51 protein-coding genes and 1 pseudogene (1 of these 52 running past the window's edge) are annotated in these 57293 nt (G+C 64.8%); 24 read left to right on the forward strand and 28 right to left on the reverse strand.

Features of this window, described 5'->3' with window-relative positions; all coding sequences use genetic code 11:
• Nucleotides 1-281, forward strand: a 281-nt coding sequence (locus KZ810_RS12705; RefSeq protein WP_219769497.1) for a DUF2924 domain-containing protein, incomplete at its 5' end; no start/stop codon positions are given.
• Nucleotides 278-1930, forward strand: coding sequence for a recombinase family protein (locus KZ810_RS12710; protein WP_219769498.1), 1653 nt, complete (start codon nt 278-280; stop codon nt 1928-1930). The genes KZ810_RS12705 and KZ810_RS12710, both read left to right, overlap by 4 nt.
• 138 nt (nt 1931-2068) lie before the next feature.
• Here the strand turns inward: KZ810_RS12710 and KZ810_RS12715 are convergent, their stop codons facing one another.
• Nucleotides 2069-2641, reverse strand: coding sequence for a glutathione S-transferase family protein (locus tag KZ810_RS12715; protein WP_219769499.1), 573 nt, complete (start codon nt 2639-2641; stop codon nt 2069-2071).
• Between the two features lie 91 nt (nt 2642-2732).
• Here KZ810_RS12715 and KZ810_RS12720 point away from each other — a divergent pair, with 91 nt between their 5' ends.
• Together KZ810_RS12720 and KZ810_RS12725 are read left to right on the forward strand one after the other, a co-directional pair.
• A complete protein-coding gene (locus tag KZ810_RS12720) occupies nt 2733-3437 on the forward strand; it encodes a helix-turn-helix transcriptional regulator (RefSeq protein ID WP_258044884.1) in 705 nt (234 codons plus the stop codon).
• Nucleotides 3438-3524: 87 nt separating this feature from the next.
• Entirely contained in the window at nt 3525-4511 is a 987-nt protein-coding gene (locus KZ810_RS12725) for an amidohydrolase family protein (RefSeq protein WP_219769501.1), read from the forward strand.
• 16 nt (nt 4512-4527) lie between these two features.
• Here the strand turns inward: KZ810_RS12725 and KZ810_RS12730 are convergent, their stop codons facing one another.
• Complete coding sequence (locus KZ810_RS12730) at nt 4528-5688, reverse strand: FAD-dependent monooxygenase (protein WP_219769502.1); 1161 nt, start codon at nt 5686-5688, stop codon at nt 4528-4530.
• 51 nt (nt 5689-5739) lie between these two features.
• Between KZ810_RS12730 and KZ810_RS12735 the strand changes: the two genes are divergently transcribed.
• From KZ810_RS12735 to KZ810_RS12750, 4 genes are all read left to right on the forward strand, one after another.
• On the forward strand, nt 5740-6396 hold the full coding sequence (locus tag KZ810_RS12735; RefSeq protein ID WP_219769503.1) for a TetR/AcrR family transcriptional regulator: 657 nt from the start codon (nt 5740-5742) through the stop codon (nt 6394-6396).
• A gap of 152 nt (nt 6397-6548) precedes the next feature.
• Nucleotides 6549-8972 (forward strand): alpha/beta hydrolase family protein, encoded by a 2424-nt coding sequence (locus KZ810_RS12740; RefSeq protein WP_219769504.1) that lies wholly within the window; start codon nt 6549-6551, stop codon nt 8970-8972.
• Between the two features lie 210 nt (nt 8973-9182).
• Nucleotides 9183-11276 carry a catalase gene (locus KZ810_RS12745; protein ID WP_219769505.1) on the forward strand — a complete coding sequence of 698 codons (2094 nt, stop codon included), beginning with the start codon at nt 9183-9185 and terminating at the stop codon, nt 11274-11276.
• A gap of 258 nt (nt 11277-11534) precedes the next feature.
• Nucleotides 11535-12308: an alpha/beta fold hydrolase gene (locus KZ810_RS12750; protein WP_219769506.1), complete on the forward strand. Its 774-nt coding sequence runs from the start codon at nt 11535-11537 to the stop codon at nt 12306-12308.
• 252 nt (nt 12309-12560) lie between these two features.
• On the opposite strand, the gene KZ810_RS12755 is transcribed toward KZ810_RS12750, so the two are convergent.
• From KZ810_RS12755 to dinB, 3 genes are read right to left on the reverse strand one after another with little or no spacing between them, the layout of a single operon-like run.
• Entirely contained in the window at nt 12561-13475 is a 915-nt protein-coding gene (locus KZ810_RS12755) for a 3'-5' exonuclease (protein ID WP_308461551.1), read from the reverse strand.
• Nucleotides 13436-13999, reverse strand: coding sequence for an alpha-ketoglutarate-dependent dioxygenase AlkB (locus KZ810_RS12760; RefSeq protein WP_219769507.1), 564 nt, complete (start codon nt 13997-13999; stop codon nt 13436-13438). The genes KZ810_RS12755 and KZ810_RS12760 overlap by 40 nt, the downstream gene beginning before the upstream one ends.
• Nucleotides 13996-15075 (reverse strand): DNA polymerase IV, encoded by a 1080-nt coding sequence (dinB, locus tag KZ810_RS12765; protein WP_258044886.1) that lies wholly within the window; start codon nt 15073-15075, stop codon nt 13996-13998. The genes KZ810_RS12760 and dinB overlap by 4 nt, the downstream gene beginning before the upstream one ends.
• 93 nt (nt 15076-15168) lie before the next feature.
• Between dinB and KZ810_RS12770 the strand changes: the two genes are divergently transcribed.
• On the forward strand, nt 15169-15495 hold the full coding sequence (locus KZ810_RS12770; protein ID WP_506376788.1) for a DUF427 domain-containing protein: 327 nt from the start codon (nt 15169-15171) through the stop codon (nt 15493-15495).
• 151 nt (nt 15496-15646) lie between these two features.
• On the opposite strand, the gene KZ810_RS12775 is transcribed toward KZ810_RS12770, so the two are convergent.
• The 3 genes from KZ810_RS12775 to KZ810_RS17395 form a co-directional block, all read right to left on the reverse strand.
• The gene (locus KZ810_RS12775) at nt 15647-16447 is read right to left on the reverse strand and encodes a hypothetical protein (RefSeq protein ID WP_219769510.1); all 801 of its coding nucleotides are present in this window, start codon (nt 16445-16447) and stop codon (nt 15647-15649) included.
• The gene (locus tag KZ810_RS12780; RefSeq protein WP_219769511.1) at nt 16444-16941 is read right to left on the reverse strand and encodes a DUF2306 domain-containing protein; all 498 of its coding nucleotides are present in this window, start codon (nt 16939-16941) and stop codon (nt 16444-16446) included. Before KZ810_RS12780 ends, KZ810_RS12775 begins: the two co-directional genes overlap by 4 nt.
• A 105-nt stretch (nt 16942-17046) precedes the next feature.
• Nucleotides 17047-17847: a LytTR family transcriptional regulator DNA-binding domain-containing protein gene (locus tag KZ810_RS17395; protein ID WP_219769512.1), complete on the reverse strand. Its 801-nt coding sequence runs from the start codon at nt 17845-17847 to the stop codon at nt 17047-17049.
• A gap of 300 nt (nt 17848-18147) precedes the next feature.
• On the opposite strand from KZ810_RS17395, the gene KZ810_RS12790 reads away from it, so the two are divergent.
• Nucleotides 18148-19218, forward strand: a complete 1071-nt coding sequence (locus tag KZ810_RS12790; protein WP_219769513.1) for a DUF5700 domain-containing putative Zn-dependent protease — start codon at nt 18148-18150, stop codon at nt 19216-19218.
• A 204-nt stretch (nt 19219-19422) separates the two neighbouring features.
• The gene (locus KZ810_RS12795; protein WP_219769514.1) at nt 19423-21012 is read left to right on the forward strand and encodes a hypothetical protein; all 1590 of its coding nucleotides are present in this window, start codon (nt 19423-19425) and stop codon (nt 21010-21012) included.
• 84 nt (nt 21013-21096) lie between these two features.
• Here the strand turns inward: KZ810_RS12795 and KZ810_RS12800 are convergent, their stop codons facing one another.
• On the reverse strand, nt 21097-21765 hold the full coding sequence (locus tag KZ810_RS12800) for an anti-sigma factor family protein (protein ID WP_258044887.1): 669 nt from the start codon (nt 21763-21765) through the stop codon (nt 21097-21099).
• Nucleotides 21762-22298 carry an RNA polymerase sigma factor gene (locus KZ810_RS12805; RefSeq protein ID WP_219769763.1) on the reverse strand — a complete coding sequence of 179 codons (537 nt, stop codon included), beginning with the start codon at nt 22296-22298 and terminating at the stop codon, nt 21762-21764. The genes KZ810_RS12800 and KZ810_RS12805 overlap by 4 nt, the downstream gene beginning before the upstream one ends.
• A 28-nt stretch (nt 22299-22326) precedes the next feature.
• Between KZ810_RS12805 and KZ810_RS12810 the strand changes: the two genes are divergently transcribed.
• Together KZ810_RS12810 and KZ810_RS12815 are read left to right on the forward strand one after the other, a co-directional pair.
• Nucleotides 22327-23616, forward strand: coding sequence for a S8 family serine peptidase (locus KZ810_RS12810; protein ID WP_219769515.1), 1290 nt, complete (start codon nt 22327-22329; stop codon nt 23614-23616).
• A gap of 92 nt (nt 23617-23708) precedes the next feature.
• The gene (locus KZ810_RS12815; protein ID WP_219769516.1) at nt 23709-24377 is read left to right on the forward strand and encodes a hypothetical protein; all 669 of its coding nucleotides are present in this window, start codon (nt 23709-23711) and stop codon (nt 24375-24377) included.
• Nucleotides 24378-24569: 192 nt separating this feature from the next.
• Here the strand turns inward: KZ810_RS12815 and KZ810_RS12820 are convergent.
• From KZ810_RS12820 to eruA, 3 genes and pseudogenes are all read right to left on the reverse strand, one after another.
• Nucleotides 24570-25028 (reverse strand): annotated as a pseudogene (locus tag KZ810_RS12820) (SDR family oxidoreductase); the annotation flags it as partial.
• Between the two features lie 24 nt (nt 25029-25052).
• Nucleotides 25053-25835 carry a hypothetical protein gene (locus KZ810_RS12825; protein ID WP_219769517.1) on the reverse strand — a complete coding sequence of 261 codons (783 nt, stop codon included), beginning with the start codon at nt 25833-25835 and terminating at the stop codon, nt 25053-25055.
• Nucleotides 25832-29872 carry an NACHT domain-containing antiphage protein EruA gene (gene eruA, locus KZ810_RS12830; protein ID WP_219769518.1) on the reverse strand — a complete coding sequence of 1347 codons (4041 nt, stop codon included), beginning with the start codon at nt 29870-29872 and terminating at the stop codon, nt 25832-25834. Before eruA ends, KZ810_RS12825 begins: the two co-directional genes overlap by 4 nt.
• 268 nt (nt 29873-30140) lie before the next feature.
• On the opposite strand from eruA, the gene KZ810_RS12835 reads away from it, so the two are divergent.
• From KZ810_RS12835 to KZ810_RS12845, 3 genes are all read left to right on the forward strand, one after another.
• Nucleotides 30141-31877, forward strand: coding sequence for a hypothetical protein (locus KZ810_RS12835; protein ID WP_219769519.1), 1737 nt, complete (start codon nt 30141-30143; stop codon nt 31875-31877).
• A gap of 5 nt (nt 31878-31882) precedes the next feature.
• Nucleotides 31883-33778, forward strand: a complete 1896-nt coding sequence (locus KZ810_RS12840; protein ID WP_219769520.1) for a hypothetical protein — start codon at nt 31883-31885, stop codon at nt 33776-33778.
• Between the two features lie 438 nt (nt 33779-34216).
• The gene (locus tag KZ810_RS12845) at nt 34217-34642 is read left to right on the forward strand and encodes a DUF6628 family protein (RefSeq protein ID WP_219769521.1); all 426 of its coding nucleotides are present in this window, start codon (nt 34217-34219) and stop codon (nt 34640-34642) included.
• A 76-nt stretch (nt 34643-34718) separates the two neighbouring features.
• Here KZ810_RS12845 and KZ810_RS12850 read toward each other — a convergent pair whose 3' ends face one another.
• On the reverse strand, nt 34719-35420 hold the full coding sequence (locus tag KZ810_RS12850; RefSeq protein ID WP_219769522.1) for a hypothetical protein: 702 nt from the start codon (nt 35418-35420) through the stop codon (nt 34719-34721).
• A gap of 44 nt (nt 35421-35464) precedes the next feature.
• On the reverse strand, nt 35465-36733 hold the full coding sequence (locus KZ810_RS12855) for a hypothetical protein (protein WP_219769523.1): 1269 nt from the start codon (nt 36731-36733) through the stop codon (nt 35465-35467).
• Nucleotides 36734-36925: 192 nt separating this feature from the next.
• Between KZ810_RS12855 and KZ810_RS12860 the strand changes: the two genes are divergently transcribed.
• Together KZ810_RS12860 and KZ810_RS12865 are read left to right on the forward strand one after the other, a co-directional pair.
• Nucleotides 36926-38572, forward strand: coding sequence for a Na+/H+ antiporter (locus tag KZ810_RS12860; RefSeq protein WP_219769524.1), 1647 nt, complete (start codon nt 36926-36928; stop codon nt 38570-38572).
• Between the two features lie 3 nt (nt 38573-38575).
• Complete coding sequence (locus KZ810_RS12865) at nt 38576-40102, forward strand: DUF389 domain-containing protein (RefSeq protein WP_258044889.1); 1527 nt, start codon at nt 38576-38578, stop codon at nt 40100-40102.
• A gap of 25 nt (nt 40103-40127) precedes the next feature.
• On the opposite strand, the gene KZ810_RS12870 is transcribed toward KZ810_RS12865, so the two are convergent.
• Both KZ810_RS12870 and KZ810_RS12875 read right to left on the reverse strand, forming a co-directional pair.
• Nucleotides 40128-40385 (reverse strand): hypothetical protein, encoded by a 258-nt coding sequence (locus KZ810_RS12870; protein ID WP_219769525.1) that lies wholly within the window; start codon nt 40383-40385, stop codon nt 40128-40130.
• Nucleotides 40386-40487: 102 nt separating this feature from the next.
• Nucleotides 40488-40850 carry a response regulator gene (locus KZ810_RS12875; protein WP_219769526.1) on the reverse strand — a complete coding sequence of 121 codons (363 nt, stop codon included), beginning with the start codon at nt 40848-40850 and terminating at the stop codon, nt 40488-40490.
• 335 nt (nt 40851-41185) lie between these two features.
• Here KZ810_RS12875 and KZ810_RS12880 point away from each other — a divergent pair, with 335 nt between their 5' ends.
• Nucleotides 41186-41767 (forward strand): cell wall hydrolase, encoded by a 582-nt coding sequence (locus tag KZ810_RS12880; protein ID WP_219769527.1) that lies wholly within the window; start codon nt 41186-41188, stop codon nt 41765-41767.
• A 264-nt stretch (nt 41768-42031) separates the two neighbouring features.
• Here KZ810_RS12880 and KZ810_RS12885 read toward each other — a convergent pair whose 3' ends face one another.
• Nucleotides 42032-42235: a helix-turn-helix domain-containing protein gene (locus tag KZ810_RS12885; RefSeq protein WP_219769528.1), complete on the reverse strand. Its 204-nt coding sequence runs from the start codon at nt 42233-42235 to the stop codon at nt 42032-42034.
• 124 nt (nt 42236-42359) lie between these two features.
• On the opposite strand from KZ810_RS12885, the gene KZ810_RS12890 reads away from it, so the two are divergent.
• The 3 genes from KZ810_RS12890 to KZ810_RS12900 all read left to right on the forward strand — a co-directional run bounded on the left by KZ810_RS12890 (nt 42360) and on the right by KZ810_RS12900 (nt 45374).
• Nucleotides 42360-42965, forward strand: coding sequence for a hypothetical protein (locus tag KZ810_RS12890; RefSeq protein WP_219769529.1), 606 nt, complete (start codon nt 42360-42362; stop codon nt 42963-42965).
• 227 nt (nt 42966-43192) lie between these two features.
• The gene (locus tag KZ810_RS12895) at nt 43193-44644 is read left to right on the forward strand and encodes a DNA modification methylase (RefSeq protein WP_219769530.1); all 1452 of its coding nucleotides are present in this window, start codon (nt 43193-43195) and stop codon (nt 44642-44644) included.
• Nucleotides 44631-45374 carry a hypothetical protein gene (locus KZ810_RS12900; protein WP_219769531.1) on the forward strand — a complete coding sequence of 248 codons (744 nt, stop codon included), beginning with the start codon at nt 44631-44633 and terminating at the stop codon, nt 45372-45374. The genes KZ810_RS12895 and KZ810_RS12900 overlap by 14 nt, the downstream gene beginning before the upstream one ends.
• A 16-nt stretch (nt 45375-45390) precedes the next feature.
• Here the strand turns inward: KZ810_RS12900 and KZ810_RS12905 are convergent, their stop codons facing one another.
• Nucleotides 45391-45780, reverse strand: coding sequence for a hypothetical protein (locus KZ810_RS12905; RefSeq protein WP_219769532.1), 390 nt, complete (start codon nt 45778-45780; stop codon nt 45391-45393).
• Nucleotides 45781-46564: 784 nt separating this feature from the next.
• Between KZ810_RS12905 and KZ810_RS12910 the strand changes: the two genes are divergently transcribed.
• Nucleotides 46565-46915, forward strand: a complete 351-nt coding sequence (locus KZ810_RS12910; RefSeq protein WP_219769533.1) for a hypothetical protein — start codon at nt 46565-46567, stop codon at nt 46913-46915.
• 42 nt (nt 46916-46957) lie between these two features.
• Here KZ810_RS12910 and KZ810_RS12915 read toward each other — a convergent pair whose 3' ends face one another.
• From KZ810_RS12915 to KZ810_RS12945, 7 genes are all read right to left on the reverse strand, one after another.
• On the reverse strand, nt 46958-47743 hold the full coding sequence (locus tag KZ810_RS12915; RefSeq protein WP_219769534.1) for a DNA adenine methylase: 786 nt from the start codon (nt 47741-47743) through the stop codon (nt 46958-46960).
• A gap of 288 nt (nt 47744-48031) precedes the next feature.
• Complete coding sequence (locus tag KZ810_RS12920) at nt 48032-48667, reverse strand: glycoside hydrolase family 108 protein (RefSeq protein WP_219769535.1); 636 nt, start codon at nt 48665-48667, stop codon at nt 48032-48034.
• On the reverse strand, nt 48657-48899 hold the full coding sequence (locus tag KZ810_RS12925) for a DUF7940 domain-containing protein (protein WP_219769536.1): 243 nt from the start codon (nt 48897-48899) through the stop codon (nt 48657-48659). The genes KZ810_RS12920 and KZ810_RS12925 overlap by 11 nt, the downstream gene beginning before the upstream one ends.
• Nucleotides 48900-48941: 42 nt before the next feature.
• Nucleotides 48942-49124 carry a hypothetical protein gene (locus tag KZ810_RS12930; protein ID WP_219769537.1) on the reverse strand — a complete coding sequence of 61 codons (183 nt, stop codon included), beginning with the start codon at nt 49122-49124 and terminating at the stop codon, nt 48942-48944.
• Nucleotides 49121-49411 carry a hypothetical protein gene (locus KZ810_RS12935; RefSeq protein WP_219769538.1) on the reverse strand — a complete coding sequence of 97 codons (291 nt, stop codon included), beginning with the start codon at nt 49409-49411 and terminating at the stop codon, nt 49121-49123. Before KZ810_RS12935 ends, KZ810_RS12930 begins: the two co-directional genes overlap by 4 nt.
• 68 nt (nt 49412-49479) lie before the next feature.
• Nucleotides 49480-54414, reverse strand: coding sequence for a hypothetical protein (locus KZ810_RS12940; RefSeq protein WP_219769539.1), 4935 nt, complete (start codon nt 54412-54414; stop codon nt 49480-49482).
• A 103-nt stretch (nt 54415-54517) separates the two neighbouring features.
• Nucleotides 54518-56272 carry a hypothetical protein gene (locus KZ810_RS12945; RefSeq protein ID WP_219769540.1) on the reverse strand — a complete coding sequence of 585 codons (1755 nt, stop codon included), beginning with the start codon at nt 56270-56272 and terminating at the stop codon, nt 54518-54520.
• A gap of 34 nt (nt 56273-56306) precedes the next feature.
• On the opposite strand from KZ810_RS12945, the gene KZ810_RS12950 reads away from it, so the two are divergent.
• Complete coding sequence (locus KZ810_RS12950; protein WP_219769541.1) at nt 56307-56630, forward strand: hypothetical protein; 324 nt, start codon at nt 56307-56309, stop codon at nt 56628-56630.
• Here KZ810_RS12950 and KZ810_RS12955 read toward each other — a convergent pair.
• Both KZ810_RS12955 and KZ810_RS12960 read right to left on the reverse strand, forming a co-directional pair.
• Nucleotides 56617-57048 carry a DUF6950 family protein gene (locus KZ810_RS12955; RefSeq protein WP_219769542.1) on the reverse strand — a complete coding sequence of 144 codons (432 nt, stop codon included), beginning with the start codon at nt 57046-57048 and terminating at the stop codon, nt 56617-56619. The genes KZ810_RS12950 and KZ810_RS12955 overlap by 14 nt on opposite strands.
• A protein-coding gene (locus tag KZ810_RS12960) for a hypothetical protein (RefSeq protein ID WP_219769543.1) crosses the window boundary here: on the reverse strand, nt 57045-57293 show its end. The gene runs 357 nt beyond the window's last position; the window shows 249 of its 606 coding nt (coding positions 358-606); its start codon lies beyond the right edge, outside the window; it ends in the stop codon at nt 57045-57047. The genes KZ810_RS12955 and KZ810_RS12960 overlap by 4 nt, the downstream gene beginning before the upstream one ends.

The raw sequence follows: 57293 nt of genomic DNA on the forward strand, positions 1-57293 counted from the left end.
GGGAGCTGCAGGCGCGTGCGCATGGCGGGCTGTCGCGTGAGACCACGCGCACGCTCGACCAGCTCGCACGCGGCGTGACCAGAACACAGCCGCAGTCCGCCGGCATGCGGCTGGTGCGTGAGTGGCAGGGCCGGATGCATATCGTCACCATCGGCGAGGACCAGGTGATCCGCTGGGAGGAGCGAACCTACGGTTCGCTGTCCGAGGTCGCACGCGCGATCACCGGCACGCGCTGGTCGGGTCCTACCTTCTTCGGGCTGAAGAAGCGGGTGGCTGCATGAGTACCCGCGTGCGCTGTGCGATCTACACCCGCAAGTCGAGCGAGGAAGGGCTGGAGCAGAGCTTCAACAGCCTGGACGCGCAACGCGAGGCATGTGGCGCTTACATCCTCAGCCAGGCAAGCGAGGGCTGGGTCGAGATCGCCGACACCTACGACGATGGTGGCCTCTCGGGTGGTACGCTCGAGCGCCCGGCACTCCAGCGGCTGCTCGCCGATGTGGCGAGCGGACGCATCGACATCATCGTCGTCTACAAGGTCGACCGGCTGACGCGCTCGCTGCTCGACTTTGCCAAGCTGGTCGAGGCGTTCGATGCCGCGGGCACCAGCTTCGTCTCGGTGACGCAGTCGTTCAACACCACCAGCAGCATGGGCCGTCTCACCCTCAACATGCTGCTGTCGTTCGCGCAGTTCGAGCGCGAGGTAACCGCCGAACGCATCCGCGACAAGATCGCAGCTTCGAAAGCACGTGGCATGTGGATGGGCGGTGTGCCACCGCTCGGTTACGCACCTGACGGGCGCAGTCTCCGGATTGTCGAGGAGCATGCAACGCTCACCCGGCACGTCTTCGAGCGCTATCTGGCACTTGGCAACGTGCGTGCACTTGCCGAGGAGCTTGCACGTGAGCGGAGATACGCACCGCTGCGCACCCTTACCTCGGGCAAGCAGGTTGGTGGACGCGCCTTCTCGCGCGGGCAGCTCTACCTTATGCTGCGCTGTGTCACCTACACCGGGCAGATCGGCCACCACGGCAAGATCTACCCTGGCCAGCACGTTGCCATCATCGCGTCCACTACCTTCGACGCGGTACAGGCGCTGCTCTCGGTCCGAGCACACCAGCGTCGTGCCAGGACCAACATGCGCGACACCAGCCTGCTTGCCGGCAAGCTCCGCGACGCGGGTGGCGAGCCGCTGATTGCCAGCCACGCGACTACCAACAACCGGCGCTACCGCTACTACGTCAGCCGGGCGCTCCACCACGGTGATGCAACCACCGGCCTGCGCATCCCCGCACGCGAGATCGAGCAGCTTGTCACGCACCATGTCGCACAGCTCTTCGCTGATCCGATCGAGCTTGCCGCCACTGCGTGGCTCGACCTGAGCGCAGGCTCGCTCGCTACCATCGAGGAACATGCCCGGGTGATGTATGCCGAGCTGCAGCGGCGACATGCCCTTGCCGTGACTGACCTCGCCAACAAGATCAGCATCACCGACGCAGGCATCGAGATCAGCCTCGACACCAGCGCCATCGCTGCTTCCATGCACGCCAGCCTACATGCGGATGCACCTGACACCATCACGCTCAGCGTGCCCGCGAGCATCACGCGCTCTGGCCGTGTGCTGCGGCTGGTGCATGACAGCAGCACGCATCAGGCACCCGATCGTGCACTGGTGCGCGTGCTCGTACAGGCGCGTGGCTGGTGGGCAGAGCTGCGCCGCGGTGAGATCAGCGCCGCTCAGCTTGCGGCACGCGAGGGTGTCACGCCGAGTTATTTGACGCGCATCGTGCGGCTCGCCTTCCTCGCACCCGCCGTCACCGACGCCATCCTCAAGGGACGGCAGCGATGCGGTGTCACCGTCAAAACGCTGACGCTGGAAGGCGTACTGCCGGTCAGGTGGGGCGAGCAGCAGGCCATACTGTTAGGTGTATGAGCGTCGGAGTTCGTGCTTTCGGGTAGAATGTCGCAAAAGCCCGGTTTCAGAGTCCAGCCCCCAGCTCCTTATCCCGCGCATTGCTCGCGTGCATGGATCTGGTGCCGAACAATGCCACCGAAAGGCTTTAGACCTGCGCTATTGTGCGGCAGCATTCATCCGTTCGCCACAACGCGCCACCCAGTCACGGATCGCCGGATCCGCGGGCATCATGTCGGCGAACCAGAAGAACGGCGAGCTACACAGCATGTCGGCTGCTGAGAAGCGCTCGCCAAGAAGCCACGGACCGCGCCGGAGCGGCTCGGCCAACCGCTCGATCATCGTGTCGAAGTCGCGTAGGCCTGCGGTGATCGCGGGATGGCCGACATCCGCCCACTTCAGGATCAGCAGCGGTTCTATCACGCCCTGATAGTAGAACAGCCAGGACAGATAGGCACCGCGCTCCGCCTCGCCCGGCAGCGGACCAAGACGGGCGGCGGGGTAGGCGTCGGTGAGATAGAGCATGATGGCGCCCCGCTCGCGCACGGCATCGTCGCCGTCGGTCAGGTAGGGCACCTTGCCCTCCGGATGCGGGTTGGCGGGATCGCGGTCGCCCGATCCGTCCTGCCGCGCGATGGTGACCTCGCGCATCGCTATGTTGGCGCCCAGCATGCGAATAAGCGCCACGACGGTGTCGGAGCGGGAGTTCGGCGAGAAGAAGAGGGTGCGCATCGGGTTGCTCCTTGCTTGTGGTGAGATCATCCTTTTACCAAGGTGCTCCTGACAATTTCGGGCAGCAGGGATGGCACGATCGGATCGACTGATGCGACTGCTGGATGCGCTACGGCGACTGCCCCGGCCGGTGACGGCGACGCGCCTCGCCGCGGAGACCGAGGTCTCGACGCGGCAGCTGTACCGCGACATTGCGACACTCCGGGCGGGCGGCGTGCTCGTCGACGGGACCGCCGGCTATGGCTACACGCTGACTGAGGACCCGGCTCTGCCACCGCAGAGCTTCTCGCGCCTGGAGATCGAAGCGCTGATGCTGGGTGTCGCGAGCCTGGGCCACTTCGGGGACGATCCGCTGACCACGGCGGGACGCAACGCGCTTGCGCGGATCGTCGCCACCCTGCCCGATCGCCAGGCACGACAGGCGGCGCACGCGACGATGCGGTCTTGGCGCCCGCCCGAGACGCGCGCCGCCGTCACCATCGACCTCGGCCTCCTGCGCGAAGCGTGCTGGGACGAGTTCAGCGTCCGCATCGTCTACCGCGATGCGAGCGAGCGGCGAACCGAGCGCGAAATCCTGCCGCTGGGCATGTCGTACAGTCCCAAGACCTTGATGCTGGTGGCCTGGTGCCTGCTACGCGACGCGCATCGGACTTTCGAGGTGCCCCGGATCGAGGCGTTGGACCGGGGCGGCCGCAGCTTCCGACCACGCCGGGTGCAGCTTCTACGAGAGTATGTCGCGCTCAGAACCGCGGAGTGGAGGGGCAAGGAGCAGCAGATTGCGAGATCCTCCGCATGATCGGTGGACTCGGTCGCCGCTGATATCGTGGAAACGAACTCGAGCGCGGTATGTTCGGGCAAGGTCACCCGTCGAGAGATAAAACCCATGCGCCTGATCGCGATTGAAGAGCACGTCCTGCCGGACTTCGTGCGCGACGCGTGGAAGGCCGCGCCGCCGCCGCATGACCCCGTCTCGGCCTTCGCCGATGGCGGTGAGAACGGTCGCCGCCTCGCCGATCTCGGCGACGGTCGAATCGCGCTCATGGACGAGCAAGGCGTCGACGTGCAGGTGCTGTCGCTGACCACGCCGGGGCTCCACAACCTTCCGGCCGAAACGGCAGGCGACACGGCGCGACGCGTCAACGACCTGATCGCCGAAGCGTGCGCGCGTCATCCCCGGCGGTTTCAGGGACTTGCCGCGTTGCCCACCTCCGACCCGGACGCCGCCCCACGCGAACTCGAACGCGCCGTGCGCGAACTCGGACTGAGGGGCGCGCTGCTTTGCGGGCGGACGCGCGAGCGCCACCTGGACCATCCGGCCTTACGACCGATGCTGGCCAAGGCTGCCGAGCTCGGCGTGCCGCTCTTTATCCATCCGCAGACGCCGCCGCCCGCCGTGCGCGAGGCAAGCTACGGCGGGATCGACGAGACCGCCGACATCGCGCTCGCGGCGTTCGGGCTGGGCTGGCATTACGAAGCGGGTTTGGAGTGGGTCCGGCTCGCCGCGGCGGGTGTGTTCGATGAACTTCCTACGCTGCAAATTATCCTCGGCCACTGGGGTGAGGTCGTCCTCTTTTACCTCGAGCGTACGTCCACGGTGCTCGGCCGCGCCCTCGCTCTCGAACGCTCGCTGTTCGACTACGCGCGGCAGAACCTCTACGTGACGGGCAGCGGCATGTGGAGCGGAGACTATCTACGGCGCTGCCTCGCGATCGTCGGGCCCGAACGGCTGCTGTTCTCGACTGACTTCCCTTACCAATACAGAGAAGGCGGCGAGCCACGCCGCTTTCTGGAGAAGATACCGCTCGACGAGACGAGCCGCGCCGGCTTCGCGCACGCGAACTGGGAGCGCCTGACGGGAACCGCCGCATGATGATCGGATCGGCGGGCTACCAGCCCATGTCGCCTGCCGCGATCTCCCGATTGCGCTCCGACAGTTCAGCCTCGTCGACTGGACACATGGTCGACATGCCCTCGGTCGCGGCGCGTTCCTGGATCTCCTCGACGAACGGCCGAAAGCCCTCTTCATAGTGTCGGAACGCCAGCGGCAGATCGTCGGGATGTCGCTCAAGCGCGGCCGCCAGATGGCCGGCACCGATGATCGCCATCGAGCCGCCGAGACCCGCGAGCGGCGAGACGCAATAGCCCGCGTCGCCCACCAGCACGACCCGCCCGCGCGACCAGCACGGCATCCTGATCTGGTTGATCCGATCGAAGTAGAAGTCATCGTCACCGGCCGAGGCCGCGAGCATGGCCGGCACCTTCCAGTTCAGATCGTCGAAGAGGTCGTGGATCATGCGACGTTGCTGCCCTCGGTCACGATGGTCGTAGGCGATCTCGCTGTCGGTCCGGAAGCCGAAGCCGATGTCGGTGCGATCGTCATACCCGTTGAGCATCGCCATCCGCCCGGGCGTGCGGAAGACCTCCGTCGTGTTAGGATCCAGCAGGTCGGTCCGCGGCACCACTTTGAGAAAGAAGTAGCCGCCCATGAAGTGGGTAAACCGGTCGCCGCCGCCGAACGCCAGCCTCCGCGTGTTGGAACGGTTGCCGTCGCAGCCGACCACTACGGCGAAGTCGCGCTGCTCTCCGTCACTGAACGTCACCGATAGGCCGCCGGCGTGTTCTTCGAGCGTCGCGATGGACCTGGCGAACGTCAGTTCCACCAAGCCGGTCACCGCGTCGGACAGGATGTCGAGCAGGTCGTCGCGGTGGATCTCGTAGCGCTCCTGCGAGGCGTGATCGCCGCTAGCGCCGATCGAACCGAGCGTCACATCCTCAGCGTCCTTGAACGCGAAACGGCGCGACGGCAGCGCCTTGGCCCGGACACGATCTACCAGACCCATCCGCGCCAGGATGTCGATCGTCTCGCCCTCGATGTCGACCGGCGTTCCACCGCGCCGCAGCGCTGGCGCCGCTTCGACGACGGTGACGTCATACCCCAGGCGGTTTAGCCAGAAGGCGGTCGCCAAGCCGGCGAAGCCGGCACCGCTTACGAGGGCAGCGTCTCGGTCGTTCCCGACGACCTCGGGCACATGGGTTGACGAAAGCATGACTACCCCTTCAAGATGAACACACTACATACATGTACCGAGTACATATAGGTGCGCAAGCCAGAAAGGCACGCGGAATTGGATCGACGGACCCGCAAGCGACTGGTCACGCGTCAGAAGATATCGGATGTCGCGACGCGCCTGTTCATGGAACGAGGCTTCGATGGCGTGACCATCGACGAGATCGCGAACGCCGCCGATGTCGGTCGGATGACCGTGTTCAACCACTTTCCCCGTAAGGAGGACATGTTCTTCGACCGCGAGGACGAGATCCGGGAACTGGCGTTCGACGCCGTCCGCTCGCGCTCGCCCGGCACGTCGCCGGTCCAAGCGTTGTTGATGCTCGCCCATACGATGGTTGAGCAGCCATCCGAGATCTTTCCCCCTTTTGAAGAGACGCGCGCTTTCGTCGAGACGGCTCAGGCGAGCGAGACGTTGAAGGCGCGGGCGCGTCAGATGCGGGACGACTTCACACGCGACCTCGCGGCTCTGTTCGCGGGCGAAGTAGGCGACGAGGGGGATGGATCAATCGCCTATCTTGCCGCGGCGCTTGTCACCGCAACGTGGAGCACCGCCTTCCTGCAGGCGCACGCGGCGCTGCGAAGAACAAGCGATTCGCAGGCAGTGAAGGCGATCTTTTTAGCGATGATCGATCGCGGTGCAGTGGCCACGCTTGCCGCTCTTAGGGGCACAGCCCTCGCGCGTTGAAGAGACCCACTTGCGGTCATTCCACTGCTAGCGCGGGCACCCGACTTTCGGCCACTCGTTCAGGTTGTTGCTACACGCATGTCGCGGTATTCGCTGGTGAGCGTTCCCGCCGCGTGGCACACGAACTCAGCTCGCATAACAAGGGGTTATCAATGCGCGTCGGTGTTTGCCTGATCGCTCTCCTCCTCACCACCACTGCCGCCGCCGCGCAGGTGACCGGCACAGGCTACCACCGCGCGCCCGACGCCATCGCCAAAACGCTCGAGACGCCGCCAACGCCGGCAGTCGCGGTCAGCCCCGATCACCGGACCCTGGCGATCCTCGAGCGCGAGAACCTGCCGACGATCGCCAACCTCTCGAAGCCCATCCTGCGCCTCGGCGGCTACCGCATCGATCCCGCGACCAACGGCCAAGCCGAAGTCCGCGTTCAATGGCTGAACGGTCTCAGCTTCAAGGATATAGGCACCGGACGAACAGTCCGGGTGGCGTTGCCGGCTGGAACGCGCTTCGCCTCGCCCGACTGGTCGCCCGACGGCGCTCTTCTTGCCTTCTACGCGCAAGGGGTGGACGGTCTGTCACTGTGGGTCGCCGAGCGCGACGGCACCGCCCGAACCATCGCGAAGGGGTTGAACGGCACCTTTGCAACGCCGTTCGTCTGGGCGCCCGACAGCCGAGCACTCATCGTCAACACCATCCCTGCCGGCCGCGGCGCGGCGCCCGCCGCCGCCACGACCCCGACCGGCCCGATCGTGCAGGAGAGCGCCGGCCGCACCTCGGCCGCGCGCACCTACGAGGATCTGCTCGGCGATGCGCACGACGAGGCCTTGTTCGACCATTATTTCACCGGCCAACTCGTGCGCGTCGCGCTTGACGGCAATGTGTCGCCGATCGGCGCACCGGGGCTTTTTGCCGACTTCAGCGTCTCGCCCGACGGCCGCTACCTGCTGACCGAGCGACTGAAGCGTCCCTATTCCTACCTGCTTCCCGCCACCTTCTTCCCGACCGAGATCGCGGTATCGACCATCGATGGCCGCCCGGTGAAGACGCTCGCCGACCGCCCGCTCGCCGACGATCTGCCGGTCGACTTCGATGCGACGGTGAAGGGCCCGCGCGAGGCGACGTGGCGCTCCGATGCGCCCGCGACGCTCGTCTGGGCGGAGGCGCTCGACGGAGGCAACCCGCGCGCCAAGGTCGCCTTCCACGACAAGGTGATGATGCAGGCCGCGCCTTTCGACGCCGCGGCAGTCGAGCTCGCGCAGACCCCCGCCCGTTACGCGACGACGATGTGGGGCGACGACGGCTTTGCGATCGTCGTCGACCGCGAGTGGCGGACGCGTACCGAGCATCGCCAGGCGGTCGCCCCCTCGCGGCCGGGGCAGGCCAGGATGCTGCTGACGCGCAACTACCAGGACCAATACGGCGATCCCGGCGACCCGATCGTCGAGGAGAACGCGGCGGGCAAGCCGGTCATGCGCTTCACCCCGCGCCACGACGCCGTCTACGTCACTGGCGCGGGCGCGACCAAAGCCGGTGCCTTCCCCTTCCTCGCTACCATGCCGCTGGCGGGCGGCGAGCAGACGCGGCTGTGGACGGCGAAGGCGCCCTATTACGAGCCGGTCGTCGCGATGCTCGACGACACGGGCAAGCGCATCCTGACCCGCCGCGAAAGCGCCAAAGCCCCGCCCAATTACGTCATCCGCACCGTCAAAGGCGGCGGCGCCAAGCTGGTCACCGCCTTCCCCGATCCTGCCCCGGTATTCGCGGGCGTCAGTCAGCGCACGATCACCTACGCGCGCGCCGACGGCGTGCCGCTGTCGGGGACGCTCTACCTCCCCGCGGGCTATGACGCGAAGCGCGACGGGCCGCTGCCGACGCTGCTCTGGGCCTATCCGGCCGAGTATACCGACGCGAAGGTCGCCGGACAGACGGTCGACCAGGGCAACCGTTTCGTCCGCCCGCGCGGGATCAGCCACCTGTTTCTCCTCACTCAAGGCTACGCGATCCTTGACAACCCTGCGATGCCGATCATCGGCGAGGGTGGTGCGGAAGCGAACGACACCTACGTCAAGCAACTCCGCGAGGATGCCGAGGCCGCGGTTGACGCGGTCGCAAAGCTCGGCGTCGGCGATCGCAACCGGATGGCGGTCGGCGGCCACAGCTACGGCGCGTTCATGACGGCCAACCTGCTTGCCCACACCGACCTCTTCCGTGCCGGCATCGCGCGCTCGGGCGCGTACAATCGCACGCTGACCCCCTTCGGCTTCCAGGCCGAGCAGCGCACCTATTGGCAGGCGACGTCGACCTATACCGAAATGTCGCCCTTCACCTACGCCGACCGGATCAAGGAGCCGATCCTCCTCATCCACGGTGGCGCCGACGACAACAGCGGTACCTTCCCGATCCAGTCGGAGCGGATGTACGCCGCGCTGAAGGGCAACGGCGCGACCGTCCGCTACGTCGTCCTTCCCAACGAACCCCACGGCTATCGCGCGCTGGAGTCGACCGAGGAAACACTCTGGCAGATGACCGATTGGCTCGACCGTTACGTCAAACCGAAAACGCCTGCCTCGAAGTAGCGCGATAGGCTAATCAGATGCAGCAACTGCCGTTCGCAGGTTTCCTCGCGAACGCATTCGGACCGTGGTTTAAGCCACGCGCTTTTACGACCCGCGTGCAAATCATGATTTGAATCAAGGCAGTAAATCACTGGTGCCAAGGGGGCTTATCGGTCCGCGCCGCGTTGGGATGCTGACGTCCGCTTACGCGACCGCCCTAAGGAAATCTTCATGACCGATCACGCCCCCGAGCAACTGCGCACTGGTAATGGCGGGGAGACCCATCAGGTTGCGGATGACGATCACCCGGTGCTCACCACCAATCACGGCACGCCAATCAGCGACAACCAGAACCAGCTGAAGGCGGGTGCCCGCGGTCCGGTGCTGCTGGAGGACGAGGTCTACCGAGAGAAGATCAATCATTTTGATCACGAGCGTATTCCCGAGCGCATCGTCCACGCGCGCGGATCGGCCGCGCACGGCTATTTCGAGTGCACCGATAGCCTAGCCGACATCACCGTCGCCGACCTGTTCCAGAAGAAGGGTCAGCGCACCGAGGTGTTCACCCGCTTCTCGACGGTTGCGGGCGGCGCGGGTTCGATCGACACGCCGCGCGACGTGCGCGGCTTCGCGGTCAAGTTCTATACGCGCGAGGGCAATTGGGACCTCGTCGGCAACAACATCCCCGTGTTCTTCATCCAGGACGCGATCAAGTTTCCCGACCTGATCCATGCCGCCAAGATGGAGGCCGACCGCGGTTACCCGCAGGCGGCGACCGCGCACGACACCTTCTGGGACTTCATCTCGCTGATGCCCGAGTCCACCCACATGATCATGTGGGCGATGTCGGACCGCACGCTGCCGCGCACCTTCGCCAACATGGAGGGGTTCGGGGTCCACACCTTCCGCTTAATCAACAAGGAAGGGAAGAGCACCTTCGTCAAGTTCCACTGGAAGCCGAAGGCGGGCCTCGCGTCGACGATCTGGGACGAGACGGTCAAGATCGCGGGCGCGGATCCCGACTTCCAGCGTCGCGACCTGTTCGAGCGGATCGAGCGCGGCGACTATCCCGAGTGGGAGCTAGGCGTGCAATTGTTCGACGAAGAGTTCGCGAACAGTCAGCCATACGACGTACTCGACGCGACCAAGATCATCCCCGAGGAGGTGCTGCCGGTCCGCATCGTCGGCAAGATGGTGCTCGACCGCTACCCCGATAACTATTTCGCCGAAACCGAACAGGCCGCGTTCGTGCCGAGCCATGTCGTGCCGGGCATCGGCTTCTCGAACGATCCGCTGCTGCAAGGGCGATTGTTCAGCTACACCGACACGCAGCTGTCGCGGCTCGGCTCGGTCAACTTCCATCAGCTGCCGATCAACTCCGCCAAGGGCCGCGCCGAGGCGGCGGGTTGCCCGTTCATGAACCAGCAGCGCGACGGGCACATGCAAATGGCGGTGTCGAAGGGTCGCGCCAATTATGAGCCGAACAGCCTGGCGAATGTTGGCGAACCCGGCGGAGCGCGCGAGGATTCGCACGGCGGCTACAAGACCTTCCCTTCGGAGGAGCAGGGTCAGAAGCTGCGCGTCCGCCCTGAGAGCTTTGCCGACCATTACAGCCAGGCACGGCTGTTCTTCCGGTCGATGGACCCGGCCGAGCAGGCACATATCGCCTCTGCTCTAGTGTTCGAGCTGAGCAAGGTGTCGCTCGAGCACATCCGCACCGCAATGATGGCCAACCTGCGCAACGTCGATGAAACGCTTGCGCGGCGGGTCGCCGACGGGCTGGCGATGGATCTTCCCAAGGCATCGAAGACGGCCGCGCCAGTGCTCGACATGGATCCGTCGCCTGCGCTGCGGATCATTCGCGGTCCGCGGGAAAAGCACACGCTGGAGGGACGCACCGTCGGCATCCTTATCGCTGACGGCACCGACGCCGATGCTCTCAAGACGCTGAAGGATGCGGTTAAGAAAGCTGGCGGTCGCGCGATGACGATCTCCCCCAAGGTTGGCGCCGTCCCGCTCTCCGACGGCTCGACGGTGAAGGCAGATGCGCAACTATTCGGCCAGCCGTCGGTGACGGTCGACGCTTGCGCGGTCATCCTGTCGGGCGAGGCGACCGCCAAGCTCACGAAGGAAGGCGCTGCCGTCCAGTGGGTGATGGATGCCTTCGGTCACCTGAAGGCAATCGGCGCCAACGACGAAGCTAAGCCGCTGCTCGGCAAAGCAGGCGTGGAGCCCGACGCCGGCGTGACCGATCTCGCCGACTTCGTCGAAGCCGCGAAGAAGCGCTACTGGGATCGCGAGCCGAGCGTCCGGACGCTTGCCTAACATCTACATCGCTGGCTGCTTAAGAAGGCAGCCAGCGATGATTCAAAATCGGCCATTCAGTGCAAGCGTAGTGCTAACTCGCAGGCGGTCGCTTGTTCATGTTCAATGACCCTTTTCTAAACAGGCAGCCTTTCCCGGCCTCACCGCCTGCCGGCGCGGGCCTATAAGCCGATCTCCAGCGCCCGTCGGCCGATAAAGGCCGGGCCCGCGAAGCAACCTGGCTCGTTGAGCGTCTTACAACGACGAGGCGGAGACGGCATGAACACGATCGAGCGCGGCACTGGTCGCACGCTGCTTCTGATCCACGGCCTGGGCGGGAGTTGGCGATCGTGGAGCACCGTCTTGGGGCCACTCAGCGCCGCGCGGAAGGTCATCGCGGTCGACCTTCCCGGCCATGGGGCTACCCTTGCTGAATCCGACAGCGGGACGTTCAATGGTCTGGTCGGCAGCGTCGAGCGTCACATCGCGGAGGCTGGCTTGTCCGGCGTCGATGTCGTCGGCAGTTCGATGGGCGCGCGGATCGTGCTTGAGCTCGCGCGGCGCGGACTCGTCGGCAACGTCGTCGCGCTGGATCCAGGCGGTTTCTGGCGAGGCTGGGAGCGCACCTTCTTCAGGACCACCATCGGCGCCTCCGGTCGCTTGCTGCGGGCCATCCGACCAGGCCTGCCGGCGTTGAGCCGGAATGCAGCGTCGCGCACGGCGCTGCTCGCTCAGCTCTCCGCGCATCCTTGGGCGCTTGACGGGGAGACCGTCGCGACCGAGCTGGGAGGTCTCAGTACAACGCCAACGTTCGATGCGCTGGTGCAGAGCCTTGCCACGGGACCTGAGCAGTCCGGTCCCGCCGCTGCCGGCACTGGCCGGGTCGTCATCGGGTGGGGCAGGCACGACCGGCTTTGCCTCCCCAGACAGGCTGCGCGCGCGCAGGCAGCCTTTCCCGGCGCCGAGCTCCACTGGTTTGATGGCAGCGGCCACTATCCGATGTGGGACATGCCGGAGGAAACCGTCGCCGTCATTCTCGACGCGACGCGGTGATGCTCTTAAGGAAGAGCATTGCGCTGCGGGTGGTGTGATCGTTTGAGACCTCGCTTTCTTGGTCGCGGCTCGCGCACAACCGGTTTCCCGCTGAACAGTCCGCGTGGAGGCGGCTGGGGACGAACTTAACGAGGAGAGGCTGCAGCGCGACCTGCCCGGCAGACTTGCGGCCGCCAGGACCCATTTTCGGTCGTTCGGCGCATCAGAGATGATCACCATCTTCGGACATTCGTTCAGACCACGGGGAGCTGACTAGCAACGGTCACCGAGTTGGTCGCCCAGCTCAGTCTCCGTGCAGATCGAAATGGCCGCCCCCGTCTCTCGTAACGCATTCGCCTGGCGATACTGAGCATGGGCAGTGACGAAGCGTCCGAAAGGCTGCCTGTCGCTGATCACCAGCCGCGTCGTGCTGACACCGACTGCGGCCATGATGCGTGCCCCCTCGCCAGCCAGACGGCGTGCGATAGGGCCGTTGCGAGGCTCGCCGAGGATGACGATGCGTTCTCCCTTGAGTGGGCCGTCTGGCGCGGGTGGCGGCGCCTTGACGCGGGATAGACTGCTCGGCGCGAGCCAGCCGGCGAGGTCCATGCCGGTATGCTCCATGGCGCGCACGATCACCATGCCCGCCGCCCGCGCGTCACTCAGCGCGTCGTGATGCTTGTGCGGCAGTCCCAAAAACCGCGTCAGCACGTTGAGCCTGTGGCTCGGCAGATCGGGCCACGCCCGTTTCGCCACGCGCACGCTGTCGAGCCAGGTCGTCGCGATCGGATCGCACCGATGGAGCATACAGGCGGCGGCCAGCGCGCCTTTGTCGAACAGCGAATGCGCGACGGTGATCCGGCCGGACAGATGACCCGCGATGATCGCATGAGCGTCGGCGAACGTCGGCGCGCCCGTCACATGATCTGCGGTGATGCCGTGGATGCGCGTGTTGAACGACGAGAAACGCTCGCACGGATCGAGCAACGTCTCATAGGCGAAGGTCTCGCGACCGTCCCTGAACCCAACGATCCCGATCTGGCAGATGCTGCTGACCTGCGAGCACGACGTCTCCACGTCGACAACGACGAACTCGGGTGCGTCGATGCGACCGACCTGCCCCGCCACGGGCGCTCCTGTCGTTCCGGTCATCGCATGTCCGCCAAGCTGCGGAAGGTGATCGACCATCGCGGTCGTGCCATCGGTTCGATGCTGTGCTCCCATTCGTGTCGCGCCGGCCCGGTCATGTGATAGCCGCCGCGCGGTTCGAGCGGCACCGACGCGCGCTCTAACCCGGCGGTGCGCCGCCGCCGGAAGCGCATGGTGGCGGGCTCGCCGAGCGACAGGCCGACGACATCGCCGTAGATCGGCCGGTCGCGATGCCAGCCGATCCCCGCGCCCGAATCGTAGCGGATCAGCAGCGCCTGGATCAGCGCTGCCGGTGCCAGGCCGGCGAACCCGGCCGCGTGGTCGCCGATGGGGAACAGCCAATCCGGCATCGGTGGGGCGTCCTTGGGTCGGCCCTCCTCGAAATCGTAGCTCCAGCCGAACGAGGTCGTCAGCCGCTTACCCGTCCAGCCCTGGAACCGGAACGGCGCAAGATCGGTGGCATCGATCCGGTCGATCAGCAGACGCTCCTCATCCACGCTGATCAGCGACGCTCGTTGCGCGAGACCCGGCAGCAGCGGCGCGTCGAAAAGGTCGAGCATCATGCCGCCGCCTCGACGAAGATCGGCAGTTCGTCGGTGGTCTCGGCTGTCACCGCCGCGAAGTTGGAGACGGTCACGCCGACCAGCCGTATGCCCTTCTCCGCCGGCAGCACCGACCGGATCAGCGCCAGCGCAGCGCCGTACAACGCATCGCGGCTGGTCACCGGCACGGGCTGGCTGCGACGCCGCGTGAGCTGATGGAAATCGGCATATTTCACCTTCACCGTCACCGTTCGGCCGAACGCCTGCCGGCTCTCGCACCAATGCCAGACATCGTCCGCCATCCTGAGCACGCCCGCCTCAATCTCCGCCGCCTCCGTCAGGTCGCGGTCGAAGGTCGTCTCCGATCCGGAAGACTTGCGTACGCGGTTTGGATTGACCAAGCGATCGTCCTCACCACGCGCAATCGCGTGATACCATTCGGCGGAGCTGCCGAAATGCTGCTGGAGGAATGCCAGCGACTTGGCCTTGAGGTCGGCGCCCGTCTCGATTCCCAGCCGCTTCATCTTCCCCGCCGTCACCGGGCCGACGCCGTGAAAACGGCTGACCGGCAGCGTCTCGACCCAAGCCGCGCCCATCTCCGGCGTCACCGCGAACTGGCCATTGGGTTTGCGATGATCGGAGGCTAGCTTGGCGAGGAACTTGTTGTACGAGACCCCAGCCGACGCGGTCAGCCCGGTCGCGGCCAGGATGTCGGCGCGGATCGCCTTGGCGGTCAGCCAGGCGGTGTCCAGCCCGCACTTGTTCGCGGTGACGTCGAGATACGCCTCATCGAGCGACAGCGGCTGGATCAGGTCCGTGTAGCGTGCGAAAACCTCATGGATCTGGCGCGACACGTCGCGATACACCTCGAAGCGCGGCGGCACGAAGACGAGGTCGGGGCAGCGGCGCAGCGCGGTGACCGACGGCAGCGCGGAGCGCACGCCGAACGCCCTCGCCTCGTAGCTCGCTGCGGCGACGACGCCGCGCGCGGCGGCATGGCCGACTGCGACCGGCTTGCCGCGCAACGCCGGATCGTCGCGCTGCTCAACCGACGCAAAGAAGGCGTCCATGTCGACGTGGATGATCTTGCGTACCATCATGCCACCTTGTACGCTAAGCGGAACACATTGTGAACATTCTGGTAGATGCGCTGGGGCATGCCGCGTCGGAGGCGCCGCGCCGGCTTGACCATGCGCCCACGCGGCCCGACCTTGCCCCTGCAAAGGAGACGCACGATGGTCGAGGCACGGTGGAACGGCGCGGTGATCGCCAGGAGCGACGATACCGTGGTGGTCGAAGGCAACCACTATTTCCCAGTCGACAGCGTCGACGCTGCATTTCTAAAGCCCAGCGACAAGACGACGATCTGCCCGTGGAAGGGAACGGCCCATTATCACAGCCTGCACGTGGCTGGTGTCGAGAACACCGACGCTGCTTGGTTCTATCCCGAGCCCAAGTCAGCGGCAGAGGAGATCCGAGGTCGCATCGCGTTCTGGAAGGGTGTGAAGGTAGCCTAGCAACGACCTCCCGCGATCGTGCCCGTTGAGACCCACAAGCGGACATTCGCCGCCGATCTACGACCGCTTAGTTCCGGCCGCTTGTTAATCTTCGAGGCACGTGCCGATCCGCTCGACACAAGCCGGAGTACGAACGCCGTTCCTAATAGCGCTACAAGGCTATGCCTGGTCCGAGAATTGCTACGAATGTCACCGTCGCGACGATTGCAGCGCCTAGCAATGCCCAGTTCGGGCGCAACCGTTCTAGCTCTATCGTCGTCGGCTTCACGAAGCGGGCAAGACTAAACAATCCGGCGTTGCCACCAAGCGCTACCCCGACCGATGCACCAATTGTTGATCGCCAATCGCTTCCTGCCGCCAGCGCGGCGCCCAACGAGATAACACCTGTCGTGATCCACACGATGACGGCCAGTCGACGCGATTTCACCTCGAGGTTCCTGCCGTCGAGCGTTTGCGACAACATCCGTGCGGCGGCGCGGATGATGCCATAGTATCCAGCCACCCCGATGATCGCGAGCGTACCGCGGGCTACAGTAGGATGAGCGACATCTGCCATCACTCCTTGGGCGTTCCAGTCGCCAATCTGAAAAATGGCAGAGAAAACGAGGTAACCGAATGCGGTCAGCCCGTTGAGCGTGAAAACGATCCATCCGGCCAAGCGCCGCCGTGTCGCACCATCCTTCGTCCAACCGTACCATCCCACCGCCGCCAGGGCGGCGTTGACCGCAGTCCCAGCCCCGGCCACGATCCGCTGGTCCCAAAGAGACATCAACAAGCGATCGCAGCTGAAGTGGAAGGTGCTCCAACGTGTCGGATCGCCCCCCATCGCGGTACAGGCCAGGCCATGCCCCAGTCCCTCATGCAACGTAGCCGCCGCAACCCACGCCAGCGCCGCCAGCGCGACGACGTCGGTGACCGGCAGGCACTGCTCCGCAGTTGAACGTGACGTCATGCCCGCACCAGCGGCTGGCTCGTCCGCGTGCGCACCAGCCAGGCGCCAGCGACGAACAGCGAAACGTTAAGCACGATCATGAGCGGCCAGTGACTGCGCGGATCAGCGATCCTGCTGACACCCATCATCGGGTTGACCAATAATACGGTTACGAAGGCCATCCACAGGCCAACATAATTCATTGTCATTCGCCGCTGGTGCGTGAGCAGATCGGTGACCTCACGGGTCCGCCGCCAGCGCCGCATTGCGAGCATCCCCAGCGTTAGCGTGGCGAGGTTCAATAGGGCGATGATGTGGAAGACGTTAGGCCGCCCGGTCAGGTCGTACATCGACAACGCGGTGCCATTGATCGCTAGGATCGCGGCACCATAGATGCCGCCAAGGCGTCGATGCTGCGGGGTGCCCTTAGGCGATATCAACACAAAGGCCCCGCTGACCAGCGCTACGCTCCCCATCACAACGTGCGCCGTTCCAATCGCCGATATTGAACCCATCACCTTGCCCCCGTCTCTCAGAAGTGCGGTGCTGGTCGATGGAGCAAAGGGAGGAAAGCTAGGATTGCGTCAGAAAAGCAGGAATTTCGCGAGACGGGATTGGCGTTACGCCGGTCCGCTGCGATCAAGCCAACCACGCGCGCGGCAAAGCCCCACGCTTGTTTCGCTTACCGGTATACGAGAGCCGTCGACGAGGTTTAACGACCAGCGCCGGCCAATGCGATCCCATCCTTTGACGGCTTGGTCAGCGACCCACGCACCGCGATGAACCTGCGCACCCGGCACCTCTACCAAGTCGCTCACCGCATCCCGAAAGCGATAGTGTAACAGCAACGACGTGCCCCCTCGCACGGTCAGACGGCAATAATGATCCTCGGCACGCACGGACAAGAGGTCGGTAGCGACGATCCCCGCGCGCGAGAGAACGTTGGGTACGATAGTCGGCGTCATCGATAGTGGCGTCGGCGCGGGGGCAATCCCATCGCTCCCATGCTTGATGGCCGTGTGTCGCGCCCGTGCTGCGCGGAGTAAGAACATGACGAAGCCCGTCGCTAGCAGACCGTAAGCGAAAGGCTTCCATTCAAGCGTCGCATCAGTTCGCCCCATCAACCGGTGAAGCAGCGGCACTTCGATCGCGAGCAACACGTTCAGGATGATAGCGCTGAGCACTGTTCGATCCGCGCTTTCGCGAGCACTCGGGCTGAACCGCCGCCAAGCAGACCAGCCAAGCATGTTTGCGCCGACCAACGCCCCCCAGAAAGCTAGCGCATTCAAGGAGCCAAATGCCGCAGCGACGTCAAAAGCATTGACGATCACCAGCATGACGGTGACGCCTAGCCAAATGAACGTCGGTACCAAGGATGGTGCCGACATGGTCTCGGATAGCGTCGTGGCGGCCTTGATCACGTTATCTCGCAGCTCGAACAGTCGATGGAGCGCCTTAGGCGCGCCGCCCTTCCACGTCGATCGCGCTGGCGACGCGGAACCTTGTAAAGCAGGATCGGTCGCAATCGGACGTCTGTATAGCCGTAAGTGCAGGTGATCGAGCGTCACCGTAGGATTGATTATGTCCAGCAACCATGCCTGTGAGATGCAGCATCTTTCACAAGGCATGAGATACCCTATGTATTGACTACACCTGTAGTCATTCTATGCTCGGACGTGGGTGGGAGAGTGGAAATGCGGCGGTGGTGGCAATTCGCATGGATGGCGCTGTTCGTTGGTGCGCAAGCGGCAGCAGCTGAGAACGTCACGGTATCGGTCGACGCGACGGCGGCGACGGCCGTCCTCACCGCGGTTCGCAACCCGACCCTGTCGATTGACGAAGCCATGCAGGTGGCGAAACTGCCGGGCAATCAGGGGCTGATCCGAAAAGCAAAGTCCTATGGCAGGACGGCAAGTGATCAACTCTTCGCGCAAGCCCTGGTAGCCGCGGCTCATCATGACACGTCGTTCGTTGACGTCAGTAAGTTCCGGTTTGACGATGTCCGCGACCACGCCGCAGCAACTGAAGATGCGCTGACGAAGCTGAATGATCCAAGGCTTCACCTTCTAGACGCGGTAAAGGCGCGCATTGCCGCATTCACATCCCCTACGCTAAAAGGTCGCGTCACGGGCTATCTGATCGTTGGTGGCACGTCGGGCGGTTTCGCGTTTGGCGAGCCGCAGTTCTTCCTCAACCTCGATCGCTTTCCGTCAGCCGTGCTGGCTTCCACGATCATGAAGCATGAACTCTACCATGCAGTGCAGGCGCTGGCACGGGAGGCGTATCAGGAGAGGCTAGGCCAAGAACGATGCATTGCCGCTGCTCCGCACGGGACAGACATCGCAGCTTTTTTCGCCTCGCTGTCGGCCGAGGGCACCGCAAGCTATGTCGGCGATGTCCTCTCGTTACCTGAGCATGGCACCGATGCTGCGACAAGCAAGGAGCGAGCGCGGGTCGTACGCAACATTGACATGGTGGACCGCAGCATCGTCCAGCTCGAATTGTCTATACATGGCCTCACCTCTGGTGCCGCTGTGACGCCCGAGGAAGTATATGGTCTCGGCTTTTACGGCGATGAGGTGCTCTATGCGCTTGGCTATGTCATGGCCCGTGCGATCGCGCAGGAGCAAGGCAACGGCGCGATCGCTGAGCTTGCCGGCGCACCGGGTGCGATATTCGTGGAGCGCTATGCGAGCCTGAAAGGCTACGGCAAGAGCGACGCGATGCCCGCGCTCAAGCCCGAGACACTGCAATGGGCGCAGGCTTTGGCCAGATGCAGCACCTCACCTTAACGCACGCCCGGTACTGATAAGGCATCAACTATAACGATTGCTGCCTCGAGTCGGATGCTGGTCATATTCACTTGCGACCGACAAATAAATGGTGGTTGATTTCGCAACCCTAAGGCTTGGCCAGGTTACTTTTGCATCTAGCTTAACGCAGCTTAATGCCTCACCCCTATTCGTCTTCAACATCCTCATAGGATGAGAACCTTGATGAAGTTAGATCTGATCGCTGTCATTGCTGTTGCAATCTTGGCTAGCGGTGATGCAGCGGCTCAGGTTCAGCAGACTGCCACGGTTGAAGCTCGTACTGCGACGGATGGAGTGGCGGTCACCTGGCATCTTGCTAGGCCAGTCACGGAAGTTACGTTTCACGAAGCGGACATCATTCGCGATCGCTGGACCATCGCGACGCCAGGTCTGGCGATCGAGAAGGGCATCGTCCGCTCGAAGCGTCCCTTCGATACCTTCCAGATTCTTATCGCGCCAGACGCGGCCGAGGTCGACCGAGTCTACATGGGTTTGACCAAAGTCGGCACCGGCGTAATCCTATATGGGCCGGGCGTAGCGCTGAAGGACGTTGAAACGACCCTGACGTTGCGCCCCGGAGCTGGCGAGGTGGTCTTGCCTGGTGAACGCGCGATTGAAGGCTACGCGTACCTCGGCCCCGAAACAGCGGTCACGCACAAGGCAGGCGGCGCTGTGGTCGCCGGCGCCTCGGTTCCTGCCTCCCTATCGCAGTTGATGAGCGACGGATTCTTCAAAGCTCAGGCTTTCTACGGTGCGAGACTAGGGCGGGCCCTGCCCTATGAGCCGACTTTGGTTGTCACCACCGATAGCCCCGGACCGACTGTGTTTCGTGGCGACGTCACCAATACCGGGGTGATCGCCACGCGCTTCTTCGGCACGTCGTGGGCCGAGCCAGCGCCGGATGTAATGGATCAGTTGTCTACCTTTGTGTGGCACGAGACCTTCCACCTGTGGAACGGTCACGGCATCTTGCTGAAGGATGGTGAAACTGCGCCTTGGCTGCATGAGGGCGCCGCCGAGTACGGCGCGTTGGTTGCCGCTTCCACGTCGGGTGCGACCAACGAAGATCAGGCAAAATCTTCTGTGGCCAGACGTCTTAATGGATGTCGGTCGGCGCTAGGCGACCGCGATTACGACCCGCAGAAACTGCGATCCGGCTCTGCGGTCTACGATTGCGGCGTGGTGGTCCAATGGATCGCAGATCTTGAGATGCGCAAAGCTACCCATGGCCGGCATGACATCTTCAATCTGTGGAACGCCATGCTGGCTAGAGGGCGCAGCGGTGCCGGTTACGGTGTCGCTGACTTTCGTGCTGCGCTGACACAGAATAGCGCCGTGAAGATACTTCTGGATGGACGGGGAGCCGACCGCTGGGCATCGCTCGAAGCACGGCTATCGAGATTGGGTGTCTCCCTCGCGAATGCGCCGGGACGGGGCGATTACCGACGCGCTGCACTTCTGCACCTGACCGCCCAGAGTTGTACCGGAGCTACCGGCTTCTACACCGTGCCGGAAGGAGTGAAGCTCGACACGGGCGTTAGATGTGGTGTGCTGTCGGGTGATCCCGTGGTGGCTCGGATCGAAGACCATGATCCGATGGCCGACGCTGAAGCCATGTTCCGTGCCGTCCAGGCACGATGTGCGCGTGCCGCACCGATCCGCTATCGCTTCCAAGACGGACGCACGGTCGAAGCAGTGTGCTCGCTGCCCCTACCAGATCCTAAAGCGTGGACTATCACGACTGCACCGAGAATGGCGACGCGCTCGAATTGACCCACAACCGGTCATACGAGAGCGAACTCGACCGCTCGCAGAGCGGACGCTCATTCATGATAGATGGCTAAGTTAGGCGCGACGCTACCGCCACCCACGTGCACGCGCCGCTTGCTCCTGATCGCGGTCGAACGGTTCACCCGCGATCATCGCTGTCACCGCCGCCATAGCGACCGGTTCGCTTCCAGCCATGCGATAGTCGGTGCGCGCGCCCGCTGCACCTTCGCCATAGCGGAGGTGCCAAAGGCCATCGTCCTTGCAGGCGACTCCGGACAAGCGGCTTGCCGTGAAGCTGCGGCAATAGCGACCCGCGCGGTCGCGGAACGACAACGCAACCCGCACCGTCGCGCCGTCGCCCGAGAGCTGTTGATCGAGCGCCCGGCCGAGCGCCGGCGAGAGAGCGAGGGCATCCGCATTATCGCTGATCCCACCCGACCGCGGCACAAGCTGCCCCAGCAGCACGCCACCCACCAGCGATGCGGCGAGCGCCGCAGGTATCCAGCGCCGCGGCCGACGCGCGCGCTCCGCCCGCTGCGCACGAACATCGGCCAGCGACACCACCTCCGCCGCTGCCGGCATCGCCAGCGTTGCGAATGCTGCGTCGAAGCGCGCGCGCATGTCGCGATGCGCCTCCGCCAGCTCGGCCAGCGCCGGATCGCCTGCCACCGCACGCGCCACCCGATCCGCCTCCGCGGACGCGAGTTCGCCATCGATCCACGCGATGATCGAGGCCTCGTCGATCGTGTTGATCATGATGCGTTCTCCAGCATGGCGCGCAGCGCCTGTCGACCGCGCACGAGCCGGCTGGTCAGCGTACCGGCCGGGATGTCGAGCACGCCCGCCGCCTCCGCATAGCCAAGCCCTTCGATCATCACGAGCGCCACCGCTTCGCGCTGTTCGTCGGGCAGGCGTTCCATTGCGCGCATGAGATAGCCGAGCTCCACCGAGGCCTCGGCCGCACCGGACATGCCGATCGCGAGCCCCTCCTCCTCGGGTGCCAGCACGCTCGTGTGCCGCTGTCGCGCCCGCGCGGTATCGACCCATAGATTACGCATGATGCGATAGGACCACGCCACGAAGTTCGTGCCAGGTTCCCACTGCGCACGCGCGCGCAGCATCCGCTCCGCCGTTGCCTGAAGGAGATCGTCGGCATCCGTTGCATCACGCGAGAGCCCGTGCGCAAAGCGACGCAGCCGCGGCATCACGCTTGCCAGCTCGTGCTCGAATGCGGTCAATCGTTGTGCCCTCGTCCATGCGGATGAAACGACACCCGCTCCTCGTTTCATCCGTTGAGACGTGGAAAAAGGAAAGCGGATGCGGCGAATCACCTTCTTGTCGACGGTTGCAGGCGCGCTGGCGCTGGTGGCTGCCCCCGCGGCGGGCCAGCTGCTCGGCGGCTTGCCTGTGGGTCGACCGCTTGGTGGCTTGACCGGCCCGCTGCTCGGCAACGACACCGCCACCCGTGCGGCCGTGACGGCGCCGCTCGACATGGTGCGCACCGCGATCCCGGACGCGCCGCCCGCCAGCCTCCTGTCGCTCCGGCGCGACCGGCTGCGCCAGTTGGTTCGCACGAACCGCGACGTGCTCGACACCGACGACGATGGCAATCCCGTGCGCCGTGACGTGATCGTCGGCATCGATCTATCCGACACCGCGCTCGCTGCCGCGCGTGATGCGGGGTTCCGCGTCATCGATAGTGTCGCGCTTGAGTCGCTTGGTTTTCGCACGACGACGTTAGCAGCACCGAAGGGCACGTCGGCGCGCAAGGCGCTCTCGCGGCTGCGCGCCGTGAACCCGACCGGCAGCTACACGCTCGACCACGTCTATCAGCCCGCCGGCGGGGCGTTGGCGCTCGCACCCGCCGAGGCGATCGAGCACGGGTCGGCGGGGGAACCCGTTATCGGCCTGATCGACGGCGGGGTGGGTGCGCATCCCGCATTCAAGAACGCACGTCTGGAGCAGCGCGGCTTCGCCGGCGCGCCGCGTCCGAGCGGGCACGGGACGGCGGTTGCGTCGCTGCTCGTCGGCGCCGCGGGCGCGTTTCGCGGCGCCGCGCCGCGGGCCTCGCTGCTGGTAGCCGACGTCTACGGCGGATCCGCCGCGAACGGCTCGGCGGCGGCGATCGTCCGTGCGATGGCATGGCTGGCGCAACGCAATGTGCGCGTCATCAACGTGAGCCTCGTTGGACCACCGAATGCGCTCCTGGAAGCGGGAGTGAAGGCGCTATCGGCGCGCGGCGTCGCCGTCGTTGCTGCGGTGGGGAACGACGGGCCGGCGGCGCCACCGCAATATCCCGCCTCCTATCCCGGCGTTGTCGCGGTCACCGGCGTGGACGCGCGTAGCCGCGCGCTCATCGAAGCAGGGAAGCCGACGCACCTCGACTTCGCCGCGCCCGGTGCGGAGATGGCCGGCGCGGTGCCGGGCGGCGGGTGGGAGGCGCTGCGCGGCACGTCGTTCGCCGCACCCCTCGTCGCCGCGCGCCTCGCCTTGCGCGGCAGCGTCGAGGCGCTCGGCGGAGAAGCGCGTCCGGGCGCCGGTCGGGTCGGTCGCGGCATCGTGTGCGGGGACTGCCGCACGCCGCCGCGTGCCGTCGGGATCAGGTGAGAAAAAAGGCACGCGCCGGGATGAAGTGCGGGAGCGCCATCGTTTCCCTTCTGAGGCCGCGACACACGCGGTCACCAACAAGGAGGCAGACGATGACCAAGGCTTTTTCCACCGCCGCAGCCCTGCTGCTGATCGGCGCCGCCATGCCCGCGAACGCGCAACTGCTGGGTGGCGCGGGCGGCAATCTGGGTGGCTCGCTCGGCGGTGCGGTGTCGCAGACGCTCGGCAGCACGGGATCGATCGGCAGCACGTTGGGCTCCGCGACCGGCAGCATGTCGAACGGCATCGACACATCGGGAAGCGCGCGCGCCAACAAGTCGGTCGACAGCCGCTCGGGCAAGGTCTCGGCAGACGCCGGCCTCGCGGGCACGGTGACGCGGAGCACCGATGCGGCGATCGGCGCCAATGATGCCAACGGGAACGGGCTTGCGGGGAGCACCAGCAACAACAGCAGCTCGAGCGTCGACAAGAGTGCGAGCGGCAGCGCGCAACTCATCGGCACCGACCAGGTCGGGAACGCAGTGGCATCCACCCGCAACACCGCGATGGGCGCCGCCGATACGGCGCGCACCCGCGCGATGGGCGCGGCGAACACCGCTCGCGACCGCGCGAGCAATGCGGCCAGTAGCGCGCGCAGCGCCGCCGCGAGCGGCGCTGGTCAGGCGACCGGTGCGCTCGCTGGCGCGGTATCGGGTGGTGATGCGTCGCTTACCGGCAGCGGCTCCGGCACCGCGAGCGGCAGCGTCGACGCGCACCACTGAGCTGCGCCCAAGATACAAAAGCCGGTGGCGCGATCTGCGCCACCGGCCTTCTTTGACCCAAAATCGGCCACTCAGGTCCATTTGTTAGCTTCCCGTGACCGGACATACGTTCATCGCGGTCCGACGAGCTGATCGTATCGGCGAACCCGTCGTTTGGGGCGTGCCCGCTACGGCACCGGCATGCCCAAGCACTCACATGTCCGCTGCGGTCGGACGTACGATTACCTCATTGATGTCGACACCCTCCGGCTGCTCAATGGCATAGCGAACGGCTCGCGCGATCGCGTCCGGCGTCAGCGACTTCTTCCGCCATCCGGTCAGTGCCGCCGCAACGTCAGGATCGGTGATGTCATGACCCAACTCAGTGGCGACCACACCCGGCGAGATCAACGTCGAACGGACCTCGTCATGCTCCTGCCGCAGCCCCTCGGTAATCGCGCGCACAGCATGTTTGGTGGCGCAATAAACCGCGGCGGTCGGCATTACCATGTGCGCCGCAACCGAGGCGACGTTCACCACATGGCCGCTTCGCTGAGCTACGAACCGCGGCAGGACCGCAGCGATGCCATTGAGGACGCCATGGATGTTGACGTCGACCATCCGCTTCCAGTCATCGCGCTTGAGTGCAGCGAGCGGCGAGAGCGGCATCACATCCTAGTGATAAGAGATCAGGCTTCATTCGTCTCTGGCGACCAGCGTGGGATCGGATGATAGGCGGCTCGGCAGCGGGCGGCCAGCTTCGTGCGCTTCGCGAATTTCCCGGATGCGCAGAGTGATCCACGGCGGGAACGGGATCTTCAGATCCTGAAATCGGATCGCGCGATTGAGCCAGGGATGGCCTTGCTCATGAAGCTGCTGGGCATGATCGCTACTTTCGAGCAACGGACCGAACGTAACCTCTGCCACGTCCATCGTCGATAGCATGGTGTCGAGCCTGTCCAGCACCGCCGCTTCAAAGGCGGCCAGATCGTCCATATCGGCCTGATCGGGGAACCGGATCGTCCTGACGATCGCGTCCGGAAGATACCGGAAAACCGTGAGCGGCGCTCCCATGTCGTTCCACCAGATCGCCGGCATCGCGATGCCATCGGCGCGCTTCTGCCTGGGATGCCGTGGAAGCTGGGCGATGCTGAGATCGACCAGCTCATTGAAACTGGTGACGAACCAGACATGGTGTTCGGCGCCCCAGAAGCCGCCCCAAGTGTCATGGCCGGCGGCGGCATAGACCTCCACCGAACAGAATGCGCCCATCCACAGGCGACCGCCGATACCGAAGCGGTCGAGCGCGGCCTGAAGCGCTTTTGCGGCTTGCAGGCATTTCGTCGAATAGGCCTCGCCATAATGCTCCCGTGCGGTCGCATCGACCGCCTTTGCGACAAGCCGCCGCAGGAATGGCGGTGTCCTGCGACGTGTCTTGGCCTTCGCCACCTGTGCTTTGAGAAAGGCGGGCTTGATCATGTGTCCGGAGCCGCTTTTTCGGTGGGTCGCGATACATCGACGACGTAGACATCGATCAGGTCCCGGAGATTCTCGGGCAGCCGGCCGATGAGCATCGTCCGAAGGTCATCCGGGGTTTTCGGTCGCGACAAACCGTCGGGATGGGCGGGCAGATTCTTTCCCGGCACATCGCCGAACCACAGGACGATGTAGACGCCCCGGCCCTCAGCGTGCCAATCGTGCAGATAGCTTGCGGCAAGCTGCTCGACCGGCGCGGTCCAAACCTCGGGATGCCATTGCGCCTTGATCTCGACCGGCAGACCGATGCTGCCCAAGATCGCGGCTATGTCCGCGCGCTTCTGCTGCGGCATGTGCATTTCCGGCGCGAAGCGGATCGCGTCGGGCAACTGACCGGAGATATGCTCGACCAGACGGTTGCGGCAGAAATTCTCGCCGCGTGGTTTGGTGCCGTCCCAATAGGCTTCCCACATGTCGGTGCTGGTCGCGTGCATCCGACCGATGAGTGTGTTGATGCGGTCGCCGAAAAACGCCCGCATATCGTCGATCGTCGATGGCAGTCCGCCGCCGACGACGGCGGTGAGACCCGCAACCGACACTGACGTGAACTCCGAATCGCGGCGGGCGCGCATCTGAAGCGCCAGGGCATGCCGCAGCGGATCGACATAGCTCGGATCTGCAACGGCGATCAGATGTTCGAGCGCCGCGGTCGCGTCGCGCGACGGGTCACCGCCTATCGCATAGCCGCTGTTCTCGATCGTCGATGTCGCATCCCAGGGATTGGTATTGCCGCTCGAACTGCCCTGCGGGCGCGAGGTTCGCGGCCAAGCATGGCTGAACCGTTCGACGATGAACTGGCGCTGCGCGACCGACAGCCGTCGCTCGGGATCGTCGCGCTCGCCGGAAACGCGGTCGCGTATGAACCAGAGAAACTCGCGATCGTCCGCCGCCACGGCGACGAGGTCGTCGAATGTCGCATCGAAATCGACAAGAAAATCGAGCGCGAGCCACGCCAGCATAGTTTCATAGTCACGATGCTGGCGGCTGCGTGTGTCTCGCGCCAGCGCCTGCAATTCGGCCAGCTCGGCGTGGCGGGTCGCGTAGCCGAGAACTTCAGCCTCGACCGACGCCGGAAGCGAGGGGAAGCGGCGTAGCCACTCAACCGCCAGCCGCCCGGCCAATGGCCGCCAGCGGGGATCATTGCCTAGAAAATAGAGGTCATAGACGTGACCGGTCTTGCGCTCGAGCTGCGGCTCGATCGACGTGCGGAAGAACCGTTCGATGGCAGCGTCGTCGCACAGCACGGCATCCTCGAGCGGCTTTAAGTCGGTGCCGCCGGAAATCTGCGACTCCGTCGTGCGGCGCCACGCCATGAACGCAGACTCACGCGCTTCGACCGTCAAATCATCTACACTGAGATTGCGCCGCAGCCGTTCAGCCACCCCGCATACGAGGCTGAGTTCCGCGAAGTAAATCTTGTCGCTGAGATGGGTCTCGACGATGTCCTTAGCGGATGGCCGGTCGTTGCGATCGAAGCTTGCCATGAAGCCGTTCAGCACCCGCTCGCCGAGGTCATCGCCGAGAAATGCCGTGACCCGTGTTTCAGGTGGCGCTTCCTTTTCGAAGTCCCTGAAGCGACCGAGATAGGCTTTAGCCGGATCGTACAACAGGTTGGGCGCGCCGGCATCGACCGCCAGAAAATCCTTGGCGATGCTCTCGCGGAAGGTCTGATGAACACCAGCCCGCCGCGCATCGGCTTCCTTTTCAGCAGCAGCTTGCTTGCGTTCCCAGTCAAAGACGAGCGGCTTCGACAGCTCTTCGAGCTTCGCTATGAACTCAGGTGATTCAGCACCGATCTTGGCCGCGGCCTCCCGCACAGTCGCGGCGATGCCATCTCGGCGCGGCGCGAGGAGGACAAGCTCCTCCAACATTTCAAGATTGGTGTCGCCGTCGCCGCGACGCCGATCGAATTCCTCGATAAGCGCAATGACGTCGTCCTCATTTGGGTAGAGGCCGAGTCCGCACTCGTAAAACGCGAAGGTTGCATCGCGCACATGCTCGTATCCGCCATCAAATACGACATGCGTCTGGATCGCGCGCCGAACGGCTGGACGTGCGCCGAACCATTCGATCAGCGCATTGGTCGTTTCCCGCTTGTAGCCTTGATGATGATCAACCCAGAGCAGCCGCCGCCAAATATCGGCCGGCTCCATCTCGGGGTCGAGCGTCAGCGCGCGAAGCCCGGCCAGCCGCACTAGATCGGCAACCTGAGCCTTCGCCGAGTGATTGCTGTTCTCGACCAATGGCTCGCCATACCCCCGAGCCGCATCGAGCAGCGCGGTCAGCTGATCGATTGCCAGCGCTTCTATTGAGCTGTCGCTGAGGTGCGCAAGGTCAAGCCGGTCGTCATTCTGGTCGAGGTCGCTGACCGTTATACCGATGTGCGCGTAGAGGGTGCGCACGGCCAGTTCCATAGGTACGGCGCCAAGCCCTAGATCGTGCAACACTTCCCACGCCAGTCGCCGATCATCCTCGCCACCCTGCGCCAGCAGGCGTTCGATGGTGGCGGCGGGATCACCGATCCGGCCAAGTTCACGAAGTGCGTCCGCGGCCCGGTTGCGCTCGCCATAGTAGCGCGCCGTGTCGAACATCATCGCGCGCAACTCTGGTTCCAGCGCCGCGGTCAGCTCGCTTCCCGCCATCGCCTCGACCAGCAACAGCGTGAGGTGCGTGTGCTGGTCGGGCGTCCCGATCAGGGAAAGTATGTCGTCCTTGAGTTCGACGCGCATGAGACCGCTTGCCGGATGCCGGCCCCAATCCTCCGCTCGAAAGAACGGGTCGCGATCGGACAGCGCCGCTAGGGCGCGCAGTAAGCCGCGCGCGACATGGACAGGCATCGTCTCGGCATCGCCATAGCGCAGCACCGCATAGGGATCGGCGGCGACACAGACCTCCGCCAGCGTATTATCGAAATGGGCCAGCCAGGCGTGCAGCCCACGTAACGATGTCGGTACGCCGTGGCCCTGGCCGAACAGCGAAAAGAGCCGCCGCGCCGACACACCGGACTGGAAACAGCGCGCGAGCCACTTCGCGCCGAGATATTCGGCGACGACCCGGTGCAGGAGATGAAAGCGCTGACCACCTTCCGCCTCGAACAGCCGCGTGTGGAGCGCGGCGTCGATGGCCTCAGCGTGCGGAAGCGCGGCGATGCTCCCCACAAGGACGTAGCCATCGGGTATCTTGCCCGCCGGGCCGTTGAACAGACCCGCAAGGTCGCATAGCAATTGGGTGGCGGCGTAGGCACCGGCGGCAAGAAGTAGTTTCTCGGCCTCGGCATGCGCGTGCGCGGCGTCGTGATGGCGCGGATTTTCTTCCTGCACGAGAAGCTGACACGCGCGATCGAGCAACTGCGCGCGGCTGTTCGGTAATGCCTCGTCGCTCGCCGCGACTTCGCCGATCAACCGCAGCGTCAGTGGATTCTTGTAGATTTCCTCAAGCCCACGATCGGCAAGATGGGTGAGCACGCCCTCAACATCGACGGAAGGGAAATTACGGCGAAGGAAGAGCGTCGCATCATCTCGGTCGAACGCCAGCAAGTGGAGGAGAATGGCGGGTTGCACATAATCATCCTCGATCTTGATTCGATCGGCCGCCCCGCGCCAATCGACTTCGCGGCTCGACAGGATGAAGCGGGGATAGCCGAGCTTCGACAGTTGACCGAGAATGGCATCGACGCCGCCGCCAACCGTCGCCGACGCGATCTCGTCCAGCCCGTCGATGACCAGACATTCGCCATTGGGGATCAGGCGTTCAGGCTGAGCATTCCGCACGAAACTTGCCGCGCGAACGTAAACGAAGCCGGCCTGCCGCCCGATCGCCTGCGCCAGCACGCTTTTGCCTAGGCCCGGATCGCCAAGGATGACGACTGGACCATCAAGATCAAGGATCGCCGCCTGATTAATGATCACCGGCACGCGCGAGGTCGGGTCTTCGCGCTCAAGCCTCCGGTCAATCTCGATACTGGGCTTCACGTCCGCCATGATATTAACTTAATCATTGCTGCTCTTTTCAATCAACGCGTCCCGGTCGCGTATCGCCTCGACCGCGTAACGGACGTGCTCCTTGGGCCGCGACCCGGTCGGGAGGATCGGCTACGATTGTCCAGTTCCCGTCGGACAAGCGCTCGGCGGCGCGCGTAGTAGAGCCCAGCCGCATAGCAACATGTGGAATGGAAGAACAAAAAGAGAAAAGATCATTGCCGGATCGCACCGGCGACCCCATCTTCCTCCGTCGGGGCAAAGGGGGCTCATGACGCTCGAACAAGAGATCATTCAGGCGCTCGAAGCGGGCCGGTGGCTCGAATTCGTCAGTCGCTATAATCTGCGCGAAGACGCCGATGAGCCTTCGATGCGCGCGCTCGCGATTGGCCTTCACAACACAGGCCGTTTCGATCTGCTGGCCGCGATCGACGAGTTCAGAGATGACGGTGATACATTCCGCTTCTACGAGATCCAGCAATTCTATTCGGACGCGCTGCCGCAGCTTGACGCCGAACCCGCCGCGATGCTGAAGGCGGTCCGCCGCCTGGTCGAGGAAGGTGGACGCAATCGCGACGGCGGCTTCATCGCGCTTCCCTTCCGTGATTGGTGCAAGGGCGCCGGACGCGCCACCGCCATCGCCACATTGCTCGATTTCAAAGCGCCGCGCGATGGCTGGTATCTGCGCCTGGCGCTTGAAGGCTGGTCAACGAGCGATCCAGACGGCGCGCTCGACTGGGCGCTCGCCCTGATAACGGGACAGCCTGGACCGCCACGCGCCGCCGCGCTCGAGGCGCTTGGCTCGCTTGGTCCAACCCCAGCGCTCGCGGCCCGCGCGATCGCCGCGCTGCGCCAGCATCTCGAACAGGAAGCCGACGACCAAAGCCTCGGCATTGGTCTCTATGCGGCGATCGAGCTCCACGGCCGCGGCGAACAGGCCAACGCGGCCGATACGGGCGCGATCGTCACTCTGGCCGCTAAGCGCGGCGGCAGCGAGATGCGCCGCCGGGCGATGCAGGCGCTCTGGTTTCAGTGGAAGTCGGCCTCGCCGGCGATCCTCGACCACCTCATTCAGATCGCCGAGACCATCGATGGTAGCGACGCCGTGGCAGTCGATCATCTTGATCATGCGCTATACCAGATGATCTCGGGCGAGCATGTCGAGCACGCCATTGCCATTGTCCGCACGCTCCTGTCCGCCAATCGCGGCACACTCACCGTCCACAGTTTTGACGGGTTCGAGCATCAGCTGCTGACCCAACATCGCGCACGGTTCGAGACGCTCGCGGTCGAATGGTTCGTGACCGGCGACCGCGCGCTTGGCGAAGCGGTCATGGCGCTAGTCGCCAAGGTGCATGGCGCGCCGATGCTGCTCCGTCCTGACCTCGCCCCGTTCGGCTATGGTCCGGCGGAACTGATCTTCCTCGCGCGCAAGGCGGTCGGCTACCTCTTTTCCACCCCGGTCACGGCCGCCTCGCTGCTGATGGCGATCATGCGCACTGGCGTCGGCGACGCGGTCAAGGGCTCGACCGAACTGCTGTTCGATCCGCTGCTCGTCAACTATTCAGGCGAGCTTGGTGAGCATCTGCGCGAGGCCGCCAAGGACACTGACGATCCGGCGGCCCCGCACGTCGAGGCGGCGCTTCAGCAGCTGGAAAGCTATCTCGAGGGCCTGCGCGCGGTGGGTCGGGTGAAGGCGCTAGACCCATCCGAGCGTGAGCGGATGATCGAATGGCGCCGCCGGCAACAGGAGATGGAAGAGGCGATGAAGGCCGGCGAGAAGGAATCGATTTTCTCGCAGCTCGCGACCAAGGTCGTGCTGCTCTACGGCAACCGCTCGATCACCTATGTTGCACCGTTCGGCGATGAGCCCGGCTCCGAACGACGCATGGTCACCGAGATGCAGAGCCATCATCATTCCCACGAGTATGCGCGCATGATCGTGGTCGATCCGCACGGGATCGACCTCATGCTGCGGCATTTCCGTGTCGAGCGCTTGCCGACATGAGGCTGATGATCCGCGAATATCTGGCTTCGCTGCGCGAGCGCGGCGAGCTGGACGCGATCCTGCCCGATCTCCTGACGGAGATGGGCTACAGGGTTTTCTCGCGTCCGAGCGTGGGCACGCGCCAGCATGGCGTCGATATCGGTGCGGTCGGGCGCGATATCGACGGGCAGGACAAGGTCTTCCTTTTCTCGGTCAAGGCCGGAAGCCTCAGCCGTCAAGACTGGAATGTCGGGCAGCAGGCGTTGAAGCCGTCGCTCGATGAAATTCTCCACGTCTATCTGCGCGCACGGCTTCCAATCGAGCATACTCAGCTTCCCGTCGTCGTCTGCCTCACGTTCGGCGGCGGGATCGACGAGAGTGTCCGTTCGGACGTCGAAGGCTATATAAACTTCAACTCGAACGACCGGATCAGCTTCAGGCAATGGGACGGCGATCATCTTGCCGCGCTTATCGACGAAGGCCCCTTACGCGAGGGTCTGATGTCGGGCGATTTGCGCGGTCATCTGCGCAAGGCGGTGGCGATGGTCGAGGAACCGGAAGTGGCGATGAGTCATTTCGGGCAGCTGATCCGGGTGCTGACCGACGAAGCCAAGCCGAAGAGCGCGGATCGGCTGCGCCGCGTGCGGCAGATGACCCTCTCGCTGTGGATCATGTTCGGCTGGGCGCGCGAGGCCGAAAATGTCGAAGCGCCCTATCGCGCGAGCGAGATGGCGCTGTTGCACGCGTGGCAGTTGTTGAAACAGGATCTCGGCAAAACCACCCAGGCGGGTGAAGCCGCTGGTCTCGCGTTCAACGCGCTGGTCGAACTGCACCATGCCATCTGGGACGAACTCTACGCCAAGGCGATCCTGCCGCACGCCAATACCCAGCATGGCATCTCGTCGGCGATCCGCTCGATGAGTGCGGTCGATGTGAACCTCAAGCTCTTCGAAATGGTCGGCCGGATCGCGCTGCGGGGGCTTTGGCTGGTTTGGCTGGCCAGTGATTTCGCGAAGGCGCCGCAGCTCGTGCCCGACGGCGATCAGGCGGAAGCGATAGATGAACTCGCGCTCCAGCTAGTGGCGCTGATCCGCAACAACCCGGCACTGTTGACGCCGATCGCTGACTGGCAGGCGATCGACATCGGGCTAGCAATCACCTTTCTCGCCTGCCGCAAGCCGTTCCACGACGCGATCGGCGAATGGGCCGACAGCCTCTCGGACAAGGCATGGTTCGCCTATCGCACGCACGGGGCCTACCCGACCCGGCACGCGAGCTACTGGTATCTGGTCTCGCACCCGGCGAGCAGTAGCGACGAATATCGCCAGGAGTCTACCGAGGGGAGCGTGCTTTATCCGATGCTCGCCTTCTGGGCCGAGGCGCTCAAACGCGAGGACGTGCTCGACCGGCTCGTCGACTTCAAGGCCGAGGACCTCCCGCACTGCAATTTCCAGATGTTCCTACTCGACCAGGACAGCGAGGCGCAGCTCTATCTTGGCGACGATCGTCACGGCTCGGTGTTGTGCGATGTCACTCCCAAGAAGGGCGAGACACGCACGCTGTTCATGGCGCGGCGGGAATGCGAAGCCATAACCGATTATAATCGGCTCTCGGCGGTCGAGCTTGGCCATTGGCCTATCGTCCTAACAGCCTGCCGGTTGCATCGCATGCCGGTGCCGCCACAGCTTTGGCTCGATATCATCGACGCAGCCGCCAAGGACGATGATCGCCCCGTTTCCGCTACACCCCCTGCATCAAGCGGCCCACAGCCGACACGTAGCCCGATCCCGAGGCGCCGCTGGCGCCCGATGCTGCGGGCAAGCACGAGCCGCCCCGCTGTCGCTGCCGCGACGCTCGACAATCACGAAATCGCGCATGTCTGCTCGATGCACATCGCGCTAGGCTACGCCCAAGTCGATTGAGCACAGCTGCGATTGGTACCGATCCGGTGCTTGTCAGTTAAGCTAAGTTCCTTGCGTCGCCTCCACGTTACCTTCGGGCGACACCGCGCGGTGAGCCAAAGCTCAATTGCGCTCCTGAAAGGAGCTATTCCGGACTGTCCAACATTTTGGTAATTCGAAGAAGCTCGTTAAACGTCCGCTTTCAGGCGATCGGTGGGAGTGCTTCAACGACCGATTGTAAAGCGCGAAGCTGCCTGCTCGCTGAGCATGAACAAAGGGCAGCTTACTGGTGCGTCTCACCCAAAGCGGCCATTCCGGTTTCCAACAAAACAAGACGTTCGCCCGGCTATCAACGGCATCGCGCACCGACAGCGGCATGCCAAACAGACTCATCGTGATTGCGATTGACTTGCAATAGCGAACTAGTGACGATGTGCGGGCACGAAGGAGTCGTTCGCGATGACCATCACCGCCACCCTGTCTGCACTGCCCCACACCGCACCTCCTTGCGAGAATGCGCGCATCGCATTGTTCGCGATACGCCGGCTGGGCGCACATGGCTTGTCCGACGCCAGGGTCGCGCACGCGTTCTTCATCGCGTTTGGCAAAGGCTTTCGCCGTCCTTTGACCTTGGCACGCGCGATGATGTCAGACATTGCCGCGACATCGACCATGTCGATCTCGATTGCGCCGTGCTGCTGCCCGCGCGTGACCGCGTCGGAGCAAGCGCTGCTGACAATCATCGCGCGGGTCGAGCACGATCGCGAAAGCGCGTCGTTGCTGATGGCCGACCTGCTCGGGCATCGCCGGGTCGATGGCGTCCTTGCCAGCGTCGCCGCGATCGCCGCCGCCTTTGCCGATGAAGGCCGACCGGTCTGCGCATAAGCGCCGAGATCACAGGCGAGCCATGCGACCAAGGGTTTGATAGCGGCTGAGCATCGCTCGCGGGCGTCGGCGGGGGTCAGTCCGCCGGACGAACGGTCCGCTGAACCTCGCCGTCCGCGCCCAGGAAGTCGATCGATGCAGCACCATCTTCAGCGACGCGCAGCACCAGCCGTTTGCGCCCTGCCCCATCGCGGAGCACCAGCTGCGACGACTTGTCGGTCGCTCGGCCCGCGAACAGCCGCTGCGTGCTACCGACGTTCGCGGCACGGTAAGCCGCATCCTGTTCGCGCTCGGGCAGGGTGCGCACCCGGTCGACGGCGGCGAAATCGAGCCGGCCCTCGGGCTGGTCGTTGACCTTGATCCCGGCCGAGCGCTCCTGCCCTTCCTCAAAGCCGAACAGCTGCACGACCTGATCCTGATTGTAGCGATCAAATGTGAGACTGCCACCGCTGGCCGCCTTGCCGTTTTGATCCTTGCCCGCGAAGATCAGGCCGCCATTCTCTGTGCCTTCGTCGTTGAAGAAGAGCATACCGGCCATGCGGCGGTCCGGGCGCGGGTATTCCTTGCCGCCACCAATGAAGCCGGGCGCCTGTGCTGCGCTGGCGATAGTCATGCGCAGCGTGCCGTCCGGCTCGCGCACGTTGATCCGCCCGACATCGATCGTGTCAAATTTCGCCGACCTGCTCGCCGGTGCCGCCGCCGTCAGTCCCATCCAGATAGCTGCGGCGGTCAACGCACCCGCGTAGATCGTCAGCGCACGCCCTGCGTCGAGATTCATTATCATCTCCCTCCTCTCAAGACCCGAAGTTTTGCCGCCTGCCATTAACGGGTACCAAGCAGCGACGAGGGCGTGAGTTCGGGTGCCACCACGACCATGTCGTACTGCAGCAACAGCTTGCGCCATGCCGCAGGCATGTCGGCGGGCGTGTTGGTGCGCAACGGTCGCAGGTCGACGAGCATCCAGTCGCGCTTGCCTGCACTCCGCTCGTGCAAGGCGAGCGCATCCTTCAGCCAAACATAGTCCTCGTCCTCGGTCATGACGAAGGGCGTTTGTCCGAGCGGTCGCCCGACACCGCCGTACGTGGCACGCTGCCCCTTCGCACCGTAGACCGCGATGTGGAGCGACGAGGTGCCCGCACCCTCGGCGCGCTCGGCAACGAAATTGCCGACATCGCGCTGGCGCAGGTTGTTGATGCCCTTCGCCATGTGCACGTCGCCAAATTTGAACAGCACGCGCGACGCGGCGGGCGCAGTGGCGAGATAGTTGACCAGCGTTCGCTTCATCAGCCGCGCGCGCTGCCCGTTGGAAGCATAGCCGTTGGTCTGTTGTCCGAGGTAAATCTCGCGTGTCTCGGCGAGTGCGGCGAACAATTCGTTCGCGTGCGCGCCGCCGTCCCTGGCGATGGCAGCGTGCGCTGCGTGCATCTGTGTGTCACTAATCTTGTAGATGAAGAAGTCGCCCACCGATCCCGAGCGGACGGCCGCTGCCGTGAAGCCGCGGTCGAGGGTTGCTAGTTGCGCGATAGCAGCGCGCGCGATGGGGCCGGGGCGTGCCGCCAGCATCTGCTCGAGCAGGTAGCTAGTTGCGCCGAAGAACTCCTGATCCAGCCCCCACATGCGAAAGCCTGGACCTGCTGCCTGCGCGCACGCCGCCGCCATGTCGCTCTCGTCGCGCCCGTTCTGGAACGCCATCACGTCAGGGTACGTCCGCGCGAACGCGGCAATGCGTGCAAGCCGGTCGGGGCGGCGCAGATTGGCGTTGACGACCCTGGTGACCTCGGGTCCGGTCTCGACCGCGAAGGCGTGCAGACCACCCGGCGCCATGATCCGGCAGATGCCCGTCGCGAACTGCGGGATCTCGCGCGAGAGGTGGTCTTCGCCGAGCAGCACGTAGCGCGCCTTCGTTACCGCATCGGCGATGACCTTCGCGCCCTCGCCTTCAAGCGTGCCGTCAGCGCTGACCTGCAGTGTCGTGCGCGCCTGTTCCAGCCTGGTCGCGAAGGGCGCCTTCGCGCTCTGCGCCGACGCACTGCCCGCCAGCGCACACAGGCCTGCGGCAATGCTTGCTAACCGCACGACATGGCTCTTCATCTTATCTACCCCTTGTTGCTGATCTACCATTAGCAAGCCTCGTGCCAGTGTCGCGCAAGGCGTAGCGAACGCCCGAAGCATCACGGCGCTCACCGGATAGTGGCGTGCCCTGCCATTTGTCGGTGGCCGATGACGGGGTGACCCTCGGCTCAAAGTCGGTACAAGGCACAGCAGAGCCATCCGGAGCATGTATTGAACGTCGTAACCTTGTGCCTCTTTCTGCTGCTGGCAGTCGTCGCGAGCAGCATCGTGTCGCGCATCCTGCCATCCGCCCTGCCGCGCCCGCTCGTCCAGATCGGCCTCGGCGCGCTGATCGGCCTGTTTGCCGGGGTCCGTGTCGAGCTCGACCCCGAGCTGTTCTTCCTGCTGCTCGTACCGCCGCTGCTGTTCCTCGATGGCTGGCGCATCCCGAAGGACGAGCTGTTCCGCGACAGCCGCGCGATCCTGGGTCTGGCACTCGGTTTGGTGTTTTTGACGGTGCTCGGCGTCGGCTTGTTTATCCACTGGCTGATCCCGGCCATGCCGATGGCAGTGGCGTTCGCGCTCGCCGCCATCGTGTCACCGACCGACCCGATCGCAGTCGGCGCGGTCGCGCAGAAGGTGTCGATCCCCAAGCGCATGATGCACATTCTCGAAGGCGAATCGCTGCTCAACGACGCGTCCGGGCTCGTCTGCCTGCGCTTCGCGATCGCCGCGGCGTTGAGCGGCACCTTCTCGATCAGCAGTGCGATCTCGACCTTTGCGTGGATGGCGCTCGCTGGTGTGGCGATCGGCGTCGGCGTGACCTGGGCGATCGTACGCGGCAAGGCAGCGTTCGCCGAGCGCTTCGGCGACGACAGCGGCTCCAACATCCTCGTCAGCCTGCTCATCCCGTTTGGCGCATATCTGGTGGCGGAGCATGTCCACGCGTCGGGCGTGCTGGCGGCCGCCGCATCAGGCATTGCCATGACGTTTGCTAGCGGTGGCGTGTCACTGGGTGCGGCCACCCGCATCAGGCGCCGCGCAGTGTGGGACATGCTCCAGTTCACGTTGAATGGCGTGATCTTCGTGCTCTTAGGTGAGCAATTCCCCGATCTTCTCAACCGTGCACGCGCGACCATCCAGACGACTGGGCACAGCAGCATGTGGTGGTTGCTGCTCTATGTCGCGGCAATCACCGCGGCACTGGGCGCGCTGCGCTACACCTGGGTCTGGGTATCGCTGCGCTTCACGCTGCTGCGCGCGCGGCGACGCGGCGCGGATGCTGGAAGCCCGCCGCGCCGGATCGTCGGTGCGATGTCGGTGGCGGGGGCTCGCGGCGCGATCACGCTGGCGGGTGCGCTGACGCTGCCGATGGCGCTGACGGACGGCTCACCGTTCCCGACACGCGACTTAGTGATCCTGCTCGCCTCGGGCGTGATCCTCTCCTCGCTCGCGATCGCGTCGCTGGGGCTGCCGTTACTGCTGCGCGGCCTCCACCTGCCCCACGACGAGGGCGCGGCCGACGAGCGCGATCGCGCGCGGATCAAGGGGGCCAAGGCCGCGATCGCCGAGATTGAGCGTGCGCAGCACCAGATGGCCGAGGAACAGGGCGACGCGGATCGCTCGACCGAAGTCGCTGCGCGCATCATGGACCAGTACCGCGAACGGATCGACAGCATTGCTGGAGACGAGGATGACCGCTCCCGACAGGCGCAGGAGACACGGCTCGAGCGCAAGCTGCGACTTGCGGGCATCCGCGCTGAACGTGAAGCGATCTTCGGTCTGGCGCGCGAGCGCGAGATCAGCATCACGCTTGCCGAACAGCTCGGCCGAGAACTCGACCTGGCAGATGCGCGTCTCACGCGTCTGGGCGTCTGAGCGATGACGCAACTGACACAAGGACGAGGCCGCCTGCGGCGTTGGTGGTCGATGTGGGTGGTCGGCGGCGTCGACCATGACGCGATCTTGAAGCAGATCAGTGAGGATTCCGGCTGGTCTGGACGCTACGCGTTCCTGGTCGTCATCTCGGCGATGATCTCGCTCCTCGGCCTCCTGATGCCGTCAGTTGCGGTACTGATCGGTGCCATGCTGCTGTCGCCGCTCATGATGCCGATCATCGGTCTCGGCTTTGGGATTGCGACGGTAGACCCGCGCGAGATCCGGCGCTCGGCAACCGCACTGCTGGTTGGTGCGGTGCTCGCAATTGCCTTGTCGGTGGTGTGCGTGACGCTGTCGCCGATCCAGACGATTACCAGCGAGATTGCCGGGCGTACGCGGCCGACGCTGTTTGATCTTCTCGTCGCCCTGTTGTCAGCAGTCGCAGGTGCTTACGCACTAATTCGCGGTCGTGGCGGCACGGTGGTCGGCGTCGCAATTGCGATCGCGCTCATGCCGCCGCTCGTCGTTGTGGGGTTTGGTATCGCGACACTGAACTGGACCGTGTTCGCGGGCTCGCTGCTGCTGTTCCTTACCAACGCGATCACGATTGCGCTGACCGCGGCGCTCGTCGCACGCCTGTACGGCTTCGGCGCGCATCTGTCACCGCAGCATACCGGATGGCAGCTCGTCCTGTTCTTCGTCGCGCTCGGCCTGCTATCGGTGCCGCTCGGCGCTGCGCTCAGGCAGATCGCGTTTGAAGCGGTGGCGCAGCGGCAGGTTCGCGACACGATCAGCGATCGCTTTCCCGACGCTTCGCGGCTCGGGCAGCTCGACATCGACTATGCTGCCACGCCGATCCGCATCCGCGCTGTGGTGCTAACGCCTCAGCTCGACCCAAGTGCAGATCGCGTGCTGGCGGCCGACCTGCGTGCGCGGTTGCAGCGACCGATCGACGTCCATGTCGACCAGCTGCATGTCGATCCCGAGGGGGATGGGGTCGAAGCCGCTCAGATCGCGCGCGCGAACAGCGCAAGCCAAGCTGCGGATGCTGATCGTCAGCAGCGTGCGGTGGCAAGTGTTGCACTGATCGCGGGTGTTCAGCCTGACGCCGTGACCGTCGACACCGACAAGCGCGTGCTCAGCACAATCGCTTCGGCACTGCCCGGCTTGCCGATCGCACTCTATCGTCTGCTGGAGCAGCGGGCGTCGCGTGGCGCGCCGGGTTGGACGGTGCGCATCATCCCACCCCGTGACGCAGTGCTACCGTCATTGCCGATCGCGGCTGGCGTAATCAGCGATGACGCCTTGCAGGTTGCGGCGTGGAGCTCGCGGCGCGACAAGCGAGCTTTGCTGGTCAATGGCGGAACACGTGAGCAGCGGCTCGCGGTAGCGGAAGGGGTCGACGACAGAGGCGGCGAGGCAGGTGCCGGCGTAGCCGGCGGACCATTACGTTTTATATGGTCTGCTGAAGATGCGGCCGCCACCAATCCGTTGGGAGCACGAGCAAAAGAGCAGGCACCTGGCACGTGAGCGGTCGGATGCGGCATGCGCCGCGCTATTGTACGAGGATCAGCAACGCGCAGCTGATTAGTAGCAGAAGAGCGACGAAGGCGTAACGCGCCGGCCGCCAGCGGATGAGCAGGTAAAGGCCCATCAAGGCCACCGTGCACTGCAATCCTGCCTCGGCAAACCCGTGCACGAAGCCGGTCGCCATGCCGTTGCCGGCCGCATCGTTGCTTGTCACGCGCGTGTGCAAGCCGATCCAGCCGAGGACCCCGCACCAGCCAGCAAGCACCCACGCGATGTAGGTCAACGGTTCTGGTCTTAGCCGGCAGAACCTGGTTTTCAGCGTCTGAGGCACCGCGACTTGATCACCTCGCCAAAACTTAGGCCGTACTGAGGGACTGGTACTACCTTATGGGTTTGGTGATACCGCCCACGCGCGTGAGAAGGCTGTCGCCAGATCAGCGTAGGAAAATGGCTTTGTGAGAATGGCGACTGCGTGATCGCACGGCACGCACTCATCTGCGAGCGCAGTAATAAAGATCGTCGGCAGCTCGCCATGTGTTGCTCTTATAGCTTCTACGGCATGCGGCCCACGCCCGTTCTTGATCCGGACGTCTGACGTAATGAGCGTCGGCAGGCGGGCATCCGCCATGCGCACCGCTTCAGCCTCACTTTCCGCCACGTCGAACGAGCTTGCACCTTCGCAGGTGAGGAAGTCGCAGATGATCTCGGCCACGAGCGGTTCGTCTTCGATCACGAGAACGTGGCACATGCGATACATCCTTGATCGAGATCAAAGCTGAATGGCTGGCCACGCCGTTAGTTCATTTGCGGCAGCGACCACACCCTACCGCGCTTGCGGCGACGGCCCCACGATGCGTCGGCATAGCCGCAGCGCTACTCGCCCTTTCTCGGGCCGGCTGTCATTCAGGCTTCGCTGCTTACTGTTTCTTCGTCTATTCAGCAGCCGATCGTGGGCAGGAGTGTTAGCCGCTGGTGTCAGAATAGACTAGCTCCACTAGTAGCGGTGATATGAGATCTGGACGCCCGTCTTCTCGCACGAAACGCCGTGCGGCACAGCGTGACGCCGCTGCCGAGCGTTGGCTGTTGCTGATTTTCGTGGTCCTCGCGGTCATCATTGTGTCGAGCCTGCCAGGTTCCGAGCAAGGTGCGAAACACACCGAACGCGCAAAGCCACTGACCATGGCACAAGCACGAGCCTCGAACGCCGCAGTTCCAATTGTTGTGAGCAAGCGAGCGCGCGCAGCACCGTTCCACTTCGGAGGCGGACCCGCCGAGCGTGCCCAGGCCATTGATTGCCTCGCGACCGCAGCGCTCTACGAGATCGGCGACGATCCGCGCGGGCAGCGCGCGGTTATCCAGGTCATCCTCAATCGTGCCCGTGCACCTGGCTTCCCGCACACAATTTGCGGCGTCGTCTACCAAGGCTTCGAGCGGACCACAGGCTGTCAGTTCTCGTTTACCTGCGACGGCTCAATCCAGCGGCGAACCAAACATTTCGGTTGGACCGCAGCTCGACGTGCGGCGAGGCGGGCGCTCGCGGGCCATGTCTTTGCCGCCGTGGGGCGTGCCACGCACTATCATGCCGACTGGATGGTGCCGTACTGGCGCGATACAATGACCAAGGTTGCCAAGGTGGATACCCACCTCTTCTACGTGCGGCGCTGACACGCAGCAGAACGATCTTCTCCATCGCCTGCGAGCGATGCCGCAGCGTTGGTGAGGGCCGCTGCTACGCTGACCGCGCGGCGCACTCGCACGATGCGCTCGGGCAGGGTTTGCTCACTCGTGAGTAACGCTATGGCACTTGCATCTTCGAGCAGTGCTCCTGCCCGCGTCATCAGCTGTTCGGCTAGCTCAACATCATCGGTGTCCATGTTGTGACGGACACTGCAAGCCGGCCTGGAAGTCTAGCTGCAGCTTTCGCGTCGCTTACGCGATCAGCTCGCTCGCGGTCACTTCGAGCGGCTGCGCGAGCTTCTCGACCACGGTGATGGTGGGGTTACGCCGAGCCCGTTCGATGTCGCTGACGTAGGTGCGGTGAATGCCGGCGCGGTCGGCATAATCTTCCTGGCTCCAGCCTCTCGCCTCGCGAAGGCGGCGGACGTTCTGGGCGAGGCGGGTGCGTATCTCCACGACCACCCACAGACTGCCATGCAGCTGATCAATCTACAGACGATCAGTGACATTCGAGTTGACTGTTCGTCGACACAGAGCGTGTGTCGCTCCTTGAGACTCATCGTCTACAAGGGAGAGTGACGTGAATAGTGACGACGCGAAGATGCTGGTGGAGAAGGCCTGGCCGATGATCGTGGACGAGAGCCGCCAGCAACTGGGAGGCGAGCTGCACTATCAGGCAGTAGCCTACCACTGCCTACGCCAGGCCGGTGTGCCCGCCCGGCAGCTGGGCATGAACGTCAAGCAGTGGATTGAGCAACCAGTCACCGAGTTGTTCAAGTTAAAGTCGATCAGCAAGAAACACCCTGCCTACAATGGTGGCTTCGAGCCCATTCCCGACATCGTGCTCTTCAAGCCCGAGGTGAACGGCAACTGGCAGCGCCGTAACACCGCCGTGACGCTCGCCAACATGCTCATGGTGATCGAAATGAAGGCATCCGAGCGCGACAAGAAGCGCTTGTCGGTCAAGGAAATCATGGATGATGTCGCCAAACTGATCGCGCACCGAGAAGAGGTCGAGCACCTCGGAGGCAAGGTCACCACGGTCATGATGGTGGTCGACGTGGCTGCTGAGGCCAAGGGCCGCATGCGTGAGCACGAGATTGCAACCTGTGCGGCACGAGCGGCGGAGGCAGGGGTCGGCTGGCTCTATGTGTCGCCCGATCAGCAATGCTGTGTACTCAACTAAGGCAGCAAAGATAACGACGGACCATCAAGGGTATGCGCTGCTGACAGCTGGCGGGAGCAACGCAGCGCGACTAAGTCGAAACAGACTTGACACCATAAGCGGCGAGTTCACGGTGATCTGACGCCAAGGAGGGCAAGGTACCGCTCGGGAAACCGAGCAGCCTTGCTGTTGCCGGGCTGCTTGCTTCTCGATTGGTGCCTTGCCGGCGTCAATTAGGAGTGAAGCACATGCCCGTCACAGTTGGTCGCCAGCCGCTCGAGGCTGATCCCATGAAAGTTGAGTTACAAGCGCGGAGCGCTGACCGTCGCAGTCGACAGCGCCGCGCATCGTTGGTGCAAGATCTGCCGCCGACAGCCTCGCATCGCAATGATCTGCGCCCTGAACTTAAGATGCGGAACATTGCGCTTGATGAGATCAAGCTGCCAGCCCGACAGGTGCGCAAGGTCGGCCCCGATGACATCGCCGAAGTTGCGCAATCGATCGAGCGCTTTGGTCAGTCGGCACCGATCATCGTTGGTCGCGACAACAAGCTCATCGACGGGGCCGTCGTCGTTGCCGCAGCGAAGAAATTAGGGCTGCGTACCCTTGCCTGCGTGCAGGTCGACCACCTCACGCTCGAGGAGGAGCGTGCGCTCCGGCTGGTGCTCGGGCGTATGGGGCACAAGCGCGAGACCGACATCGATGCACTGCACGACGAGCTAGCGGAACTCGAACAGCAAGGCCTGCAGATCCGTGGCCTGGGCTACACCGATCAGGAACTTGACCAGATCATGTTGCGGCCGCTGACCGACGCGAAGCCGCAAGTCGACGTGGACGAGGCAGCGGAGCTGCAATCGATCTGCCAGGCTGGTGATCGCTGGTTGCTGGGCGACCACGTGCTGCTGTGCGGCGATGCGAAGGAGCAGGCCGACTGGCAGCTGTTGATGGACGGAGAGGCCGCGCAGCTCGTGCTCACCGATCCGCCCTACGGAGTCGCTGTCAGCAAGGTTGTCTCCACGAAGCACCGGGACTTTGTCGAAGGTGGTGGCGACATGACGCACAGCGAGTTCGGGGCCATGATCGAGGCCAGCTTCTATCAGGCGCACTGCGCCCTCATGCCCGGCGGCATGCTGTTCAGCTACATGAACTGGGTCCACGTCGACGACCTGATCAGGATCGGCAAGCAGCTCGGCTACGAGCACATCAACCTCGTCACCTGGGTCAAGAACCAGGGTGGCATGGGCTCGTTCTACCGCTCGCAAAGCGAGTTCGTCATCGTTCTGAAGAAAACGGGCAAGCACAAGAACAACGTGCAGCTCGGCAAGCACGGACGCGACCGCACCAACGTTTGGCACTACGCCGGAGCCGGCACGTCCGGTACCGCCGCGCGCAGCGTGCTGAAGGATCATCCGACCCCCAAGCCGGTCGACATGCTCGTCGACGCCATCCTCGACGTGACCGACCGCGAGGACATCGTCGTCGACCCGTTCGGTGGTTCGGGCTCGACGCTGATGGCGTGCGAGGAGACGGGGCGCAAAGCCCGCTTGATCGAGAAGGACCCGCTCTACTGCGACACCATCATCCGACGCTGGATGACGCTGACGGGCAAGATGCCGCTGCTCTCGGGCACCGAGTACAGCTACGCGGATGTCGCTGATCAGCGCGCGATCGTCGAGGAGACGCCCCATGCACGCGGCTGACGATGATGATTACGCCGATCTGCGCAATGACTGCGTTTGGATCCCCCTAGAGACGCTGCCGCCAGACTCCGCACAAGCATCGTCGGCTTATCCGCCGGGAGGTGAATTAGATGACCCGTTCGGCCTGAACGAACCGGGGCCTGAGCCAGCGCACCCGCCGGTGCGCATCATCACCGTCGACGCCGAGCCGGTAGCGCCGGCTAGCGAACCCAAGCCTGTTGGCGCCGATCCGTCGCGCCCCGTCGGATACGGCAACCCGCCAAAGCACGGTCAGCAGCAGCCGGGCGCACCGAGCAAGAACCCGACCGGTCGCCCGAAAGGCTCGCCGAATACCGGTCATGTGTCTAAGTTCCTGAGCAAAAGGAGCGAGCAAGACCTGGGCACCGGCAAGCCCGAGCAGGTCAGCCGCGCCGAGTTCCTCAAGTGGGTCATTCATACCAGAGCGGCGGAAGGGGATCATCGCTTTCGCAAGATTCGTGATGATCAAATCCGCGCAGAGCAGCGACTCGCTGACCTGCGGCTTGAACTTGAGATCAAGCGCGCCGAAGCCGGCGAAAAACTGAAGGCTCCCGCGCAATTGGAAGGTTACAAATGGCTGGAAGCACAACGCAACAGGCACTTTGGCGTGGTGAAGCGTGCGCGAGATGTAGGCATTTTGGTAGAAGTGGAAGGCGGCTATGCGTTCGCTGAAGGTTTCCTCGAAGCACTGAAGGACTGGGGCACGGTATAGCCGTGCCCCATTTAAATCAGCGCTGACGCAAGCGTTTCTTCATACTCTCCTGCCCTACGGCAACTGCCCACGATCGTAGATACCACTTTCCATTGATTTTGTGGACAGCATCCGCGCCGACCATCTTTGCTAACCCGCTAACTTCATTTGCAAAATACGTATTCATCAGCGTACGCGCGGCAGCTTCAAAGTCTGCCTTCTCCTTAGCCGAACGCGTGACGCGTGGGCCTCGCCTGATTGCCGCCTCTTCTTCCTGATTGCGCAGCGCCATGATTTCAGCCGCCGCTTTAGGATCTCCCTTCGCCGCATCGACGAACATCCGCATCATACTTCGCTCGTCAAAGGACGTCGTCTTCAGCTTTCCATTGACGACGTGACGGATCGGCATTTCGCCAATCTCAGCCATCGATCGATCCTTGGCCGGTCCGCGTCCCTTTCGGTTTGCGTTCCGTTGCCCTGACCCGAACAGCGTATCAGTTCTTCTCTGTTTTTCCTCACGCATGATCACCCCCCGGTGGTTAACCAGGCCAACTCATGTTCGAAGGAAAGCGCCGGGGCTCTGTTCCATCGAACACGAGCCCTCCTTGGCGGCACCCTTCTGCCGAAGAAGATGTAGCCGTGCAAGCATTCCCGCTTCCCGACATCGATTTCCCGGTTCTGCCGCAGCGCGACGCACACCTTTGCACTGGTTTTAACAGTGACTTAGGCGCTAAACTGACCCTCTTCGGGCAGTAACCTGAGTAATCTTGCCGGTAAATTTCCCGGTTATTGAAAAAGCCGCATCTGTACGCAGTCGATGCCTCTCCAGTGTGCGGCGTTAAGATCGATCACAATGTTTGGTACTGCGCCAAGGACAGTCAGAGAAAAGTGCCGGCAATTGGCGGCTTTGTGAGTGCCTCAGCTTCTCTGGCGTACGATAAGCAAGGCTGAGAGGCGCAGAAAAGCGCCTTTTCGCGCTATGGGCCGCGCGGTAGCGGCTACGTCTGAGACTTGATGGCGGAGCGGGAGGCAGCCACACCAAAGCCAAAAAGTGACGTTTTTCCGGGGCAATCCTAAAATTCCCCCGTCGTTGTCCATGTAGCATACCATGGACAGAAAATCTGCATGGTAGCTGCGTCTCGATCGCTGATCGCGCGCTCCGCACCCATACCATGCTCGACGGCACCGCTCGATCGAAATAGCATCAGCGCATGGCAGACTTTGACGACTCCGCTGATCCCGAGCTTGGTGCCGCGTGCAACCGGCTTGCCGCTTATGTGCTGCCGATCCCTGCAGGTGCGGTGATCGATGAGGCGTCGGGCCTGACCGAAACCGACTTGGTCATGATCCTGCGTCGGCTACACCTGACGCGTAAGAACGTCATGATCGAGCACATCACCATGGAGGAGATGAACCGCCGCTACGGCCGCACCGCTGAACGCGTGAAGGCGCTCAGCGACGACGCCCTGTTGGCGGAATGGCAGGCGAGCAGCTGGGAAGAAGGCGACGAGGTCGCCGACGCGCTCGCCGCCGAAATGCAGCGGCGCAACCTCGACTTCTGAACCGGCACGCCGCCGGCAACGATCGCCGGCGGCTGTTCCTAGTCAGTTGCGGATGATCAGTTCCTTGACGCGTTGCGCCCCCGCGGTCGCCGTCGCTAACGTCCAGGTCGTGTCGACCTCGGCGATGTCGAAGCGGGCGAAAGTCTCGCGCACGAACGGCGTGGCGTTGATCGACAGCACGAAGCGGCCGCGGATCTGCGCCAGCTGCTCGGCCATAGCGACATAGTCGGCACGGCCGAACTCGACACCATAGCCTTCCGTCTCGTCATAGGGTGGGTCCAGGTAGAACAGCGCGTCCGTGCCGTCGTACCGCCGCACGACGTCGGACCAAGGCAGCTGCTCAATCGTGACTGGCTGGAGCCGATCGCGCAGCCGGCGCAGCTCGCCACGCAGATGCGCGTGATTGAACCGCGACGACTGATCACGTCGGACGCCAAAGGTTCGGCCGGACACGCGGCCGCCGAACGCGAGGCGCTGGAGATAGAGGAAGCGGCACGCGCGCTCGATGTCGGTAAGCGTTGTGGGATCGACGCGCCGGTACCGCTCGAATTCATCTCGGCCGGCGAGCAGCCAGGCCATCTCCTCGACCAGTGGCTCGTAGTGGCGACGGGCAACCCGGAACAAGTTGGCGACGTCGCCCGCCAGGTCGTTGATCACCTCGACGGTGGGCCGCGCGGCGCGGCGCAGGAAGATCCCGCCCATGCCGACGAACGGCTCGATGTAGGCGCGATGCGGTATGGTGGAGATCAGCGCGCAAAGACGGCGCGCAAGGTTACGCTTTCCCCCGAGGTAAGCCGCGGGAGGGGTGACGGGTGCAACAGGTGTCATGGTGGTGGAGGCGTCCTGATACGAACACGTCGGCTACGCGCGCTCAGGTGGTCGCCGGCCGATCCGGCCGACGAAGCCCGGGCCGGTCGGCCGCGGGATCGATGGTGCGGCAATCGCCGCGAAACTGGTGGAGGATCGCTGCGCGGCAACCGACCCGTACCGGGTGGTTAGCCGCGCAGGACCACGGGAACTGCGCCCCGCGTATTTCCCCGAAGGGTCTTCTATTTCACGGGCCACCCGGCGAACCGGAGCTCGTGGTCAACCGCGCGCGCGGGCCTTCCTCTGCGGCTACGCTCGGGAGGGCGCAGCCGATATGACAGGCGCGGCAGCCGGCGTCGAGACGCGGCACTTCGCGCGATCGACATTGCCGATCCGATGCGCGACCCATCCCTTGTGGAAGCGGACCAGCACCGGGTTCACGCGCACGAGCCGATCGTATTCGTCTCGCTGCTTGGCATCGAGGCTGTCGAGCATCGACACGCACAGCGGCGCCGCACCGACGCGGCGCTGACATGCGGCATAGGCGGCGATCGTCGCGGGGCCGACGCGGCCGTCGATCGCGAGGCGGGCGCCGCACAGCTCATTGATCGACTGCTGGAAGAAGCGGCCCGGGCGCGCGGCGCCCATGTTGACGGTCGTGTCGAACAGCTCCTGCGTCACCGCGGCATCGATCGCGACAAGCGGCTCGTACCCGGGCGCGACGACGTAGCCCTCGTAGTAGATGCTGTGCGTCACCTCGTCGGGCAGCTTGCGCATTGGGCCGGTGTAGCCGTGCGCGACGGCCACCTTCTTGGTGATGCCGCGCATCGTCTCGCCGCCGGGATCGCGCTTGTCGTTCACGTATCCGCCCTCGAGCGCGATCGTGCTGGCGATCATGGCGACGATCGTCGCGGCTAGGCCGCCCTTCGCTGCCTTACTCGCCATCCTCGACGCCCTTCTGCTTGAGGAGGCGCGCAACGATCGCGGCGGCCGACAGCGCGAGGCCGAGGCCGCGCGTGCCGGGCACCAGCGCCTGCACCTCGGGCGGCAACGCGGTCCAGATCGCGAGCGCCTGGTCGGGCGCGGCGAGCAGCGCGCCGAAGATGGTCGCGCCGATCGCGGGCACGCGCACGGACCAGAGGCGCGCAGCGCGCCTCCAGCTGGGGATCAGCTTCATGTCGGTGTTCTCCTGGGGGTGACGGCAATCGGCCGCCGGCGATCAGTCGAGGCGGCCGAGCAGCGCCTTCAGGTCGGCCGGCGCATCGCCGGCGACGGGGTAGAGGTTGCGTAGGCCATCGCCATGCTCGGCCGCGCGGCGCGCGCGGCGGTTATCGATCGCGCGCGAGGCGGGCGTGACGATCGACAGCGCGCCGCCGATCATCATGATGATCATGCCGCTCACTTGCCCGCTCCGCCGGTGCGGTTGACCAGAAGGTCGAGCTTCGCGTTTGCGCCCGCCATCTGCATGCGCAGGTCGCCAAGCTGGACGTCACGCTGGTCGGCGCGGATCTCGAGCTTGTCGATCCGCAAGGTGTTGTCGTTCACCTGGCGCAGCACACCGCCGGCCGTGAGCAAGACACCGCCGACGATGACGAGGAGGGAGATGACGGGAAGCCAGTCCTTCCACGTCGAGCGCGCTTGTGGAGCAACGACGACGGTTTGCGTCGTCGCCGGCGTGGCGTCGGTCATGTGGTAGCCCTTCGAGATCGAGCGCTTTCGCTCAGTGATGCGCGTCAAAGACGATGGTCAGCAGCAGCTCATGGCTCGGCGCACACGGCGGTGACCGTCACCGCCGCGCTGGCGGTGTGGGTGAGCAGGAAGCCGTCGCGGGTGACGCCAGAGACCGTGCCAGCCGTCGTCGTCACGTTGGGCGCGCGAGCCATCGGCACCCCGAATGGCACCCACAGCGAGCCGTTGATCGCCTGGACGGCCATCGTCCGATAGTAGCGCTGCGCAGCCGCCACGTCGGTCACGAGCGGGCGCGGGGAGAAGAGGTAGCGCTGCGCTCCGATCGTCAGCGCGAGATCGGTAACCGCGATCCTCCACGGCACATCGGCGGGAGGGAGGTCGATCCCCACCAGGATGCTCGGTGCCGAGCCGATGTTAAAGGCGGACGCCTGACCGACCGCGATCTGCCCGCTGTACGCGGCATAGGCGCCGGCCGTCAGCACCGCGGGTGTCCCAAAGAAGGTCTTCGACGGGCTGCCACCGCCACCGAAGCGCTGCTGGATGTAGGCGCGCACATTACCAATCGCGCCGGAGACCAGCTTGATCTTGGCATCGAAGGCGACGGTCTTCCCGTTGACGGCGCGGAACAGCTCCTCGTCCTCGGCCTGCGCGAGGATGAAGTACGTCCCGCCGCCCACCTGCTGCTCGATGTCGATCGCGTATTGCGATTGCACCCCCGCCTCCGCCTCCGCCGCTGAGACGGCCGCGCGGGACACCGTGCGGGTGCCAGCGACATCGGTGGTCGTGAACCATCGGTCCGCGCTGTACACCGCGCTCGCCAGCACCGCGAAAGGCCCGGTCCCGCGCTGCCACAGTCGCATCGCGCCATTGTCGATGATGCTATTGCCGATCGGAACGGGTGCGCCGCTTGCCGCCTTCCAGACGGAGCCGATGCCCCAGGTGCCCTGCGCGACGCCGTAGCGCCAGTCATCGATCCCGCCCGCAATTTCGGCGATCGTCTGGTTATCGATCCACGCCGTGATGTCAGCGCCAGTCAGGCCTGCGCCGGGCACGAACGAATTGCCGGCGAGGCGGATCTTGTTGCTTGCGTTCGCCGTGCCGCGGATCGTCACCAGCTTCTTGGTCGCACCACCATCCGGGTTGCCCCCCAGCGTGTAGCGACATCCCTCGATGCTCGCGTTCCAGAAGTTGCCGTGGCTGACGACCGACTTGATCGCGCCGAGCGTGCAATCGCGCAGGCTGATGCCGAGCCCCCCGGTGGAGATAACGCCGACATCCTTGCCCTCGAACTGGATCGCTTCGAACGCGATCAGGCTGACGTTCCCGAGCAGAACAGCCATGCTGCCGGACAGAAACAGATCGCCGTTCGAGATTGTAACCGCGCGATCTAGCGTGACACGGCTGTTGCCGGTGTCGATCGCGGTGATGATGCCGTATTGCGGCGCGCCCGCGCTGCCGCCCTTTGCACCGTTGCGGGTGTTCTGCCCGGCGACGAAAGCACGGCCGACCTTCATCCCCGCGGTGGTCGACACCGGCACGACCGCGGCGTTTGCCACCGCGCTGGTAACAATCCCTTGCGCATAGGCATCGCGCTTGCCGCTCAGGAAGCTGCCGCCCTGGTAGCCGAGGAACTTGCCGCTGCGGATGGCGGTGCTGTTCGTGCCCGCCTGCTCGGCCTCGGTCCCGCTCTTTACGCCAAAGGCGATGTCGAGCGCGTAGCCCTGCATCGTCAGGCCGTCGAGATCGAGCGAATCAGCCTGACCGGCATCGACGACCGTCATGGCGACGCCAGCGCAGACATCCTTACCACCGCCGGCACCGCCACCAGCACGAAAGCGGACGCTCTGGAACGCCGCCTCGCACAGGTACGTCACCTCAAGCACGTCGCCGGCGTATGGCCCTGCGAACGCATAGTCCTCGCTTTGGAAAAGCACGTTCTTCAGCGAATAGCGGGTGATCTGATAGAGCGAGAACACAGGCACTGCGCCGGGGTCGCGGTTGACGCAATTGGCGAAGGTCAGCCCCTCCAAATTGACGTGCGTTGCAACCTGCTGCCCCGCTCCTGGCTGGAAGCGCACGCACCGCGCGGACGGATGCAGGTTGAAGATGACGCTGATCTGTTCGCCGTCACCCGTCCACGTGATCGAGCCACCCGACTGCACAACATTGCTGAGGCAGTACCAGCCCGCGGGCACGTAGATGCGCAGTGCGCCCTGGAAGGCGGTCGGGTACTGCGCCTTGGCGTAATCAAGCGCGGCTTGGAAGGCAGCGCTGTTGGCGGCGACATTGACCCCGGTCGGATCGGACTTCGCGCCGAACCACTGGACATTCACGTCGCCGCTGTACGCGCGCACCCATGCGCCGCTCGCGCCGGTCGGGTCGCTCGCCGGGGCGATCGTCACCGCCTGCCGGGGATCGATCGACACCGCCGCGCGGTGATCGCCCGGCTCCCAGCGGAACGCGCCGGCACGCCCCACCTCGGTCAGCAGCACCGACGCGCTGGTCTGCGGACGCGCGGCCAGCGCTGCGACCGACACGGCAGCGTCCGACTTCACCGCGAGCGCCGCTGCCTGATCCTGCGACACCGGCATCTGTCCAGGCGCGATATTCTCGACCAGGTCGAGCCCGATGTTGGCGCGTGCCTGCAGCTGCGATTCATCACCGAGCTCCTGCGGTGCATCGATCAGCAGGCGGCGATTGAGCGCCCGTGCCTGCGCGACACTGACCGGCTTGTCGGCATCTGCGGTGTTGTCGGCCTGATCGAGGCCAACGTCCGCCTTGCCGACGAAGGGACCGCGGTCGGCCCAGTAGGGCGCTTTCGCGATAATCTCGTATTGGCGCTTCTCACCCGGGTACGCCGACACGCCATCCATGTCGCGCGACGTGAAGAAGGTGCCGACCTCGAAGTCAGTGACCGCGGCCGCGAGCGTCGGGCGATATGCCGACTGGCTGACTACGCCGTCAATCAGTGCGGCCGACGCCGGGCGCACAACCTGCGTGAGGGCGCTGTCGGCAGTGCCGGCGCCGCTCGCATTCAGCCGCACCGTCATGCCCTCGATGAGCACTGGCGGCATAGCCTGGCGCGGCAAGGCGGCGAGCAGGAACGCGACGACGAGCCCGACGCCTTTGGCGTTCAGGTGCAAGCCGTCATAGCGGCACGATCCCGGAGTGAAGCCCTTCGCAATGTCGGCCTTGTCGCTGTCCGAACCGTCCGACCCGAGCTGCAGGATGTAGGCGACGAGGTCGCGGCCCTGCGCATCGGTGAGCCAATAACGCGGGTACAGCGCGCGGGTGCGCGCGTTCGCCGCAATATAGGCGTCGTAGGGCGTGCCCGGCCCGCGCGCGATCCAGTCGCTCGACGGCAGGATCGGCAGGATGAACCCGCGCGCGCCGTTCCACTGGCGCACGATCGCCGCCATGTCGGTCCACAGCTGCGCGTTGGTGTTGTCGCCGTATGCGCCGGGCACACCCGAATAGAAGTAGTTGTTTCCCAGCCAGAGCGCATTCAGCGACCGTGCGGGCTCGATCACCGTGTCGGGCGTGAAGAGGACCGGCCCCGCGAAGGTGACCGCGCTGCCGCCCGCCGCCTGCGTGATCCGGTAATCGGTGCTGTCGCTGCGCGCGATCGACACGGTGACGCGGCGCGAGGTGGTGCCGTCGGTCACGTAGCCGGTCATCGACGCCGGCGTCGCGTCGCCGCCGTAGCTGTTCAAGAAGCTCGCCGGGCTGACGTAGCTGTCGAGCGACGGGGCGACACCGTTGATCAGCGTCACCGCGACCGAGCCTTGCGCCGGCAGCTGACCGCCGAGAGTGAGTAGCAGCGGTCGTGCACCCGTCTTGTAGACCTGCCGAGCGTCCGAAGAGCCGCGCGCGACGGACACATACGGGATGCCCAGCTGCTGCGCGAACAGCTGCGACCACTGGCCATTTCCGCCCGTCGTGTCCGACAGCGAGTTTCCGGCGACGAACAGCCGATCGATTTTCGACCAGTCGTGCAGGTCGAAGCGCTCGACATCGCCGCTAAGCGGCACGCTCCAGTCGCCCCACGCGACTTCCTGCGCATCGGGCCGCGCGCCGTCGCGCGTCCACGCGATCGTCGCCGCGCCGCCGGCGAGCAGCTCGGCGCGTAGGTTGCCGACCTTCACCCGCGCGACCGCCGCGGTGGCGTCGCGCATCGCATCGAGCGACCCTTCGAGGCCGTAGACTTTGTCCTGCCCGAGCCCGCCATGCATCAAGTCGAGGCGCATCTTCTCCTCTTCCGTGAGGAGACCGGTCCACGCCCCCGGCATCGCGAACGACGGGTTCCAGATGAAGACGCGACCGCCGTCGGTGCTGCCCTCCAGCACGCGCACGAGCATACCCGGTGCACGCTTATCGAGCGGGATCGCCTCGCGTTCGCCGTAGGTCGCGACCGCGCGGTAGCTGGTGGTGGCGATGCCCTCGACCGTGTCGATCGCGTCGACCGCGCGCGTCGCGAGCGGGCCGAGCAGGTCGGCGCCGTCGATCGTCAGTTCGGCGACGTCGTCAGCGCCGATCGTCAGGGTCGCGCCCTGCTGAGGCGCAGTCATGAAGCGCGCCGCCATCGCGCCGTATGCCGGCTCGCGGTCGTCAGAGTTGCCGTCGCTGTCGATCGCCGAATCGAGCAGGATCAGCTCACCGTGGAGACGCGTCTTGCCCGCAATCTGAAAGGCGAACGCCAGCGGGAGGGGCTGACCGAGCTCACCTTCGAATGGCAGCGCCTGCAGACGTGCGGCAGGCACGAGGAACCGGATCACCGTCTCGATCACGCCGTCGACGACGCGCGTATCGATCACCTTCAGCCCGGGCGTATCGTCAGTGACGCGATCGAGGCTGATCAGCGGATCGCCGGGCGTGCCGGGTGCGAGGCGCACCTGTAGCCGTAGCGCCGTGCCCCCGCTGAGGTCGGGACCACGGACGCGCAGCAGGTACGAAAGGTCCTCGTTGCGCCAGGCGGAGATCGCCAGGCGAGCAGCGGTGAACATTAGCAATGCTCCGTGGGGGCGGAGCAGATGGAGGGCGCCGGCTCCGTGTCGGCGCGGAGCTACGCTTTCGCGGCTCCAGCTGTTCGGGCGGTTCCGCCGACGGTTACGCCGGCGGGTTCTCGAGCTTGCGCACCCGCTCGATGAGGGCTGCGATGTCGTCGGCGGCGTAAGTGCCGCCCAGCTTTTCGGCGGTCGCCGCTTCCTCGGCCGACGTGGCCGTGTCCGCGCTGCCGGCGGTGACGGCATAGGCGGGCGCGCCCGGTGCTTCGAAGGCCCACGCGTTCGCCGGCAAGCCCGGCGACACCGGCGGCACCGCCGTCTGCGCGAGCGCATATGCGTGCTTCGCCGCCGTCTCCGATCGCGCGGTGACGGTCACGATGCCGCTGCCGGCGTCGAGCGACCGCGTCAGCAGCATCACGTCCTGATCGATCAGCCCGCCCTCCGGATAGTCGATCGTCACGACGTCGCCGGGCTTGTAGCCGATCCAGCGGATCTTGAGCGGCAGGTTGATCGGGCCGAACTCGCGCGCGTTCTCGATCGCGTAGCGCGCGAGCGTTGCGACCTGCTTCGGCTCCTCGCCGGCGAAGCACTGCACCAGCGGGAACGACGCCTCCTTGCGGACCTGCCGCCCGTCGGCCGCGACGTGCTCGGCGACGATGATCGGCTCGGCGGGCACCTCCGCCCACGTGGTGGTCGTGACACCGCTCTGCGGATCGGTACTGATCTGCTCCGACCAGTAGCGCGGCACCAGCGCGTTGATGCGGTCGCGGCGCGCCTGCATAGCGACGATGCTGACCTCGCCCTGCGCGAGCGCGTCACGGTCGATCGTCGCGAGGCTGACGCGCGGCGTCGACACGATGCACCCCAGCATGGCGCCGAGACGGAGCGGCTCGCCCGCGCCCGCCTGCAGGATGTCGGTCAGCACGTCCCACTTGTCGTCGAGCGTCGATTTGACGCCGCCGACGCGCCAGCCGTTGATGGTCGCGACGTTCGCGCCCTCGACGAAGTTGTCGACGATGATGCCGCTGATCGGGAGGCCAACGCCGGCGGCCAGCTTGCCGTTCTGCCGCCAGCCGAGGCACCAGGTCAGCGCGACGACGTAGGGGTTATCGCTCCACGCCCAGGTCGACTGATCGGCGGCGCGCTGCGGCCCGTCGCCGCCGGGATAGGTGCTGTCCTTACGCGGATCGTAGCAGAGCACGCCCTTCCCGCGCCAACCGCAGGTCGGCATGGACGTCTGCGTGTTCTTGCCCTTCGTGTCGTATTCGAAGCGCATCATGGTCGCGGCCTTGCCCGACAGGCGGTGCGCGCCGCTCCAGCCGTAGGGCGACGTGCCCGCGAGGCTCAGCGCGGCCGGCTCCGGGCATTGCCCCAGCTGCCGCGCCTCCAACACGAAGCCGCGGTTCGGCACGTCTACGATCTGCCCGACGACACCGCGCGCGATCTGGTCGATGTAGAGCGTGTCGAGCGACTGAACCGGGCCGAGCGACCACTCGGTGACGATGGACTGGTACTTGTTAGTCGAGCCGTATGCTTGACGGTAGACGATGTGCCCGCCGTTGTAGGCGTCGCCGAATACGACATCGATGCCGGCGTTCGGTTCGGCTTTCCACTGTTCGGGCGAGCCTCCGCTCGATGCCTTCGGGGCGGTCAGCGCGCTGGTCGCCATCAGCGCCGCGGCGGCGAAGCCGGCAACCTTCGCGACGGTGGCCGCGGTCTGAACAAAGGCGAACGTCGCCGTACCTGCCGTCGAAGCGGCTGACCCGAGCAAGCCCGCACTCGCCACAGCGCCGACGCCTGTAGCAGCTAGGGCGATACCGCCGACGACCATCGCAGCGGTTGCAAGAAAGCGGCTCATCGGCCTACCTCTCCGCCACCTGGAGGTGGCTCACATGACGGCGCTATTTGCGATCACGCTTGCGGCATCGGGCCTGCTGACCGGGCTGGCCGGAAAAGCAGTTCAGGCTGAATACGACAGCAGCGCCACGATGGGCGACGCGGAACGGTGCCTGATCGATGTCGGCGACTTCGGGCCACCTCTCGTCTACCGGCAACCCGACCGCCCGGATGACGTGACGTTGATCTGGCTCAAATGGGGCGAGTTCGCCGGCGCAGGCCGGGGTCGCGTGGACCTTCATCGCACCGCGACCGGCACGCACGTGCGCTCGTGGATGCCGGCCAAACAGGTCGCGGAGTGCGCGCCTAAAGCGGGGTGACCCGCCACGCGGTGTCGAGCCCGACCTCTTGAAGGATCGCCGCACCGACCGCGTGCTCGTGAAAACCGAGAAGTCGCCCGTTGCTGAGCTTGATCCCGAGCGCACCGAACACGTCGCCGGATGCGCCCATGACGATATCGCCGGTGACCGCGGTCGACCACGGGATGCGCTCGAGCTCGATCGCGTCGAGCGCGGCGGCCAACGTCTCGTGCCCGCGCGCGCGCAGCGCCTTCAGCGCCGACTTCGCGCCGCCGTAGCTGCCCGACGGTGGAAGCTGCACCTGGTACCCCATGCGACGTAGATGCGCCGCCGCGAGGCGCGCGCAGTCGCTCCGCCCCCAGCGGAACGGCCGCCCGATGAATTGGTCGCGGGTGGCGGTCGCGGCCGCGACGCGGCGCACCATCTCGGGCTGGCTCATCGCCGCACTCCATCCGGGCTGGACGTGCCCCAGTAGATCTGCTGCGCGACGTAGGTGACGAACGCGCAGCCGAGCTCACCCGGCCACAGATATTGGTGAAAGCTGTCCGACAGCCTCGCGCCATCGTCGGACAGGAAGAAGTCTTCGAAGATCGACGTCACCTCGTATTCGACCTTGCGGCTGGTCGAGGTGAGCGACAGCTTGGCGGTATCGAGCAGGCCGTTGAACAGGAGCAGCGGCTGCCC

Source organism: Sphingomonas citricola (assembly GCF_019429535.1).
GTDB classification, from domain to species: Bacteria; Pseudomonadota; Alphaproteobacteria; order Sphingomonadales; family Sphingomonadaceae; genus Sphingomonas; species Sphingomonas citricola.

Coding starts and splice junctions, on each gene's coding strand:
- KZ810_RS12710 (WP_219769498.1), top strand. CDS start 278: ATGAGTACCCGCGTGCGCTGTGCGATCTACACCCGCAAGTCGAGCGAG.
- KZ810_RS12715 (WP_219769499.1), bottom strand. CDS start 2,641: ATGCGCACCCTCTTCTTCTCGCCGAACTCCCGCTCCGACACCGTCGTG.
- KZ810_RS12720 (WP_258044884.1), top strand. CDS start 2,733: ATGCGACTGCTGGATGCGCTACGGCGACTGCCCCGGCCGGTGACGGCG.
- KZ810_RS12725 (WP_219769501.1), top strand. CDS start 3,525: ATGCGCCTGATCGCGATTGAAGAGCACGTCCTGCCGGACTTCGTGCGC.
- KZ810_RS12730 (WP_219769502.1), bottom strand. CDS start 5,688: ATGCTTTCGTCAACCCATGTGCCCGAGGTCGTCGGGAACGACCGAGAC.
- KZ810_RS12740 (WP_219769504.1), top strand. CDS start 6,549: ATGCGCGTCGGTGTTTGCCTGATCGCTCTCCTCCTCACCACCACTGCC.
- KZ810_RS12745 (WP_219769505.1), top strand. CDS start 9,183: ATGACCGATCACGCCCCCGAGCAACTGCGCACTGGTAATGGCGGGGAG.
- KZ810_RS12750 (WP_219769506.1), top strand. CDS start 11,535: ATGAACACGATCGAGCGCGGCACTGGTCGCACGCTGCTTCTGATCCAC.
- KZ810_RS12755 (WP_308461551.1), bottom strand. CDS start 13,475: ATGGTCGATCACCTTCCGCAGCTTGGCGGACATGCGATGACCGGAACG.
- KZ810_RS12760 (WP_219769507.1), bottom strand. CDS start 13,999: ATGATGCTCGACCTTTTCGACGCGCCGCTGCTGCCGGGTCTCGCGCAA.
- dinB (WP_258044886.1), bottom strand. CDS start 15,075: ATGGTACGCAAGATCATCCACGTCGACATGGACGCCTTCTTTGCGTCG.
- KZ810_RS12770 (WP_506376788.1), top strand. CDS start 15,169: ATGCGCCCACGCGGCCCGACCTTGCCCCTGCAAAGGAGACGCACGATG.
- KZ810_RS12775 (WP_219769510.1), bottom strand. CDS start 16,447: ATGACGTCACGTTCAACTGCGGAGCAGTGCCTGCCGGTCACCGACGTC.
- KZ810_RS12780 (WP_219769511.1), bottom strand. CDS start 16,941: ATGGGTTCAATATCGGCGATTGGAACGGCGCACGTTGTGATGGGGAGC.
- KZ810_RS12790 (WP_219769513.1), top strand. CDS start 18,148: ATGGCGCTGTTCGTTGGTGCGCAAGCGGCAGCAGCTGAGAACGTCACG.
- KZ810_RS12795 (WP_219769514.1), top strand. CDS start 19,423: ATGAAGTTAGATCTGATCGCTGTCATTGCTGTTGCAATCTTGGCTAGC.
- KZ810_RS12800 (WP_258044887.1), bottom strand. CDS start 21,765: ATGATCAACACGATCGACGAGGCCTCGATCATCGCGTGGATCGATGGC.
- KZ810_RS12805 (WP_219769763.1), bottom strand. CDS start 22,298: ATGAAACGAGGAGCGGGTGTCGTTTCATCCGCATGGACGAGGGCACAA.
- KZ810_RS12810 (WP_219769515.1), top strand. CDS start 22,327: ATGCGGCGAATCACCTTCTTGTCGACGGTTGCAGGCGCGCTGGCGCTG.
- KZ810_RS12815 (WP_219769516.1), top strand. CDS start 23,709: ATGACCAAGGCTTTTTCCACCGCCGCAGCCCTGCTGCTGATCGGCGCC.
- KZ810_RS12825 (WP_219769517.1), bottom strand. CDS start 25,835: ATGATCAAGCCCGCCTTTCTCAAAGCACAGGTGGCGAAGGCCAAGACA.
- eruA (WP_219769518.1), bottom strand. CDS start 29,872: ATGGCGGACGTGAAGCCCAGTATCGAGATTGACCGGAGGCTTGAGCGC.
- KZ810_RS12835 (WP_219769519.1), top strand. CDS start 30,141: ATGACGCTCGAACAAGAGATCATTCAGGCGCTCGAAGCGGGCCGGTGG.
- KZ810_RS12840 (WP_219769520.1), top strand. CDS start 31,883: ATGATCCGCGAATATCTGGCTTCGCTGCGCGAGCGCGGCGAGCTGGAC.
- KZ810_RS12845 (WP_219769521.1), top strand. CDS start 34,217: ATGACCATCACCGCCACCCTGTCTGCACTGCCCCACACCGCACCTCCT.
- KZ810_RS12850 (WP_219769522.1), bottom strand. CDS start 35,420: ATGAATCTCGACGCAGGGCGTGCGCTGACGATCTACGCGGGTGCGTTG.
- KZ810_RS12855 (WP_219769523.1), bottom strand. CDS start 36,733: ATGAAGAGCCATGTCGTGCGGTTAGCAAGCATTGCCGCAGGCCTGTGT.
- KZ810_RS12865 (WP_258044889.1), top strand. CDS start 38,576: ATGACGCAACTGACACAAGGACGAGGCCGCCTGCGGCGTTGGTGGTCG.
- KZ810_RS12875 (WP_219769526.1), bottom strand. CDS start 40,850: ATGTGCCACGTTCTCGTGATCGAAGACGAACCGCTCGTGGCCGAGATC.
- KZ810_RS12895 (WP_219769530.1), top strand. CDS start 43,193: ATGCCCGTCACAGTTGGTCGCCAGCCGCTCGAGGCTGATCCCATGAAA.
- KZ810_RS12900 (WP_219769531.1), top strand. CDS start 44,631: ATGCACGCGGCTGACGATGATGATTACGCCGATCTGCGCAATGACTGC.
- KZ810_RS12905 (WP_219769532.1), bottom strand. CDS start 45,780: ATGGCTGAGATTGGCGAAATGCCGATCCGTCACGTCGTCAATGGAAAG.
- KZ810_RS12910 (WP_219769533.1), top strand. CDS start 46,565: ATGGCAGACTTTGACGACTCCGCTGATCCCGAGCTTGGTGCCGCGTGC.
- KZ810_RS12915 (WP_219769534.1), bottom strand. CDS start 47,743: ATGACACCTGTTGCACCCGTCACCCCTCCCGCGGCTTACCTCGGGGGA.
- KZ810_RS12920 (WP_219769535.1), bottom strand. CDS start 48,667: ATGGCGAGTAAGGCAGCGAAGGGCGGCCTAGCCGCGACGATCGTCGCC.
- KZ810_RS12925 (WP_219769536.1), bottom strand. CDS start 48,899: ATGAAGCTGATCCCCAGCTGGAGGCGCGCTGCGCGCCTCTGGTCCGTG.
- KZ810_RS12935 (WP_219769538.1), bottom strand. CDS start 49,411: ATGACCGACGCCACGCCGGCGACGACGCAAACCGTCGTCGTTGCTCCA.
- KZ810_RS12940 (WP_219769539.1), bottom strand. CDS start 54,414: ATGTTCACCGCTGCTCGCCTGGCGATCTCCGCCTGGCGCAACGAGGAC.
- KZ810_RS12945 (WP_219769540.1), bottom strand. CDS start 56,272: ATGAGCCGCTTTCTTGCAACCGCTGCGATGGTCGTCGGCGGTATCGCC.
- KZ810_RS12950 (WP_219769541.1), top strand. CDS start 56,307: ATGACGGCGCTATTTGCGATCACGCTTGCGGCATCGGGCCTGCTGACC.
- KZ810_RS12955 (WP_219769542.1), bottom strand. CDS start 57,048: ATGAGCCAGCCCGAGATGGTGCGCCGCGTCGCGGCCGCGACCGCCACC.